The 57,671-nt window shown below is 70.9% G+C and carries 46 protein-coding genes and 5 pseudogenes (1 of these 51 running past the window's edge); 37 read left to right on the top strand and 14 right to left on the bottom strand.

What is annotated here, in order from left to right; genetic code table 11:
* Positions 1-256: 256 nt before the first annotated feature.
* The gene (locus tag AB0G17_RS02245; protein WP_361374597.1) at positions 257-961 is read left to right on the top strand and encodes a L,D-transpeptidase; all 705 of its coding nucleotides are present in this window, start codon (positions 257-259) and stop codon (positions 959-961) included.
* Positions 962-1,039: 78 nt separating this feature from the next.
* Positions 1,040-2,485 carry a glyceraldehyde-3-phosphate dehydrogenase gene (locus AB0G17_RS02250; protein ID WP_361374599.1) on the top strand — a complete coding sequence of 482 codons (1,446 nt, stop codon included), beginning with the start codon at positions 1,040-1,042 and terminating at the stop codon, positions 2,483-2,485.
* 89 nt (positions 2,486-2,574) lie between these two features.
* On the opposite strand, the gene katG is transcribed toward AB0G17_RS02250, so the two are convergent.
* Positions 2,575-4,797, bottom strand: a complete 2,223-nt coding sequence (gene katG, locus AB0G17_RS02255) for a catalase/peroxidase HPI (protein ID WP_361374601.1) — start codon at positions 4,795-4,797, stop codon at positions 2,575-2,577.
* A gap of 391 nt (positions 4,798-5,188) precedes the next feature.
* Here katG and AB0G17_RS02260 point away from each other — a divergent pair, with 391 nt between their 5' ends.
* The 22 genes from AB0G17_RS02260 to AB0G17_RS02365 all read left to right on the top strand — a co-directional run bounded on the left by AB0G17_RS02260 (position 5,189) and on the right by AB0G17_RS02365 (position 29,946).
* Positions 5,189-5,599, top strand: coding sequence for a transcriptional repressor (locus tag AB0G17_RS02260; protein ID WP_361374603.1), 411 nt, complete (start codon positions 5,189-5,191; stop codon positions 5,597-5,599).
* A gap of 133 nt (positions 5,600-5,732) precedes the next feature.
* The gene (locus tag AB0G17_RS02265; protein ID WP_361374605.1) at positions 5,733-6,884 is read left to right on the top strand and encodes a hypothetical protein; all 1,152 of its coding nucleotides are present in this window, start codon (positions 5,733-5,735) and stop codon (positions 6,882-6,884) included.
* A 212-nt stretch (positions 6,885-7,096) separates the two neighbouring features.
* Positions 7,097-7,759, top strand: a complete 663-nt coding sequence (locus AB0G17_RS02270) for a hydrolase (protein WP_361374607.1) — start codon at positions 7,097-7,099, stop codon at positions 7,757-7,759.
* Positions 7,760-7,764: 5 nt separating this feature from the next.
* Positions 7,765-8,286, top strand: coding sequence for a DoxX family protein (locus AB0G17_RS02275; RefSeq protein WP_361374609.1), 522 nt, complete (start codon positions 7,765-7,767; stop codon positions 8,284-8,286).
* An 88-nt stretch (positions 8,287-8,374) separates the two neighbouring features.
* Positions 8,375-9,004, top strand: a complete 630-nt coding sequence (locus tag AB0G17_RS02280) for a DNA starvation/stationary phase protection protein (protein ID WP_361374611.1) — start codon at positions 8,375-8,377, stop codon at positions 9,002-9,004.
* Positions 9,005-9,176: 172 nt separating this feature from the next.
* A complete protein-coding gene (locus AB0G17_RS02285) occupies positions 9,177-10,130 on the top strand; it encodes an alpha/beta hydrolase (RefSeq protein WP_361374613.1) in 954 nt (317 codons plus the stop codon).
* Positions 10,131-10,189: 59 nt separating this feature from the next.
* Entirely contained in the window at positions 10,190-12,070 is a 1,881-nt protein-coding gene (locus AB0G17_RS02290) for an amidohydrolase (RefSeq protein WP_361375303.1), read from the top strand.
* Between the two features lie 15 nt (positions 12,071-12,085).
* Entirely contained in the window at positions 12,086-12,823 is a 738-nt protein-coding gene (locus AB0G17_RS02295) for a GPR1/FUN34/YaaH family transporter (RefSeq protein ID WP_361374615.1), read from the top strand.
* 39 nt (positions 12,824-12,862) lie between these two features.
* Positions 12,863-13,195, top strand: coding sequence for a GNAT family N-acetyltransferase (locus tag AB0G17_RS02300; protein ID WP_361374617.1), 333 nt, complete (start codon positions 12,863-12,865; stop codon positions 13,193-13,195).
* Positions 13,196-13,237: 42 nt separating this feature from the next.
* The gene (locus AB0G17_RS02305; protein ID WP_361374619.1) at positions 13,238-13,978 is read left to right on the top strand and encodes an alpha/beta hydrolase; all 741 of its coding nucleotides are present in this window, start codon (positions 13,238-13,240) and stop codon (positions 13,976-13,978) included.
* A gap of 135 nt (positions 13,979-14,113) precedes the next feature.
* A complete protein-coding gene (locus AB0G17_RS02310; protein WP_361374621.1) occupies positions 14,114-15,442 on the top strand; it encodes an ABC transporter substrate-binding protein in 1,329 nt (442 codons plus the stop codon).
* Complete coding sequence (locus AB0G17_RS02315) at positions 15,442-16,407, top strand: sugar ABC transporter permease (RefSeq protein ID WP_361374623.1); 966 nt, start codon at positions 15,442-15,444, stop codon at positions 16,405-16,407. The genes AB0G17_RS02310 and AB0G17_RS02315 overlap by 1 nt, the downstream gene beginning before the upstream one ends.
* Positions 16,404-17,291 carry a carbohydrate ABC transporter permease gene (locus tag AB0G17_RS02320; RefSeq protein WP_361374625.1) on the top strand — a complete coding sequence of 296 codons (888 nt, stop codon included), beginning with the start codon at positions 16,404-16,406 and terminating at the stop codon, positions 17,289-17,291. Before AB0G17_RS02315 ends, AB0G17_RS02320 begins: the two co-directional genes overlap by 4 nt.
* The gene (locus AB0G17_RS02325; protein ID WP_361374627.1) at positions 17,288-20,020 is read left to right on the top strand and encodes an AAA family ATPase; all 2,733 of its coding nucleotides are present in this window, start codon (positions 17,288-17,290) and stop codon (positions 20,018-20,020) included. Before AB0G17_RS02320 ends, AB0G17_RS02325 begins: the two co-directional genes overlap by 4 nt.
* A 139-nt stretch (positions 20,021-20,159) precedes the next feature.
* The gene (locus tag AB0G17_RS02330) at positions 20,160-20,996 is read left to right on the top strand and encodes an alpha/beta hydrolase (protein WP_361374629.1); all 837 of its coding nucleotides are present in this window, start codon (positions 20,160-20,162) and stop codon (positions 20,994-20,996) included.
* A 23-nt stretch (positions 20,997-21,019) separates the two neighbouring features.
* Positions 21,020-22,117 (top strand): LLM class flavin-dependent oxidoreductase, encoded by a 1,098-nt coding sequence (locus AB0G17_RS02335; protein ID WP_361375305.1) that lies wholly within the window; start codon positions 21,020-21,022, stop codon positions 22,115-22,117.
* A complete protein-coding gene (locus AB0G17_RS02340) occupies positions 22,114-22,728 on the top strand; it encodes an FMN reductase (RefSeq protein WP_361374631.1) in 615 nt (204 codons plus the stop codon). The genes AB0G17_RS02335 and AB0G17_RS02340 overlap by 4 nt, the downstream gene beginning before the upstream one ends.
* 111 nt (positions 22,729-22,839) lie before the next feature.
* Positions 22,840-25,752 (top strand): AAA family ATPase, encoded by a 2,913-nt coding sequence (locus AB0G17_RS02345; protein WP_361374633.1) that lies wholly within the window; start codon positions 22,840-22,842, stop codon positions 25,750-25,752.
* Between the two features lie 139 nt (positions 25,753-25,891).
* A complete protein-coding gene (locus AB0G17_RS02350; protein WP_361374635.1) occupies positions 25,892-27,139 on the top strand; it encodes a helix-turn-helix domain-containing protein in 1,248 nt (415 codons plus the stop codon).
* A 185-nt stretch (positions 27,140-27,324) separates the two neighbouring features.
* The gene (locus tag AB0G17_RS02355) at positions 27,325-28,191 is read left to right on the top strand and encodes an alpha/beta hydrolase (protein ID WP_361374637.1); all 867 of its coding nucleotides are present in this window, start codon (positions 27,325-27,327) and stop codon (positions 28,189-28,191) included.
* The gene (locus AB0G17_RS02360) at positions 28,188-29,066 is read left to right on the top strand and encodes a helix-turn-helix domain-containing protein (protein ID WP_361374639.1); all 879 of its coding nucleotides are present in this window, start codon (positions 28,188-28,190) and stop codon (positions 29,064-29,066) included. The genes AB0G17_RS02355 and AB0G17_RS02360 overlap by 4 nt, the downstream gene beginning before the upstream one ends.
* Before the next feature lie 145 nt (positions 29,067-29,211).
* Positions 29,212-29,946 carry an alpha/beta hydrolase gene (locus tag AB0G17_RS02365; protein ID WP_361374641.1) on the top strand — a complete coding sequence of 245 codons (735 nt, stop codon included), beginning with the start codon at positions 29,212-29,214 and terminating at the stop codon, positions 29,944-29,946.
* A gap of 84 nt (positions 29,947-30,030) precedes the next feature.
* Here the strand turns inward: AB0G17_RS02365 and AB0G17_RS02370 are convergent, their stop codons facing one another.
* Positions 30,031-30,894: an alpha/beta hydrolase gene (locus AB0G17_RS02370; protein WP_361374643.1), complete on the bottom strand. Its 864-nt coding sequence runs from the start codon at positions 30,892-30,894 to the stop codon at positions 30,031-30,033.
* A gap of 235 nt (positions 30,895-31,129) precedes the next feature.
* Between AB0G17_RS02370 and AB0G17_RS02375 the strand changes: the two genes are divergently transcribed.
* Entirely contained in the window at positions 31,130-31,699 is a 570-nt protein-coding gene (locus tag AB0G17_RS02375) for a HutD family protein (protein ID WP_361375307.1), read from the top strand.
* Between the two features lie 7 nt (positions 31,700-31,706).
* Here the strand turns inward: AB0G17_RS02375 and AB0G17_RS02380 are convergent, their stop codons facing one another.
* Positions 31,707-33,152, bottom strand: a complete 1,446-nt coding sequence (locus AB0G17_RS02380; protein WP_361374645.1) for a cytosine permease — start codon at positions 33,150-33,152, stop codon at positions 31,707-31,709.
* Between the two features lie 567 nt (positions 33,153-33,719).
* Here AB0G17_RS02380 and AB0G17_RS02385 point away from each other — a divergent pair.
* From AB0G17_RS02385 to AB0G17_RS02405, 5 genes and pseudogenes are all read left to right on the top strand, one after another.
* A complete protein-coding gene (locus AB0G17_RS02385; RefSeq protein WP_361374647.1) occupies positions 33,720-35,168 on the top strand; it encodes a hypothetical protein in 1,449 nt (482 codons plus the stop codon).
* 158 nt (positions 35,169-35,326) lie between these two features.
* Positions 35,327-35,572: pseudogene (locus tag AB0G17_RS02390) on the top strand (transposase); the annotation flags it as partial.
* A 13-nt stretch (positions 35,573-35,585) separates the two neighbouring features.
* Positions 35,586-35,714 carry a restriction endonuclease fold toxin-2 domain-containing protein gene (locus AB0G17_RS02395; protein WP_361374649.1) on the top strand — a complete coding sequence of 43 codons (129 nt, stop codon included), beginning with the start codon at positions 35,586-35,588 and terminating at the stop codon, positions 35,712-35,714.
* Positions 35,715-35,880: 166 nt separating this feature from the next.
* Positions 35,881-36,192: a hypothetical protein gene (locus AB0G17_RS02400; RefSeq protein WP_361374651.1), complete on the top strand. Its 312-nt coding sequence runs from the start codon at positions 35,881-35,883 to the stop codon at positions 36,190-36,192.
* 54 nt (positions 36,193-36,246) lie between these two features.
* A pseudogene (locus AB0G17_RS02405) lies at positions 36,247-36,980 on the top strand (ROK family protein); the annotation flags it as partial.
* 58 nt (positions 36,981-37,038) lie between these two features.
* Here AB0G17_RS02405 and AB0G17_RS02410 read toward each other — a convergent pair.
* The 5 genes and pseudogenes from AB0G17_RS02410 to AB0G17_RS02430 form a co-directional block, all read right to left on the bottom strand.
* The gene (locus AB0G17_RS02410) at positions 37,039-38,418 is read right to left on the bottom strand and encodes a GH1 family beta-glucosidase (RefSeq protein ID WP_361374653.1); all 1,380 of its coding nucleotides are present in this window, start codon (positions 38,416-38,418) and stop codon (positions 37,039-37,041) included.
* 26 nt (positions 38,419-38,444) lie between these two features.
* The gene (locus tag AB0G17_RS02415) at positions 38,445-39,302 is read right to left on the bottom strand and encodes a carbohydrate ABC transporter permease (protein WP_361374655.1); all 858 of its coding nucleotides are present in this window, start codon (positions 39,300-39,302) and stop codon (positions 38,445-38,447) included.
* Positions 39,303-39,307: 5 nt separating this feature from the next.
* On the bottom strand, positions 39,308-40,267 hold the full coding sequence (locus tag AB0G17_RS02420; protein ID WP_361374657.1) for a sugar ABC transporter permease: 960 nt from the start codon (positions 40,265-40,267) through the stop codon (positions 39,308-39,310).
* A 10-nt stretch (positions 40,268-40,277) separates the two neighbouring features.
* On the bottom strand, positions 40,278-41,528 hold the full coding sequence (locus AB0G17_RS02425) for a sugar ABC transporter substrate-binding protein (protein ID WP_361375309.1): 1,251 nt from the start codon (positions 41,526-41,528) through the stop codon (positions 40,278-40,280).
* A gap of 149 nt (positions 41,529-41,677) precedes the next feature.
* Positions 41,678-42,130, bottom strand: a pseudogene (locus tag AB0G17_RS02430) (hypothetical protein); the annotation flags it as partial.
* A 328-nt stretch (positions 42,131-42,458) separates the two neighbouring features.
* On the opposite strand from AB0G17_RS02430, the gene yicI reads away from it, so the two are divergent.
* The 4 genes and pseudogenes from yicI (at position 42,459) to AB0G17_RS02450 (ending at position 47,286) form a co-directional block, all read left to right on the top strand.
* The gene (gene yicI / locus AB0G17_RS02435; RefSeq protein ID WP_361374659.1) at positions 42,459-44,696 is read left to right on the top strand and encodes an alpha-xylosidase; all 2,238 of its coding nucleotides are present in this window, start codon (positions 42,459-42,461) and stop codon (positions 44,694-44,696) included.
* A gap of 281 nt (positions 44,697-44,977) precedes the next feature.
* Positions 44,978-45,181 (top strand): annotated as a pseudogene (locus AB0G17_RS02440) (xylosidase); the annotation flags it as partial.
* 411 nt (positions 45,182-45,592) lie between these two features.
* Positions 45,593-47,029 carry a non-reducing end alpha-L-arabinofuranosidase family hydrolase gene (locus tag AB0G17_RS02445; RefSeq protein WP_361374661.1) on the top strand — a complete coding sequence of 479 codons (1,437 nt, stop codon included), beginning with the start codon at positions 45,593-45,595 and terminating at the stop codon, positions 47,027-47,029.
* A gap of 8 nt (positions 47,030-47,037) precedes the next feature.
* On the top strand, positions 47,038-47,286 hold the full coding sequence (locus tag AB0G17_RS02450) for a hypothetical protein (RefSeq protein ID WP_361374663.1): 249 nt from the start codon (positions 47,038-47,040) through the stop codon (positions 47,284-47,286).
* A gap of 44 nt (positions 47,287-47,330) precedes the next feature.
* Here AB0G17_RS02450 and AB0G17_RS02455 read toward each other — a convergent pair.
* Positions 47,331-47,408 (bottom strand): annotated as a pseudogene (locus tag AB0G17_RS02455) (transposase); the annotation flags it as partial.
* Here AB0G17_RS02455 and AB0G17_RS02460 point away from each other — a divergent pair.
* A complete protein-coding gene (locus AB0G17_RS02460) occupies positions 47,383-47,535 on the top strand; it encodes a hypothetical protein (protein WP_361374665.1) in 153 nt (50 codons plus the stop codon). The pseudogene AB0G17_RS02455 and the gene AB0G17_RS02460 sit on opposite strands and share 26 nt — an antisense overlap.
* A 160-nt stretch (positions 47,536-47,695) precedes the next feature.
* Here AB0G17_RS02460 and AB0G17_RS02465 read toward each other — a convergent pair whose 3' ends face one another.
* The 3 genes from AB0G17_RS02465 to AB0G17_RS02475 form a co-directional block, all read right to left on the bottom strand.
* Positions 47,696-49,219 carry an aldehyde dehydrogenase family protein gene (locus AB0G17_RS02465; protein WP_361374667.1) on the bottom strand — a complete coding sequence of 508 codons (1,524 nt, stop codon included), beginning with the start codon at positions 49,217-49,219 and terminating at the stop codon, positions 47,696-47,698.
* A 234-nt stretch (positions 49,220-49,453) separates the two neighbouring features.
* Positions 49,454-50,725 carry a GAF domain-containing protein gene (locus tag AB0G17_RS02470; RefSeq protein ID WP_361374669.1) on the bottom strand — a complete coding sequence of 424 codons (1,272 nt, stop codon included), beginning with the start codon at positions 50,723-50,725 and terminating at the stop codon, positions 49,454-49,456.
* Between the two features lie 103 nt (positions 50,726-50,828).
* Entirely contained in the window at positions 50,829-51,404 is a 576-nt protein-coding gene (locus tag AB0G17_RS02475; RefSeq protein ID WP_361374671.1) for a peptidoglycan recognition family protein, read from the bottom strand.
* A gap of 265 nt (positions 51,405-51,669) precedes the next feature.
* Here AB0G17_RS02475 and AB0G17_RS02480 point away from each other — a divergent pair, with 265 nt between their 5' ends.
* Entirely contained in the window at positions 51,670-52,287 is a 618-nt protein-coding gene (locus AB0G17_RS02480; protein ID WP_361374673.1) for a hypothetical protein, read from the top strand.
* A 222-nt stretch (positions 52,288-52,509) separates the two neighbouring features.
* Here AB0G17_RS02480 and AB0G17_RS02485 read toward each other — a convergent pair whose 3' ends face one another.
* Together AB0G17_RS02485 and AB0G17_RS02490 are read right to left on the bottom strand one after the other, a co-directional pair.
* Positions 52,510-53,787, bottom strand: a complete 1,278-nt coding sequence (locus AB0G17_RS02485; protein ID WP_361375311.1) for an SWF or SNF family helicase — start codon at positions 53,785-53,787, stop codon at positions 52,510-52,512.
* Positions 53,788-53,816: 29 nt separating this feature from the next.
* A complete protein-coding gene (locus tag AB0G17_RS02490) occupies positions 53,817-56,852 on the bottom strand; it encodes an SNF2-related protein (protein WP_361374675.1) in 3,036 nt (1,011 codons plus the stop codon).
* Between the two features lie 222 nt (positions 56,853-57,074).
* Here AB0G17_RS02490 and AB0G17_RS02495 point away from each other — a divergent pair, with 222 nt between their 5' ends.
* Positions 57,075-57,671 carry the 5' portion of an acyl-CoA desaturase gene (locus tag AB0G17_RS02495; RefSeq protein ID WP_361374677.1) on the top strand. Its footprint extends 483 nt past the window's final position, so the window shows 597 of its 1,080 coding nt (coding positions 1-597); its start codon is at positions 57,075-57,077; the stop codon falls past the right edge of the window.

Raw genomic sequence — 57,671 nt, forward strand, 5'->3', positions numbered from 1 at the left:
GCTCGCGGCTCGCGGCTCGCGGCTCGCGGCTCGCGGCTCGCGGCTCGCGGCTCGCGGCTCGCGGCTCGCGGCTCGCGGCTCGCGCCCATTGTGGCTGTATCGCACTTCAAACCGCGGAACAACCCTTCTGGGGACGTTGTCTGACCGGGCTACAGGTTACCGGCCGGGGGGTGGCAGGGGTTCGGTCCCGGCGCGGGAGGGTGAAGTTCGCTTCGGTGCGGGTACGCCCCGGCGTGACGGTGCACATGTATGCGCCATGTGGACGTTCCCCCGAGCCCGCCGCACCCTGCGGGTGCTGATCCCCGCCGCGCCCCTCGCGCTCACCGTCGGCGTCCTGCCCGCGTACGGCGCCGCGCCCCCGGCCCCCGCCCCGTTGACGTGCGCGACGGCCAGTGGCCCGTATCAGCGTGAGGTCGAAGAGCTGATGGAGCTGGAGGTGGACGGTGTGCAGTCGCCCGCCGACTGCCAGGCGATCCAGCGGTACCAGGAGAGCCACCTCGTCGTCCCGGCCGACGGCTCCGCCGGAGCGATCACGTACACGGCCCTCTACTGGGAGTGGGCGCAGAACTACCCGGAGCAACTGCGTGGCTGCCCCGAGCGCGAGGGCCGGGTGGCCTGCGTCGATCTGAGTCACCAGATCATGTGGGTCGCCGCGGACGGCAAAGTGGTCTTCACGCCTGTCGCCATCAGGTCCGGCCGGGCGGCGCTCCCCACCCGTACCGGCTGGTTCCGCGTCGAGGAGCGCAGGCGTGACGACTGGTCGACGCTCTACAACTCGCCGATGACGTTCAGCCAGTACTTCAGCGGAGGCCAGGCCATCCACGGCGTCTACAACAACCTCTACGAAGGCCCCGGCTCGCACGGCTGCGTCAACCTGCGCCACGAGGACGCCAAGCACCTGTGGACCGCTCTGCGGCAGGGCGACGCGGTGTACGTGTGGGGGAAGAAGCCGGGCACGTGACCTTCGGCGGCACCCCTTGAACGGGCGAACAGGCGTCGGGTTAGCATATGAGCGCCGCCTAGCTCGAAAGATAAACTCGTGACTGTCAATGACGACTCGTTCACCAATTGGAAGAACCGCGAGGAGATCGCGGAGTCGATGATCCCGATCATCGGGAAGCTGCACCGGGAGCGGGACGTCACCGTCCTCCTCCACAGCCGCTCCCTGGTGAACAAGTCGGTGGTCAGCATCCTCAAGACCCACCGATTCGCCCGGCAGATCGCCGGTGAGGAACTCTCGGTCACCGACACCCTTCCGTTCCTGCAGGCTCTCACCACCCTCGATCTCGGCCCCTCGCAGATCGACATCGGCATGCTCGCCGCGATGTACCAGGCCGACGACCGCGGTCTGTCCGTGGCGGAGTTCACCGCCGGGGCCGTCATCGGCGCCACGGGTGCCAACAAGATCGAGCGCGGCGAGGGCCGCGACGTCGTCCTCTACGGGTTCGGCCGCATCGGCCGTCTCGTCGCGCGCCTGCTCATCGAGAAGGCCGGCTCCGGCAACGGCCTGCGGCTGCGTGCCATCGTCGTCCGCCAGGGCGGTGACCAGGACATCGTCAAGCGCGCCTCGCTGCTGCGCCGCGACTCCATCCACGGCCAGTTCCAGGGCACGATCACCGTCGACGAGGCGACCAACACGATCGTCGCCAACGGCAACGAGATCAAGGTGATCTACGCCAACGACCCGTCCGAGGTCGACTACACGGCGTACGGCATCAACGACGCCATCCTCATCGACAACACCGGCAAGTGGCGCGACCGCGAGGGCCTCTCCAAGCACCTGCGCCCCGGTATCGACAAGGTCGTCCTGACCGCGCCCGGCAAGGGCGACGTGCCCAACATCGTGCACGGCGTCAACCACGACACGATCAAGCCCGACGAGCAGATCCTGTCCTGCGCGTCCTGCACCACCAACGCGATCGTCCCGCCGCTGAAGGCGATGGCGGACGAGTACGGCGTGCTGCGCGGCCACGTGGAGACCGTCCACTCGTTCACCAACGACCAGAACCTGCTGGACAACTACCACAAGGCGGACCGCCGCGGCCGTTCGGCGCCGCTGAACATGGTCATCACCGAGACCGGTGCCGCCTCCGCCGTCGCCAAGGCGCTGCCCGACCTCAAGGCGCCGATCACCGGCAGCTCGATCCGCGTCCCCGTCCCGGACGTCTCGATCGCGATCCTCAGCCTGCGCCTCGGCCGCGAGACCACCCGCGAGGAGGTCCTGGAGTACCTGCGCGAGGTCTCGCTGACCTCGCCGCTCAAGCGCCAGATCGACTTCACCACGGCGCCGGACGCGGTCTCGATGGACTTCATCGGCTCGCGCCACGCCTCGATCGTCGACGCGGGCGCCACCAAGGTCGACGGCGACAACGCGATCCTCTACCTCTGGTACGACAACGAGTTCGGCTACTCGTGCCAGGTCATCCGCGTGGTCCAGCACGTCTCGGGCGTGGAGTACCCCACGTACCCGGTGCCGGTGATCTGAGAGTCGTGACCCTCGTGGCCCGAGCCACGGAAAGAGGCGCCTGACCGGGCGAAAGCCCAGGTCAGGCGCCTCTTCTCATACCGTGACGATCAGACGAGGTCGAACCGGTCCAGATTCATGACCTTCTCCCACGCCGCGACGAAGTCCTTCACGAACTTCTCCTTCGCGTCGTCGCTCGCGTACACCTCCGCCAGCGCGCGCAGCTCCGAGTTCGATCCGAAGACCAGGTCGGCACGGGTGCCGGTCCACTTGAGCGCGCCCGAGGCGTCGCGGCCCTCGAACTCGTCCTGCGCCGAGGAGGTCGACTTCCACGTCGTGCCCATGTCGAGCAGGTTGACGAAGAAGTCGTTCGACAGCGTGCCCGGCCTGTCGGTGAGGACGCCGTGCCGGGACTGCGCGTGGTTGGCGCCCAGCACGCGCAGGCCGCCGACGAGGACCGTCATCTCGGGCGCGCTGAGGTTCAGCAGGTTCGCCTTGTCGAGCAGCAGGTACTCGGCCGGCAGGCGGTTGCCCTTGCCGACGTAGTTGCGGAAGCCGTCGGCTGCGGGCTCCAGCGCGTCGAAGGACTCGACGTCCGTCTGCTCCTGCGAGGCGTCGACGCGGCCCGGCGTGAACGGCACCTCGACCTCGACACCGCCGTCCTTGGCGGCCTTCTCGACGGCCGCGGAGCCCGCGAGCACGATCAGGTCGGCCAGCGAGACCTTCTTGGCGCCGGAGCCGGAGTTGAAGGACGTCTGGATGCCCTCCAGCGTACGGAGCACCTGCGCGAGCTCGTCCGGGTCGTTGACCTCCCAGTTGCGCTGCGGCTCCAGGCGGATGCGGCCGCCGTTGGCGCCGCCGCGCTTGTCGCTGCCGCGGAAGGAGGAGGCGGCGGCCCAGGCCGTGGAGACCAGCTGGGCGACGGTGAGGCCCGAGCCGAGGATCTGCTCCTTGAGGGAGGCGATGTCCGAGGCGTCGACCGGCTCGCCCTCGGGCTCCGGCAGCGGGTCCTGCCACAGCAGCACCTCGGAGGGGACCTCCGGGCCCAGGTAGCGTGCGACCGGGCCCATGTCACGGTGCGTCAGCTTGTACCAGGCGCGGGCGAAGGCGTCCGCCAGCTGGTCGGGGTTCTCGTAGAAGCGCCGCGAGATCGGCTCGTAGACCGGGTCGTAGCGCAGCGACAGGTCGGTGGTGAGCATCATCGGGAGGCGCTTCTTCGACGGGTCGTGCGCGTCGGGGATGATCGCCTCGGCGTTCTTCGCCACCCACTGCTTGGCGCCGGCCGGGCTCTCGGTGAGCTCGTACTCGTACTCGAAGAGGTGCTTGAAGAAGTCGTGGCCCCAGCGCGCGGGGGTGGTGGTCCAGGTGACCTCCAGACCGCTGGTGATCGCGTCGCCGCCCGCGCCGGTGCCGTGGGAGCTCTTCCAGCCCAGGCCCTGCTGCTCCATCGGAGCCGCCTCGGGGTCGTCGCCGACGGCGTCCGACGGGCCCGCGCCGTGGGTCTTGCCGAAGGTGTGGCCGCCCGCGATCAGCGCGACCGTCTCCTCGTCGTTCATCGCCATCCGGCGGAACGTCTCACGGATGTCGCGGGCCGCGGCGAGCGGGTCCGGGTTGCCGTTGGGGCCCTCCGGGTTGACGTAGATCAGGCCCATCTGGACCGCGCCCAGCGGGTTCTCCAGCTCCCGGTCGCCGGTGTAGCGCTGGTCGTCGAGCCAGGTGGTCTCGGGACCCCAGTAGACGTCCTCGTCGGGCTCCCACACGTCGGCGCGGCCGCCGCCGAAGCCGAAGGTCTTGAAGCCCATCGTCTCCAGGGCGACGTTGCCGGTGAGGACGATCAGGTCGGCCCAGGACAGGCTCTGGCCGTACTTCTTCTTGACCGGCCACAGCAGTCGGCGGGCCTTGTCGAGGCTGACGTTGTCCGGCCAGCTGTTGAGGGGGGCGAAGCGCTGCTGACCGGCCCCGGCGCCGCCCCGGCCGTCGCTGATGCGGTACGTGCCGGCGCTGTGCCACGCCATACGGATCATGAGCGGGCCGTAGTTGCCGAAGTCGGCGGGCCACCAGTCCTGCGAGGTCGTCAGCACCTCGGCGATGTCCCGCTTGACGGCCGGCAGGTCGAGCGACTCGAACGCCTCGGCGTAGTCGAACTCCTCGCCGAGCGGATTGGCCACGGCCGGGTTCTTGGCGAGGATCTTCAGGTTGAGCCGCTCCGGCCACCACTGACGGTTTCCGCCGCCCTGCGTCGGGTGCGGGGCACGATCGTGCGCGACCGGGCAGCCGCCGCTCACGTCCTCCGGTTTCGGGTCCGTGACGATCGCGTCGTGGTTCTCAGACATCGGAATCCTTCCTGGGTGGATCACACTGCTCAGGGGACTACGGGTGGTCGAACGGTTCGATGCGGGGATGGTGCGGCGGACGGTCCCGTCGCGGTCCATGTGACGGTGGACGGCCGGTCCGGAGCGGATCCCGGAGGGGCGGACGGAGTGCGCGGGCCGCACGGCGCGATCGCGGTGGCCGCGTCATGGGCTCAGTCTCCTGCCGTACCGGATGCCGTACCGGACTGTTCCGTCCCTTTGCCGTCCTCGTAACCGATCCTACGATGGACGGAGTCCAGGTCAAGAAGCTCACCGGATTGGTTCCGGGTCGGAAGCTGTACGGCCGCGCCGAACGGGGGTATACCCCTACTGTCCACTCGACTCCCGACCGAGCCGGAATGGAAGGACCACTATGAGTGACCTGCTGGAGCGGCTCCGCGGGCGTGGCTGGCGGGTGACCTCGCAGCGGCGTGTCGTGGCGGAGGTCCTCGACGGCGACCACGTGCACCTCACGGCCGACGAGGTGCACGCCCGCGCGGCGCGGCGGCTGCCGGAGATCTCCCGGGCGACCGTCTACAACACGCTGGGCGAGATGGTCTCCCTCGGGGAGGTCATGGAGGTCTCCACCGACGGCCGGGCCAAGCGCTACGACCCCAACGCGCACCGCCCCCACCAGCACCTGGTCTGCTCCGGCTGCGGCACCATCCGCGACGTCCACACGACGGGCGACCTGCTGTCCCACCTCCCGGAGGGGGAGCGGTTCGGGTTCACGGTGTCGACGGCGGAGGTCACGTACCGGGGGGTGTGCCCGGCGTGCGCCTAGACGTTCGCCTCCGAGCCGGACAGGTCGCGGAGTGCGGCGAAACACGGAGGTGGCGCCGCTTCCCTCGGCAGGTCGACGGAGGATACTGGTCGGGCCCTGATCACCGATCACCGATCACCTACAGAACGAATCCATGGCCAAGAACAGCACCTCCTCGACCACCGTTCCCGACACCGCGTGGCTGGGGCGTGGGCGCCACCTCGGGCCCGAGCCCGAGCAGGACGTCCGGCGCAACCTGATCGCTCTCAAGGCGGCCGGGGTGCTCGACGACTTCCTGGACCTCGACCCCGTCGAGGCGGCGCGCTCCACCGTCCTGCACCCGCGCGACGAGTCCGCCGACCCGGGCCCCTCCGCCCGCCGCCTCTTCGAGGCCCGCTGGCGGGTGGCCGACGACATCACGGTGCGGGCGCAGCTGACCACGTACGACCCCGAAGGCCGGCGCAAGGAAGGCGACGGCGTCACCTGGGTGCTGGCCGCGGAGGCGGAGCGGGCGTGGGACCCGCACTGGCCCTCGCCGGCGACCATGTTCTGGCCCGACAGCGACCGGATCGCCTGGGACCACGACACGGTCGCGGACGTACGGCTGCGGGCGACGAACCACCTGCCCAAGGACGACGACGAGCTGCGCCACCGGCTGCGGGACTGCACCCGGCAGAGCTGGTTCATCCACGTCGTGGTGCACGAGGCGATGACGCCGGACGCGGCGGGGCAGCGGCCGGTCTCGGCGTTCCTGCCGCCGAGCCTGCGCCACCGGGTGGTCGAGCACCGGGGCACCCCGGAACAGGCGCAGATCGCCGACTTCGCGATGAAGCGGGAGCTGGGGGTGCGGATGCCGCGCGGCGGCGCCGTCGTCCTGCCCACGGCGCCGCAGGGCCCGGAGTACGACGCGGAGCGCTTCACGGTGCGCAGTGTGTTCCTGGACGGTTCGGAACCCACCGAACTCCTCGACAGGATCAAGGAGTTCGCCGCCCTGCCACGGCCGCTGCCGGCCGACGCCGAGCGTGCCCTGACGCGCCTGCGCCAGGGCTGGCACCTGCTCACCCCGGACGAGGAGCTGGTCCACGCCCAGTCCATGGTCGCCAAGTACGCCGAGGCGCTCGACGCCATGACGAACTCCCGTGACCTGTACCGGGAGGCCGCCGAGGCGGCGCAGGCCGCACTGGCCGAGGCGACCGGCGGCGACGGCGTGCCCCGGCCGCGCACCCCGGGGTCGGCCAAGGCGGACGCCTCACCGCTGAGCGCCCTCACGAAGGCGTTCGGCCGCTTCCGGGACCCGGGCAAGTAGGGGCGCGACCGGTAGACCTTGGGTACGTCGAGGACGGGCTGAGGGCGCCTTCTCCCGGGCGCCCCTTCTCCCGGACCTCAGGGAGTGCGCTGTCGTGCCAACTCCTGGGCGCAGAGGGAAAAGTCGGTCGGGCGGGGCGGTCGTAGCTTCGAGGGGTGCCGGGCCGCGGGGACGCGGTCGGCGCCATACCGACTGTTCCGGAAGGACCCCTCATGTTCGACATCAACCAGGTGCAGGCCGCCCCCAGCGCCGATCTGCTCACGCCCGACAACGCGGTCATGCTCTTCGTGGACCACCAGCCGCAGATGTTCTTCGGTACCGGGAGCGGCGACCGGGCCGCGATCATCAACAGCACCGTGGGCCTCGCCAAGGCGGCCCGTGCGTTCGGTGTGCCGGCCGTTCTCACCACCGTTGCCGCCGAGTCGTTCTCCGGGCCGCTGCTTCCCCAGCTCGCCGAGGTGTTCCCGGGGCAGGAGGCCATCGACCGTACGAGCATGAATGCCTGGGAGGACGAGGCCCTGGTGGCGGCGGTCAAGGCGACCGGGCGCAAGAAGATCATCCTGGCGGGGCTGTGGACCGAGGTCTGCCTGGTGCTGCCCGCGCTCTCCGCGCTGGAGCAGGGCTACGAGGTGTACGTGGTCTCGGACGCCTCCGGCGGCGTCAGCCCGGCCGCTCACGAGCACGCGCTGCAGCGGATGATCGCGGCCGGCGCGGTGCCGGTGACCTGGGTGCAGGTGCTCCTCGAGCTGCAGCGCGACTGGGCGCGCCAGGAGACGTACGGCGCGGTCATGGAGATCGTCAAGGCCCACGCGGGCGCGTACGGCCTCGGTGTCGTGTACGCGCAGAGCGTGCTCGGCGCGCACGCGGCGGGCTGACCTCCTTGGACACCGGCATTCTGATCCTGCGTCTGCTGGCGGGCCTGCTCGTCGCGGGCCACGGGGTGCAGAAGATCAGCTCGCATCTGGGGGGCAGGGGCCTTGAGGGCGGTACGGAGGAGTTCCGCGCCGACGGTTTCCGCGGGGGCGCCCTCACCGCCCTGGCGGCGGGCGGTGGCCAGATCGGATCCGGTCTGCTGCTCGCCGCCGGCCTCCTGACCCCGCTCGCGGCGACCGGGGTCATGGGAGTGATGACGGTCGCGCTCACCGTGAAGTGGCCCAACCACCTCTGGGTGCAGAACGACGGATACGAGTATCCGCTCGTCCTCATCGGCACCGCCGCCGCCCTCGCCGCCACCGGACCGGGTGACTGGTCCCTCGACGCCGCCCTCGGCCTCACGCCCTACCCCCTGTGGTGGGCGGCCCTCGCACTCGTCGCCGGTGTCGGCAGCGGGCTGCTGACCCGGCTGGTACTGCACCGGTCCGCCCCGCCGGCACCGCGCGTCGCCGCCCACGACGGGCGCTGAGCGCGAGCTCCCCGGACCGGGTCCGGCCGCCCCGGGTCCCCCCGCCCGGGCGGCCGGGCCCTCCCACTCGTACGACCTGGAGTACCCCATGGAAACCGTCATCGACGCATCCGACACCCCGCCCGCCCCCGGCGGTGGGCAGCCCCTGCTGCATCAGAAGGGCGCGGAAACCCAGGCGTTCGGCACGCTCAAGCAGTTGCCGATCGGCCTCGGGCACAACACCCGCATGTACGCCTGCCAGCGGCTCAACCGCGTACTCGCCGACACCCAGATCCTGTACTCCCTCTACAAGAAGCACCACTGGCTCATGCGTGGGGCGACGTTCTACTCGCTCCACCTCATGCTGGACAAGCACGCGGAAGCCCAACTGGCCATCGTGGACGCGCTGGCCGAGCGCGTCCAGAGCCTCGGCGGCGTCGCGGTCGGCGACCCGCGCCACGTCGCGGAGCTGACCGCCATACCCCGGCCGCCCGACGGCGTGGAGCAGGTGCCCGTCATGCTGTCGCGCCTGCTCGACGCGCACGAGCGGATCCTGATCGACGCACGCGAAGCCGCCGCCCGCATCTCGGCCGAGGGCGACGAGGGCAGCACCGACCTGCTCGTCTCCGACGTCATCCGCACCGGCGAGGCACAGGTGTGGTTCCTGGCCGAGCACCTCGTGGACACGCCTCTGGTGCGCGGACCTCGGTCTGGGGAGCGGGGGACTGCCGGCCGGTGACCGGCCCCCGGCCGACGGGACTCGCCGGAGAAGTCCCGCTGGAGCGCCTGTGGCACGCCGCCCCCTCGTCTCCCACGGTCAGCGAGGTCTGACCGCGGCCGCCGGAGGCGTACGGCCTCTGAGCCGCCGCCCCACCCCCTCACCCCGTACACCCTTCCAAGGAGCATCCCTCATGCCTTACCGGCCGACCCTCGAACCCGCCGCCCAGGCGTTCGCCGACGCCACCGCCCAGCCGCCGTTCCTCTATCAGATTCCCGTCGCGGACGGCCGCAAGGCCGTGGACGACGTCCAGAGCGGTGACGGCGTCGCCCTCCCGGCCGTCGACGAGGAATGGGTCACCGTCCATGGCGGGCCGACCGGCGACGTCCGCGCCCGGATCGTCCGCCCGCGCGGCGCCACCGGAGCCCTCCCCGTCATCCTCTACATCCACGGCGCGGGCTGGGTGTTCGGCAACGCCCACACCCACGACCGGCTCGTGCGCGAGCTCGCGGTCGGAACCGGGGCGGCCGTCGTCTTCCCCGAGTACGACCTCTCGCCCGAGGCCCGCTATCCCGTCGCCATCGAGCAGAACTACACCGTGGCGCAGTGGATCGCCCGCGAGGGACACCACAAGGAGCTCGACGGCACTCGGATCGCCGTCGCGGGGGACTCGGTCGGCGGCAACATGACCGCCGCCCTGACCCTCCTGGCCAAGCAGCGCGGCGACGTCCGCCTCACCCACCAGGTCCTCTTCTACCCGGTCACCGACGCGAGCTTCGACACCGACTCCTACCGGCAGTTCGCCGAGGGGTACTTCCTGCGCCGCGACGGCATGAAGTGGTTCTGGGACCAGTACACGACCGCCGAGGCCGACCGCGCCCAGATCACCGCCTCGCCGCTGCGGGCCACGACCGAGCAACTGACCGGTCTGCCGCCCGCGTTGGTCATCACCGCCGAGGCCGACGTCCTGCGCGACGAGGGCGAGGCGTACGCGGCGAAGCTGCGCGCGGCCGGAGTCCCCGTCACCGCCCTGCGCGTGCAGGGGACCATCCACGACTTCGTCATGCTGAACGCGCTGCGCGAGACGCGGGCCGCCGAACTCGCCATCGGCGTCGCCACCGCCGCCCTGCGCAAGGCTCTGTCGTGACCGGGCCGTCGAGCGGCGTGCCGACGAACCTGCCGACGAAGAACCTGCCGGCGACGAGTATGCCGGTGGCGGGCCTCGTTCCCGCCGCGCGACCGGAACAGACCCACGCCGACCTCCTCGTCCGCAACGCGAAGGTGTTCACCGGCGACCCCGGCCGCCCGGAGGCCCGCGCCGTGGCGATCCGCGACGGCCGGGTCGCGGCCCTCGGCGACGACCACGACCTCGCCCACCTGGTCGGCCCGGGAACCAGGGTCGTCGACGCGCTCGGCCGCCGGGTGATCCCCGGCCTCAACGACTCGCACCTGCACGTCATCAGGGGCGGCCTGAACTACGTCCTGGAGCTGCGCTGGGACGGGGTGCGCAGCCTCCGCCAGGCGCTGGCCATGCTGCGCGAGCAGGCAGGACGTACCCCCAAGGGGCAGTGGATCCGGGTCGTCGGCGGCTGGACCGCCGAGCAGTTCGCCGAACGCAGGATGCCGACCGTCGCCGAGCTGAACGCCGCCGCCCCCGACACACCGGTGTTCGTCCTGCACCTGTACCAGTCGGCCCTCATGAACCGGGCCGCGGTGCTGGCCGCCGGATTCACCCGTGGCACCCCCGACCCGCGTGGCGGGCAGATCGTACGGGGACGGGACGGCGAACCCAACGGGGTCCTCCTCGCCGCGCCGAGCGCCCTCATCCTGTACTCGACGCTGGCCAAGGCACCGACCCTGGACGAGGCCGACAAGCGGACGTCCACACGGCACTTCCTGCGGGAGCTGAACCGGTTCGGGCTCACCTCCGCGGTCGACGCCGCCGGCGGGTTCCAGAACTTCCCCGACAACTACGCCACGGTCGTCGACCTCGCCAGGTCGGGCGAGCTGTCCCTGCGGATCGCCTATCACCTCTTCCCGCAGACGGCCGGACAGGAGCTCGCCGACCTGAAGCGCTGGACCGAGATGGTCAGGCCGGAGGAAGGGGACGAGTGGCTCCGGCTGAACGGCGCGGGCGAGAACCTGACGTGGGCCGCGGCCGACTTCGAGAACTTCTCCGAACCCCGGCCCGAACTCGCCGAGGGGTACGAGGCCGAGTTCGAGCGGGCCGTCCGGCTCCTGATGGAGAACGGCTGGGGCTTCCGGCTCCACGCCACGTACGACGAGACGATCCGCCGCGATCTGGCCGTCTTCGAGAAGCTCGCCGCCGAAGGGCTCTTCCCCGGCGACAGCCGCTGGCTCTTCGATCACGCGGAGACCGTCTCGGCCGACAGCCTCGACCGGATCGCGGCCCTCGGCGGCTCCCTTTCCATCCAGAACCGCATGTCCTTCCAGGGCACCGCCTTCCGCGACCGCTACGGCGCCGAGGCGGCCGCGCACACCCCGCCGGTCCGGGCGATGCTCGACCGGGGCCTGACTGTCGCCGCCGGAACCGACGCCACCCGCGTCTCCTCCTACAACCCGTGGGTCGCCCTGCACTGGCTGGTGACCGGACGCACCGTCGGCGGTACGGCGCTCTACCCGGCCCACAACCTGATCAGCAGGGAGACCGCGCTCGGCCTCTACACCCAAGGCGGCGCGCGGCTCACCGGTGAACAGGACGTCAAGGGGCAGCTGAGGGAAGGCTGTTACGGCGACCTGGCCATCCTGTCGGACGACTACCTCACCGTGCCCGAGGCCGCCATCCCGGACATCGAATCCGTGCTGACCGTCGTCGGCGGCCGGATCGTCTACGCGAGCGCGGAGTACGAGGGCCTCGACGAGGCCCTCCCGCCGGTCAGCCCCGTGTGGAGCCCGGTGGCGCACTTCGGCGGCTACCAGGACGGCGGCTACCAGGGCGGTGCCCGCCAGGCGTCGCTGGTGGCCGAGGCGGTCGCCGAGTCCGAGCAGCACCGCCGGTGGCGCGTCGCGCGCGGCGCCGCTTCCGACGCGCCCGTGCCGTTCTACGACCCCTGCTTCGATCACTGAACGAGGAACCATCAGATGAGTACAGCCTCTGTCGGCGCCGACGACGCGCCGGGCGACGAGCCGGACACCCAGCCCCCGTCGGGGCGTCGCTTCGAACCGGATCTGCGGTCGATGACCCGGATCAACCTGCGCCCCATCGCCTCACCCATGCCGCTGGGTTTCTTCACGGTGGCGATCGCCTCCGCGATGACGGGGTGTCTGCAGCTCGGGATCTTCGAACCCGAGGCCCGAAGGGCGGTCGCCCTGTGCGTGCTGCCCGCCTTCGCCCTGCAGTTCCTGGTGAGCATCCTGGCGTTCGGGGCCCGGGACGTGATCGCGGCGACGCTCATGGGCACGTTCGCCGGTAGCTGGCTGGCGTACGCGCTCGTCATGGTCAGCGGCGCGCCCGAGGGCCTGCGCGTGCTGGGCGTCTTCAACCTGGCGTTCCTCTGCTTCGGGGCGCTGATGACCGCCGTGACCGGGCCCAAGCGCGCACTGTGGTGCGTCCTGGTGGCCTCCCTGCCGCGCTGGGCGGCCACCGGCCTCGCCGGGCTGACCGGCGCCGAATGGCTCACTCGCACCTCCGGGGCCCTCGGCCTCCTGGTGGCGCTCGTCGCGATGTACGCGGCGTTCGCCCTGATGCTGGAGGACATGCGCAGTGAGGAGGTCCTGCCCATCGGCCGCAGCGGTCCCGCACACGCCGCCGTCGAGGGCGACCTGGCGCTCCAGCTGCGCAACCTGGAACGCCACGCGGGCGTGCGCCGCACGCTTTGAACAAACGCCGACCGCCCGACAACGACCGCAGGAGCACCCATGGAACCGCAGGTGGTGGACCGCCCCGAGAAGTCCCGGTACGAGATCCTCGCCGGGGACGACGGCAGCGAGAGCGCCGACCGCGCCGAGACCGCCGGCTTCGCCGAGTACGTCCTCTCGGAGGGCGAGATCGCCTTCACCCACACGGAGACCGATCCCCGGTTCGCGGGCCGGGGGCTGGGCGGGCGGCTCGCCCGGGGCGCTCTCGACGACGCCCGGGCGCGCGGGCTGCGGGTCCTGCCGTACTGCCCCTTCATCCGGGGGTGGATCGGCAAACACCACGAGTACACCGACCTCGTACCAGAGGCGCGCCGCGCACAGTTCGGCCTCTGACACACCCCCGACCGACCACGTACACACCCCAGGAGTTCACCCATGTCCCGACCCGTCAGCCCCACCGTCGTGCTGGTCCACGGCGCCTTCGCCGACGCCTCCAGCTTCGCCCGCGTCATCCCCGAACTGACCGCCGCCGGGCTGGAGGTGGTGGCTCCGGCGGTGCCCAACCGCAGCCTGGTCGACGACGCGGCGTACATCGCCTCGGTGGTGCGCGCCATACCCGGCCCCGTGATCCTGGTGGGGCACTCCTATGGCGGCGCCGTCATCACCGTCGCCGGTACCGAGGACAACGTCCAGGCGCTGGTCTACCTGGCGGGATACGCGCTGGAGGAGGGCGAGAGCCTGGGCGAGCTCCAGGGGCGTTTCCCCGACTCCGCACTCGCCGACGCCCTCGTCTACACCCCGTTCCCGGTGCCGGGCTCCCTGGAGAACAGCACCGCCGAAACCGGCACCGACGTCTCGGTGGACGTCGACAGGTTCCCCGCCATCTTCGCCGCCGACGTCGACCCCGGGCTCGCCGCGGTGCTCGCCGTCTCCCAGCGCCCACTGGCCGCACGAGCCTTCGCGGAGGCCGCCCCGGCCGCGGCCTGGAAGAGCAAGCCCTCGTGGGGGCTGATCGCCACCTCCGACCGGACCATCAACCCCGAGGTGGAGCGTTACGGCTACGAGCGCGCCGGTATGACCACCGTCGAGGTCGACTCCTCGCACCTGGTCATGCTCGCCCACCCCAAGCGCGTGGCCGAGCTGATCCAGGACGCGGTCCGGGCCACCGCCCACTGACCGCGTCCGGTCCGTTTCCCGTGACGAGCCCGCCCCACGTCGGTGGGCTCGAACGATTGGGCGATGATGTTCGAGCGCTGATAGCTTCTGCTCGCCACCAAGAAAGCCTGGTGGGCGATCGGAGGAAGTACACCGATGAGGTTCGGCGCGAGACTGGTGCTCGCCGTCACCACCCTCGCCGTCATGGTCACCGGCTGCGGTTCCCCGCAGAGCGGTTCTCAGCCTCACGCGGGAAAGAACTGCGGACCGTACGCACGCTATGGCAAGCACCCCGGCACCCGGGTCACCGTCTACGGGTCGAACCGGGACCGGGAAGCGGACCTGTTCGAGGAGACCTGGGCGGACTTCTCGGCGTGCACGGGCATCGACATCGCGTACGAAGGTGACGGGGAGTTCGAGGCCCGGATCCAGATGCGGGTGGACGGCGGGGACGCGCCCGATGTGGCGTTCTTCCCCCAGCCGGGGCTGCTGGCACGCTTCGCGCGCGCGGGCAGGCTCAAGCCCGCGAGCGCCGCGCTCGCGTCGCTGGCGAAGCAGGGCTGGTCGGCCGACTGGAACAGCTACGCGACCGTCGACGGCACCCTCTACGGCACTCCGCTGGTCGCCAACGTGAAGTCGTTCGTCTGGTACTCGCCGAAGTTCTTCCGGGACCACGGGCTGAGCATCCCCCGCACCTGGTCCGAGCTGATGGCCGTGACGGAGAAGGTCGCGGCGTCGGGCGTCAAGCCGTGGTGCGCGGGCATCGAATCCGGTGAGGCGACCGGCTGGCCGCTGACGGACTGGATCGAGGACGTCCTGCTGCGCCAGACCGGGCCGGACGTCTACGACCAGTGGGTGACCCACAAGATCCCGTTCAACGACCCGAGGGTGATCAGGGCCATCGACACGGTGGGCTCCCTCCTCAAGAACGACCGGTACGCCAACGGCGGCTACGGCCCGGCCCGGTCCATGGCCTCGATCGCCTACCAGGAGGGCGGCACGCCCATCCTGTCCGGCCACTGCGCGATGCACCGCCAGGCCTCGTTCTACGCCGAGCAGTGGCCGGACGGCACCTCGATCGGCCCGGACAAGGACGTGTTCGCCTTCCTGCTGCCCGGAACGGACCCGGCCGGCCGGCCGGTGCTCGGCGGTGGCGTGTTCACCGCGGCGTTCTCCGACCGGCCCGAGGTCCGGGCCTTCCAGGAGTACCTGGCGACCGCCGACTTCGCCAACGCGCGGATGAAGAAGGGCCCGTTCGTCTCGGCGAACAAGGGCGTGGATCCGGCCAACGCCGCGAGCCCGGTCGACAAGCTGTCGATCCAGCTGCTCCAGGACCCCCGGACGCAGTTCCGGTTCGACGGTTCGGACCAGATGCCCGCGGCGGTGGGCGCGGGAACGTTCTGGAAGGCCGCCGTCGACTGGATCGGCGGAAAGAGCACCAAGGCCATGGCCGACTCCGTCGAAGAGTCCTGGCCGCGCCGCTGATGGGGTTCGATCTCGTCGTACAGCAGCCCAAGCTGCTGTACCTGCTCCAGGGCGTCCTCGCGTTCGCGGTGGTCGTCTGCCTGATCCTCCTGGTGGTCCACCACGGCCGGCTGCGGCGGCGCGGCCCGGCCCTCCTGCTGCTGGCCCCCGCCGTACTGTTGCTGACGGTCGGCCTCCTCCTGCCCGCTCTGCGCACCCTGCTGCTGTCGTTCATGGACGGCGAGGGACACACCTGGGTCGGCCTCGACAACTACACCTGGATGTTCACCGACCCCGGGGCGCTCGTCGCGCTGCGCAACACCCTGCTGTGGGTGGTCCTTGTGCCGCTGCTGGTGACGGCGGTCGGACTGCTCTACGCGGCGGCCGTCGTACGGTCGCGCTTCCGGGCACTCGCCCTGTCCCTCCTCCTGCTGCCGATGACGATGTCGTTCGTCGGCGCCGGCCTCGTCTGGAAGTTCGTCTACGCCTACCGGCCGGCCGGCGCGGACCAGATAGGCCTGCTGAACCAGCTCGTCGTGGCGTTCGGCGGCACGCCGCGACCGTGGCTCGTGGACTCGCCCTGGAACGTCCTGTTCCTCATCGTCGTCATGGTGTGGGCGCAGGCGGGCTTCGCCGCCGTCCTGCTGGCGGGCGCGATCGCGGCCGTTCCCGGTGAGATCACCGAGGCGGCCCGGCTGGACGGCGCCTCACCCCGGCAGATCTTCTGGCGCGTCACCGTGCCGTTGATCAGACCCACGCTGCTCGTCGTGGTCCTCGCCGAGGTGATCGGCACCTTCAAGGCGTTCGACGTCGTACGGACCATGACCGCCGGTCAGTTCGACACCGGTGTCCTGGCCCACGAGATGTACGACCAGGCCTTCCGCTACGGCGACTCTGGCCGGGGCGCGGCGCTCGCCGTGCTCCTCTTCGTCCTGGTCAGCCCGGTCGTCGCCTACAAGGTCCGGGCCCAGCGGAGCGCGCGATGAGCCGCGTCCGGGAACGTCTCGCCTCCCGTTCCTTCTCGCTGGCCGCCGTCGTGATCGCGGTCCTCTGGACGACACCGACCCTGGGTCTCCTCCTCTCCTCGTTCCGCCCCGAGGACGAGATCAAGACGACGGGCTGGTGGACCGTGTTCGGCTCGCCGCACGTCACGCTCGACAACTACGACGAGGTGCTGTTCGGGAGCGGGAACGCGTCGGGGCAGCTCGCCGACCACCTGGTCAACTCGGTCGTCATCACCCTCCCGTCCGTGCTGTTCCCCCTGGTCCTGGCCTTCTTCGCGGCCTACGCCCTGGCATGGATCGACTTCAAGGGGCGCGACGCGCTCGTCGTCGGTATCTTCGCGCTCCAGATCGTGCCCCTCCAGATGGCGTTCGTCCCCCTGCTGAAGCTCTTCTCCCAGGGATGGCTGTTCCTGCCCGCCTGGAACGCCACCGGCCCGGCCCGGTTCAGCCACGTCTGGTTCGCCCACACGGTCTTCGCCCTGCCGTTCGCGGTGTTCCTCCTGCACAACTTCCTGGCGGGCCTGCCGCGCGACCTGATCGAAGCCGCCCGGGTCGACGGCGCCTCGCACGGCACGCTGCTGCTCCGGATCGTCCTGCCGCTGGCCCGCCCCGCCCTGGTCACCTTCGCGATCCTCCAGTTCGTCTGGGTGTGGAACGACCTCCTGGTGGCGCTGGTGGTGTCGGGCGGGACGGCCGAGACGGCGCCGGTGACGGTCAAACTGGCGGGCATGGCCGGGACACGCGGCAACGAGTGGCAGCGGCTCACAGCGGGAGCCTTCGTGGCGGCGTCCGTCCCGGTGCTCGTGTTCTTCTCGCTCCAGCGGCACTTCGCCCGGGGCCTGCTCGCGGGCTCCGTCAAGGGATGACCGTGGAGGAGACAGGAGCCCTGCGCGCGGGGCTGAGCCGGCCCGGGCTGCGCGGCCGGGAAGCCGAGCTGGAGCGGCTGCGCGCCCTGGTCGGGGCCGTGCGGGACGGTGACGGCGGCGCGATCGGGCTGCTCGTGGGCGAGCCGGGGATCGGGAAGACCGTGCTGCTGGAGGAGACGGTCGCCCTCGCACGGGCCCACGGGTTCCTCGTCAGCCAGGGACGCGCCGAGGAGCTGCACGAGCTGGCACCGCTCGCCTCGCTCGCCTCAGGTCTCCTGAACGGTGAGCCGCCGCTGCTTTCCGCCGGGGACTTCGCGCACCTCGCGGGCCACCACGACCAGCGCATCTGGCTCGTCGAGCGGTTGGCCCAGCTGATCGAGGAGCGCTCGGCGGGCGCGCCCGTGCTGATAGCGATCGACGACGTCCAGTGGGCCGATCCGCTCAGCCGGTTCGCGCTGAACGTCATGCCCGCCCGGCTGCTCACCTCCCCGGTCCTGTGGCTGCTCGCGGGCCGGGAGGACCCGGACCTGCGCGGGAACGGGCCGCGGACGACGACGGTCCCGCTGCGGCCGCTGTCCGGCGCGGCCCTCGCCGAGCTGGCACACGACGTGCTCGGCGGGGACGTACCGGAGAAGGTCACCGGCCTCCTCGACGGGTCGGGCGGCAACCCGTTCCTCGCCGCCGAGATGCTCGCGGGCATCGCGGCCTCGGGCGCGGACGGGACGGCGCCGCCCGAGCGGCTGGTGCTCGGGGTACGCGGCAGGCTGGCCGCGCTCCGGCCGGAGACGCTCGACTTCCTGCGGGCCGGCTCGGTCCTGGGGCGCTCGTTCCGGCTCGCCGACGCCGCCGCCCTGTGCGGGCGGGCCGCGGCCGGCCTCAACGGCGAACTGCGGGAGGCGATCGCCGCCGGCCTCCTCGACGACGACGGCGAACGCCTCCTGTTCCGCCACGACCTGCTCCGCCAGGCCGTGTACGCCGATCTCGTTCCCTCCGTACGAAGGGCACTGCACCGGGAGGCGGCGAGCCGGCTCGTGGCGGCGGGCCGCACCTGCGCCGACGCCGTCCCGCATCTGCTGAAGAGCGCCGAACCGGGTGATCACGAGGCGGTCCGGCTGCTCGGCACGGCCGCCGCGGACGTCCTCGCCGTGATGCCCGATCTCGCCGCCGACCTGGCGCTGCGCGCCCTGGAACTGGTGCCGCCCAACGACCCCTGGGCGTTCGGCGTGGGAGAGCAGGCCATCACCGCACTGACCCGCGCGGGCCGCTACACCCAGGCACGCGAGACCGGCGACATGCTGCTGGCCCGACTGCCGCCGCTCGACGTCTACGCCCGCCTCCAGTCCGTACTCGGCGACACGCTGTGGCACCTCGACGACATTCCCGAGCTGGCCCGCCGGTCGACGGCGGCGCTGGCGGTCGTCACCGACCCGGCGACCTCCGCTCGCCTGACGGCCCGTCAGGCACTGGCGCAGTCGCGCGGACGCGACCTCGCGGCCGCGCGCGCGACCGGGCAGCGGGCGCTCGCCGAGGCGGAGCGCGCGGGTGACCGCGAGGCGCGCGTCATCGCACTGTGGGGCCTCGGCGAGATCGCGCTCAACTCGGGCGAATGCGCCGCCGCCCTCGCCCATCACACGGCGTTGAGCGCATTCGACGCGGCCTTCCTGCCCGAGGAGGTCGTCGCCCGGGTCCATATGGACGAGTTCGACTGCGCGCGGCAGCTGCTGAGGACGGCGGACGGCGAACCCCTGCGTCCCGCGATGCTGATGTGGGCCCACGGAAGCCTGAACCTGGGGCTCGGGCTGCTCGACGACGCGGAAGCCGACCTCGTCACCGCCGAACGGCTGGAAGCAGACATCAGCGTGCCCGCCAACCTCGTCAACATACGTGTCATCCGGGGCTCGTTGGCGATGCTGCGCGGTGACCGCGAAGCCGCCGAGGAACACATCGGCGTGGTCAGGGCGGCTCTGGCCGGGCGGCCCAACCCGGGCAACCACGCCGTGCACCAGTACCTCGAAGCCGTCCTGGCCGACGCCGACGGCGACCACGCGACGGCGGCCGCGCGGCTCCGGTCCGCCCAACGGGACAACCCCTTCGTACGCTGGCGGCTCCTGCGCACCCGGTTCGTCGAAGCCGTGAAGATCGCCCTGCGTGCCGGAGACCAGTCCCTGGCCGAGGATCTCGCGGCCCAGTCGGCCGAGCACGCCGCGCGCAATCCGTCGGTGCCCACCCCGCACGGCACCGCCGCGCACACGGCCGCCCTGGTGAACGCCGACACCGCACTCCTGGAGCGGTCCGTCCGCATCTTCCGGACGGGACCCCGCCCCCTGCACCTCGCAGCCGCCTCCGCCGACCTCGGACGCGCCCTGCTGAGCACGGGCGACGGCGCCGCGATACCGGCGCTGACCAGTGCGTACGAGGTGTACGCGCAGGCGGGGGCGAGCGCGGAGGCCGACGGGGTACGGGCGGTCCTGGACCGGGCCATGATCCGCTCCAACCGGCGCACCGCCGCCCGCCCGCGTCCCACCTCGGGCTGGGCCACGCTCACCGCCTCGGAACGCAAGGTCGCCCGGCTGGTCGCCGCCGGGCACACCAACCGGTCGGCCGCCGCCGCCCTCGTCGTCTCCCCGCACACGGTCAACACCCATCTGGCGTCGATCTTCCGCAAGCTGTCGGTCAACTCCAGGGTGCAGCTGACCCGGCTCGTCCTGGCGCAGGCGGAGGACGCCTGACCGCCGGCCGAACTCTGCGCCCGTGGGCAAGGCGTGGTGCGTCGCACGACAACTGGCGGCGCCGCGCCGCTCATAGCGTGACGGCAGTCCGCGCCGCACCGACGCGCGGACCAGCCGACCCGAAACGAGGAAGCACCCCATGCCGTACATCACCGTGGGCCAGGAGAACACCACCGCCATCGACCTCTACTACGAGGACCACGGGACCGGACAGCCGGTCGTCCTCATCCACGGCTTCCCGCTCGACGGGCACTCCTGGGAGCGCCAGAGCGCCGCGCTGCTCGACGCCGGTTACCGGGTGATCACGTACGACCGCCGCGGATTCGGCCGGTCCGCCCAGCCGACGGCCGGATACGACTACGACACCTTCGCCGCCGACCTGAACACCGTGATGGAGACCCTCGACCTGCGGGACGCCGTCCTGGTCGGGTTCTCCATGGGCACCGGCGAGGTCGCCCGTTACGTGTCCACGTACGGCTCCGGCAGGGTCGCCAAGGTCGCCTTCCTGGCCTCGCTGGAGCCCTTCCTGCTCAAGAACGACGACAACCCCGGCGGCGTCGCCCCCAAGGAGTTCTTCGACGGGGTCGTCGACGCCGTCAAGGCCGACCGGTACGCCTACTACACGGCCTTCTTCAACGACTTCTACAACCTCGACGAGAACCTCGGCACCAGGATCAGCCCGGAAGCGGTCCGCAACAGCTGGAACACCGCCGCGAGCGGCGGGTTCTTCGCCGCCTCGGCCGCGCCCTCGACCTGGTACACCGACTTCCGCGCCGACATCCCCGCCATCGACGTCCCGGCGCTCATCCTGCACGGCACGGCCGACCGGATCCTGCCGGCCGAGGGTACGGCGCGCCCGTTCCACCAGCTGCTGCCGTCCGCCGACTACGTGGAGATCGAGGGCGCCCCGCACGGCCTGCTCTGGACCCACGCCGAGGAAGTCAACGCTGCCCTCCTCGCCTTCCTGTCGAAGTGAGCACCGAAGTGACAACCCTGCCCATGCAGTTCGGCATCTTCACCGTCGGGGACGTGACCCCCGACCCCACCACCGGCCGTACGCCGTCGGAGCACGAGCGCATCAAGGCGATGGTCGCCATCGCGCTCAAGGCCGAGGAGGTCGGCCTGGACGTCTTCGCGACCGGCGAACACCACAACCCGCCGTTCGTCCCGTCCTCCCCGACCACCCTGCTCGGCCACATCGCCGCCCGCACCGAGAAGCTGATCCTCTCCACCGCCACCACGCTGATCACCACCAACGACCCGGTGAAGATCGCGGAGGACTACGCCACGCTCCAGCACCTGGCCGACGGCCGGGTCGACCTCATGCTGGGGCGCGGTAACACCGGCCCGGTGTACCCGTGGTTCGGACAGGACATCCGCCAGGGCATCAACCTCGCCAAGGAGAACTACGCCCTGCTGCGGCGGCTGTGGCGCGAGGACGTCGTGGACTGGGAGGGGACCTTCCGTACGCCCCTGCAGGCCTTCACCTCGACGCCCCGCCCGCTGGACGGCGTCCCGCCGTTCGTCTGGCACGGATCCATCCGCTCCCCGGAGATCGCGGAGCAGGCGGCGTTCTACGGCGACGGCTTCTTCCACAACAACATCTTCTGGCCCGCGGACCACACCAGGCGCATGGTCCAGCTCTACCGGCGCCGGTACGCCCACCACGGCCACGGCCGTCCGGAGGACGCCGTCGTGGGGCTCGGCGGACAGGTCTTCATGCGGAGGAACTCCCAGGACGCCGTCCGCGAGTTCCGCCCGTACTTCGACAACGCCCCCGTGTACGGCCACGGGCCGTCCCTCGAGGACTTCACCGAGCAGACCCCGCTGACCGTGGGCTCTCCCCAGCAGGTCATCGAGCGGACCCTGACCTTCCGGGAGAGCGTCGGCGACTACCAGCGCCAGCTCTTCCTGATGGACCACGCGGGCCTGCCGCTGAAGACCGTCCTGGAACAGCTCGACCTCCTCGGCGAAGAGGTCGTGCCCGTACTGCGCAGGGAGTTCGCGAACGGCCGCCCGGCCGACGTGCCGGACGCGCCGACGCACGCGGCGCGGGTCAGCGCCGCCGCGACGTCGCGGGAAGAGACCGCCGCATGAAGCTGATCGCGGTCTCCGCCGGGCTGAGCACCCCCTCCTCGACCCGCCTGCTCGCGGACCGGCTCACCGAGTCCGCCCGCGGTGAACTCGCGGCCCGGGGACACACCGTGCCGACCGACGTCATCGAGCTGCGCGAACTCGCCGGAGACATCGCCAACCACCTCGTGACCGGCTTTCCACCGGCCCGGCTGGCCGCGGCGATCGACACGGTGACGGGGGCCGACGGCCTGATCGCGGTGACTCCCGTGTTCACGGCCTCCTACAGCGGCCTGTTCAAGTCCTTCTTCGACTTGATCGACCCGGACGCCCTCACCGGGAAGCCGGTCCTGATCGCGGCGACGGGTGGCACCGCCCGCCACTCCCTGGTCCTGGAGCACGCCCTGCGCCCGCTCTTCGCCTATCTGCGGGCCGCCGTCGTCCCCACCGCGGTGTACGCGGCGTCCGAGGACTGGGGGTCGGGGGGAGACGAGTACACCGAAGGCCTGCCCGCGCGCGTCCGGCGGGCGGGCGGCGAGCTGGCCGCGCTCATGGCCGCCCGCCCGCCGCGCGCCGAGGCCGAGGACGACGTCACCGCGCTGGAGCGGCAACTCGCCGACCTGCGCTTCGACTGAGCCGGGGCCACCCCCGGGGAGGCCGGTCCGGCCACATGCCTCATACTGATCCGCCGTTACCGCACCCGGGACCACACGTCCCGCGGTGCGGCCCCGGGCGGCGGAATGAGCGTGAACCGATTGACCACATGGCCTTTGTCCGACGACGACAAGGACGTCGGCGGCGGTGTACGGGCGCCGGTCCGGGGCAGGGAGGCGGAGCTGGCGTTGATCGAGGAGCGGCTCGACGCGCTGGCCCGCCGCGAGGGCGGGATCGTCCGGGTCGAAGGCCCCGCGGGCAGCGGCAAGACCGTGGTCCTCGCGGAGGCCGCAGCTTCTGCGAAACGGCGCGGGATACGGGTGTTCCACGGGGGAGCGGACCCCGACGCCCCGTCCGTACCGCTGGCCCCGCTCCTCGAGGGGCTGCTCTCCGGGGAGGAACCGCTGCCGGACGCCGCCCGGCTGCGGGATCTCGCCACGGTGCCGGGTCAGCGGTTCTGGCTGCTCCAGGAGTTGGTGGACCGCCTGCGGGAGGCGGCGCGGGGCGGGCCCCTCCTGATCGTCCTCGACGACCTCCAGTGGTGTGACGACCTGACGCTCCTCGCGTTCCACACCGTCGCGGCCCGGCTCGCGCCGCACGCGATCCTGTGGCTGGTGGGCGTGCGCGGCGGACGCGTGCCGCCGGGCGTGCGGACGACCCTGGACAGGATCCGGCTGGCCGGTGCGCACGAAGTGGTCCTCGGCCCGCTCGGGGACCGGGCGGTCGCGCGGATCGCGCAGGACGTCCTGGGCGCGGTTCCGGCCCCGGACGTCCTCCGCGTCGCCCGCCGCGCCGACGGCGTCCCGCAACTGGTGGTCGAACTGCTCGGCGGGCTGCGAGACGAGGGGGTGGTGACGGTCGACGACAACGGCACGGCCCGGCTGCCCGCCGACTCCTTCCACGACCGCCCTTTCCCCCTCCACCCGTTCCCGGTCCGCCCCCTGCCCTCCGTCGTGCGCCGCCTGGACCTGCTGTCCGACGCGGCGCGCGAACTCGTGGAGACGGCGGCCGCCGTCGGCCGCCCGGTCACCATGGGGCTCCTCGCCGAACTGCTCGGCAGACCATCGGCGGCACTGATCACCGCAGTACGGGAAGCCCTCGATGCCGATCTGCTCAGAGAAAGGGGTGATCACCTGGAATTCCGCCATGAGGTGATCCGCGAGGCGGTGGAAGCAGGCCTTCCCCTTCCCGTACGCCGGACCCTGCGCGGCCGGACCGAGGCGCTGCTGGAGAGCGGGGCACCTCCGGACGCAACCCGCACGCCGCCCGTCGGTGGAGCGGAGTCCGGTGACCGGGGGGCCGTCGACCGGCTGCGTACCGCTGCGGCGGAACTCGCGCCCACCGCGCCCGGACCGGCCGCCGACCTCGGCATCAGAGCGCTGGAGCTCATCGCGGCGGACGCCCCGGAACGGCCGACGGTCATCGCCGAGACGATCCCGCTGCTCTGGCGGACGGGACAGACAGCTCGGGCCCGTCGCCTGGGAGCTTCGGCTCTGTCGGCCGGTGGCCTCAGGCCCGAGGACGAGGGACGGATACGCCTCTGGCTGGCGCGCCTGTCCTCCGAGTCCGACTTCGCCGGGGCTGTGCGGCTGGCGCGTGGCGGGGCGGCACTGCCCGGGATACCGGCGGCCCTGCGGGCCCAACTGCTTGCGCTGCTCTGCCTGAACCTGTCGATGGCCGGAGACAACGAGGCGGCCGAGCAAGCCGTCGCCGAGGCGGAGGAAGCGGCCGAAGCGGCCGGGGACCGTGCCGCCGGGGCCACCCTCCGGGTGGTCGACTCGATCGTGAGCTTCCACCGGATGGACTGGAGCGAGGCGTTCCGCCAAGCGGACCGGGCCGGCGCCCTGGCCGCCGAGCTGGGCATCGCCCCTTCCGCGTGGGTGCCGGAGGCCCTGTGGCGGGGCTTCCTGCTGAACGCGGCCGGCTGTTTTGAGGAGGCGCTCGCCGTGGTGGACGCCGCCCTCCGGGACACCAGGAACCTGGGCCATGCGGCCGTCACGCGCATGTGGCGCATGATCCGTGCCCGCCTCCTCCTCGACGCCGGACGGCTGACGGACGCCCGGGCGGAGGCGGAAGCGGCGTCCGCGACGACGGAGGGGACGCCCGGCGCGACGGCCGACGAGCCGGGCGGCAGGGGCAACCTCGCCGACGTCACCCTCTCGTACACCCGCATGCGCGTCGCACTGCACACCAACGACCAAGAGGCCGCACGGAGTTGCGCGGCGGACGCGCGGCGGATGCGCGGCGACTCCGCGCCGCTCGTGCGCAACATGGGCTCCTGGATGCTGGCGCTGCTCGCCGACCGCGAAGGCCGGCCCGACCGCGCCATGGCCGCCCTCGACGACATCGTGGCGGCCCTCGCCGAGGAGCGGCCCTCCTTCGTCGGCCCGGTCGACCCCGCGGACGCCCCCGCGCTCGTCCGTATGGCGCTGCGAGCCGGCGCACCCGAGCGGGCCGCGCTCGCGGCCGGCGCGGCCGAGCGACGGGCCGCGCGCAACCCCGCCGTCCCGATCCTCGCCGCCACGGCCGCGCACGCCCGCGGGCTGCTCGACAACGACCTCGGCCGCCTCCTGGACGCGGTCCGGCTGTACGAGGAGTGCCCCAGGCCGATCGCCCGCGCGTCGGCGCTGGAGGACGCCGGCCGCAAGCTCGCCGCCACTCGTATCTCCGAAGCGGTGCCGTATCTGGACCGGGCCCTCACCCTCTACACGCGGGCGGGCGCGGAGCGGGACGTGGCACGCGTCCGCCGACGCCTGCGGACCGCGGGCGTACGCCGACGGCCCGCCTCGGCCGGATACGTCAGGGAATGGCCCGAGTTGACGGCGTCCGAGCTCCGCGTGGCACGGCTGGTGGCCGACGGGCTGACGAACTTTCAGGTGGCCGAGCGGCTCTCCCTCTCGCCGCACACGGTGAGTTCGCACCTGCGCCGCGCCTTCACCAAGCTCGACATCACCTCGCGCGCGGAGCTGGCGCGGCTGGTGGGTGCGCGGGACAGCGGAGAGTAACCGCTTCGTATCCCCTGCCGGTGCGCCGCCCATGGACGATTCATGCGATGTGCCGACGTCCCCGTTTCCTCAAAATGATCAAAGAGCTGCGGAAGAACACGAAGACCCGCAGGTCACACATGGTTGAGAGGAACAGAGCATGACCGTAAGGCCCCAGCGGGCCCGCCCCGGCAGCCCCGGGCTCCAGGCGCTCGTCGACGAACTCGCCGAGACGCTGGGCCGGTCCGTCGCGGTCGACGATCCGCTGGTCCGCATGATCTGCACGAGCCGCCACTTCGGAGACGAGGACCCGGTGCGCATCGGCACGCTGCTGCAGGGCCGCGCCGACAACGCGACCGTACGGTACGTCCTCGCCCAGGGCGTGGCGCAGTGGCCCAAGCCCGGATTCATCGAAGGCCGGGACGATCTCGGACTCCTGCCCCGCTACGTCGTGCCGCTGCGGGAGCGCGGGTACCTCCTCGGGCTGCTGATGGTGGTCGCGCCGGACAAGACGCTTCAAGAGCAGGAGACCGAAGCCATAGCACGGGCCGCCGAGGCCATGGCCGCCCAGATGTACACCGAACACCTCGCCGCCGACACCCGCAAGAGCGACGAGCGGACCCTGGTGCTGGAGCTGGTCGACGCCAATGTGGCCACGCGTACCGCCGCACGCCGACGGGCCATGGAGTCCGGGCTGCTCGGGAACGCCGAGCACGTCCTGGTCACCGTCGTCCAGCTCTGCCGGGGCACGGAGCCGGGGCGGCAGGCCGAGGCGGCCCTGTGGGGGGCGCTGGAAGGCTTCCGGCAGACCAGAACGGCGCACGGCCTCGTCGCGATCGACCAGGAGCGGGCCATCCTGCTCCAACTGCGCGAACGGGCTCCCGGCCCGGCCGAGGTCGCCGTCCAGTCCGCCCGCGTCCTCGACGAACTCACCACGTTCCTGGACCCGTCGACGCGTCCCGTGATCGGCGTCGGCGGACGGCACCTGGACCTGCGCGACGCGTGGCGTTCGTACGAGCAGGCGCTCGTGGCGGCTCGCGCCGCGCGCCGGCTGCCCTCCCTGAAGGGCATGGGCGACTGGGACCTGCTGGGGGAGCTCGCCGTGCTCCTCCAACTCCCCGAGCACGCCCTGGACGAGTCGCTCGTACCGAAGCCGCTGCGCACCCTGAGCGAGGCCAACGGCGGCGACCGGCTGCGGGCCACCCTGCGGTCCTACCTCGAACACGCCGGGTCGATCCCCAGGACCGCCGACGCGCTGAAGCTCCACCGCACCTCGCTCTACTACCGCCTGCGCCAGATCCAGGAGATCACCGGCCTCGATCTGGACGACGGCGCCCACCGGCTCACCCTGCACCTGGGACTCAGGATCGAGGAACTCCTCACCAGGGGCGAGGACGCGGGGGCGTGAGCCCGGAGCCCGGAGGCTGGAGCCCGGCCAGGCCGTCCGGCCGGATCTCGCCGCTCCTTCGACAAAACGAGAAGGACCCCCCGCCCGATTCCTACAGCACGCGGTGGCGGCGCCGACGCACCGCATCCGACACTACGAGGGAACGAGACGGGCCCGATCGCGCGCCCGTGACCAGGGGAGATGCCATGAAAGAACTGATCACGACGGACGGGACACGGCTCGCGTACCAAGACAGCGGCGGCGAGGGCGTGCCCTTGGTGATGCTGCACGGCTGGGGCCAGACGCAGGCGATGTTCCGCCACCAGTTCGCGGAACTGTCCCCCGGCCGACGTGTCGTCACCGTCGACCTGCGCGGCCACGGCCTGTCCGACAAGCCGCGGCACGGCTATCGCATCGCCCGCCTCTCCCGAGACGTGCTCGAACTCGTCGACCACCTCGGGCTGGACCGGTTCGACGCGCTGGGCTGGTCCATGGGCGTCTCGTTGTGGTGGAGCTTCATCGACCAGTACGGCACGGGCCGCATCCGGCGCTTCGTCGCCGTGGACCAGCCGGCGGCCGTCGCCGCGGTCCCCTGGACGACCCGGCAGGAACAGCAGGACTCCGGCGCCATCTTCGACGTGTCGGCGCTCCTCGCCCTGGGCGCCGCGCTCGCGGCACCGGGGGGCGAGAAGGTGCGTGCCGACTTCGTACGCGGCATGTTCTCCGGCGAACCCGACCCGGAGGTGCTCGCCTTCGTCGCCGAGCAGATCACCGCGACACCCGCCCACGCGGGCGTACCTCTGCTGTTCGACCACTGCGCTCAGGACTGGCGCGACGTGCTGCCCCGGGTCGATGTGCCGACCCTGGTGATCGGCTGCGAGGGAAGCCATGTGCACCCCGATTCGCAGCGCTTCATCGCCGAGCAGATTCCCGGCGCGCGCCTGCACGTCTTCCCCTCCGACGTGGCGAGTTCACACTTCCCGTTCCTCGAAAACCCGGCGGCGTTCAACGCGGTGGTCGAGAAGTTCCTGGCCGAGGCGCCGGTTGCACCGGACGGCGTGGAGCCCCGATGACCAGATCGCTCGTGCAGATACTCTCCGCGATGCCGGCAGAGGGGGACGGAAACCTCCTCTACCTGGGGATGCACGTCCAGGGGCCGGTCACCGTCGTCCGCAAGGGCGCCAAGCACGTCCTGGAGCCGAACGACCTGGTCTTCTGCGATCCGGCCAGGCGCCACCTGGTGAGGTTCGGCGACGACAGCCGGATGAAGTTCTTCCACATGCCCCGCTGTTATCTCGGAGTCACGGAGCCGGAACTGGATCAGGTGGTGGGTGTGCCGGTGCGCGGCGGCGAGGGGCTGGGCGCACTGGTGTCGGACTTCCTCTCCTCGCTCGCGGCCAGGGCGGAGTCCCACCGGTCCACGATCGAGGACCGGCTCTCCCGGACGGCCGTTCACCTCCTCTCCGTACTGGTCATGGAACTCCTGGAGACGAGCACGGCGGACGACGAGGCGGCCGAGGGGTCGCGGGGCGGCAACGAGATGCTGTCCCGGATCCGCGTCCACATCGAGGAGCACCTGATGGACCCGGACCTCTCTCCGGAATCCATCGCACGCGCCCACCACATCTCCGTCCGGTACCTGCACAAGCTCTTCCAGAACGACGGCACGACGGTGAGCCAGTGGGTGCGCCGACGCAGACTGGAGGCGTGCAGGGTCGAGTTGAGCCGGTCCAACCGGCGGTTCACGGTGGCCTCGGTGGCGCACCGCTGGGGCTTCAGCAGCCCCTCGCACTTCAGCCGCACCTTCCGGGGCGCGTACGGCATGACTCCCAGCGCATGGCAGTCGCTGGCCACGTCGACATCCGCCCCAACGGACGCCGGGGCCCGCGAACTCCGTTCGCTGCCAACGGCCTTGGGCTCCGGCGCCCTCCGCCCGGCTCCTGCCTGAGCCGAGGCGGGGCCTTGGTATGCACCGCCATGACAGCGGCCGTGCACAGGTGTGCCAGAGATGTCGTCGCCCGGCCCTAGCGTGGGTGCCATCGGCACACCGCGCGACGCCCCCACGCGATCCGACACCGAGAAGAGACCTCCCCATGTACCCCTCGGCCCCCACCCCCACCGTCGTTCTCGTGCACGGAGCCTTCGCCGACGCGGCAGTCTGGATAGGCGTCATCGCGGAACTGCGCGGCTGCGGCATCCCGGTGATCGCACCGCCGAACCCGCTGCGCGGCCTCGTCTCCGACGCCGCCTACCTCGCCTCCGTCGTCTCCCAGATCGACGGCCCGGTCGTACTCGTCGGCCACTCCTACGGCGGGGCGCTGATCACCGTGGCCGGCGAGGCGGAGAACGTCGTCGGTCTGGTGTACGTGGCCGCGTTCATACCGTACGAGGGCGAGAGCATCGGGGAGTTGCGGGGGCGTTTCCCCGACTCCCCGCTGAGGACCTACCTGAAGGAGCGGACGTACCCGACTCACCTCCTCGTCGATGGTGACCTCGCAGTCGAGGTCACCATCGACGAGGCGGCCTTCCCCTCCGTCTTCGCCGCGGACGTGTCCGAGGACATCGCCACGGTCCTGGCAGCGGCCCAACGCCCCATCGCCGCCGTTGCCTTCACCGAGAAGGCGTCAGCGGCCGCGTGGCGGACGAAGCCGTCCTGGGCTCTGGTGGCCGGGGCCGACCGCGCGATCAACCCCGATGTGCAGCGCTTCGGCGCCCAGCGCGCCGGGGCCGTCGTCCTCGAACTCCCGGACGCCTCCCATGCCGTCGCCCTGTCCGAACCCAAGCAGGTCGCGGGCGTGATCCGGGACGCGGTACGGGCGACGAGCTGACGGGGACGGCCCTTGCCCGAGGCCGGCACGGCGACGGCTTCGGCTTCACCCGCGTGTCCGCACCCGCCTGTCAGCACCCGTCCGTCAGCACCCGCCTGTCCGCACCCGCCTGTCCGCACCCGCCTGTCCGCACCCGCCTGTCAGCACCCCTCGCAGTATCCCGGCGAACTCGCTCGGTCGGTCGACGAAGCCGCCGTGGTCGCCGGGGAACTCGACCGGCTTCGTACCGAGGAGGCCGGCCAGCGCGGTGGAGGTCCCGTACGTGATCAGGCTGCCCGAGTCGGCGCCGAGGCCGACGACCACGCGGGTGGGTCCGGTCGTGAGCGCCGCGCTGTCGGGGAGATAGCGGGTGGTGTGCCGGAGCTCGTGGGCGAAGAAGCGAGCGCTGTCGGCGAGGTCCTGCGCGGAGGGCTCGCCCGGCGGCGGAGTGGGAGCGCCGCCCTCGTCCCCACCGACCTGGAATCCGGCGTTGACCATGAACTTCATCCACGCCGCCCCCACCCCGTCCCGGTGGAAGGTCGCGATGATGTCCTCGGTCGCGGCGCGCTGCTCGGCGGCATCGGGCAACAGCTCCAGCAGGGGCGGCTCGTGGGCGACGAGCGTACGCACCCGCCCGGGATGGCGGGCGACCAGAGCGAGCCCCGTCACCGCGCCGCCGCTGCTGCCGAACACGTCGGCGGAGTCGGCACCGAGGGCGTCCAGCAACGCGGCGACGTCGTCCGCCCGCAGTTCGGGGGTGGAGTCCTGTTCGGGGTCGTCCAGGACGCTGCCCGAGATGCCGCGCGGGTCATGGGTGACCACGGTGTACTCGCTCTGGAGCGCCTGCGCCAGCGGCGCGAACGCCGCCGCCGGCATCGGCGCCCCCATCACGAGCAACAGCGGCCCCTCGCCGCGTACTTCGTAGTGCAGGCGTGCTCCGGGGACGGCGAGGGTGTGGTGCGTGGTCATGGAGATCGTCCTTCCTCGAAGGGCCGTCCGCGTACGCGGCGACCGTCGTGGGTGGAGACTCCGGCGGGAGGCGAATCTCATCGCCGGGCCCGGAAGTGCCGTCTCCGCCGGGCTGTGGGATCCGTAAGAGAATGATTCCCGTTCCAGAATGACCAGAATGATCCGTACCCGTAGCCCCCGCAGCTCAGGAGCCCCACCCATGCACGACCCCATGCACGACCCCAAGCGCCACCCCATGCACCACTTCGACGTCGAGACACTGTCTGCGGGTCGGTGGCGCAACGGCGGCGGTGCGACCAGGGAGATCGCGTCACGGCCGGCCGGCAGTGACGCGTTCGGGTGGCGCGCGAGTGTTGCCGACATCGACCGGGACGGGCCGTTCTCGGCGTTCCCGGGCGTGGACCGGACCCTCACCCTGCTGGCGGGGGAGGGCGTGCGGCTGACCTGCCCCGGGGTGTTCGACCGGCTGCTGGCGCGGGCGGGGGAGCCGTTCGGATTCTCCGGCGACCTCGCGCTGGACGCCGAACTGCCGGGAGGCTCCTGCCGGGTGCTCAACCTCATGGTCCGGCGCGGCCGTTGGACCACCACGGTGGAGCGGGTCGTGGGTCCGATCGCACCACGCGAGGGGCACGCAGGGGTGCTCTATGTGCTGCGCGGACGCTGGCAGGCCGGGGCCCACGGGCAGGTCCTGACGCCCGGCCAGGGCGTGTGGTGGGACGGGGACGACGAGGCGTCGGCCGGAGCGGTCGCGCCGCTCTCGCCCGACGCCGTCGCCCTGTGGGCGGATCTCATCCCGATGGGGTGACGCCGGGTCAGCCGACCGGCACTTCTGCCGGCCCGCCGCTCTCCGTCACGGCCGGATGGATGGTCTCGGAGGGCGGATTGGCCGTGCGCCGCGCCCAGAGCCAGTACAGGACCGAGGTGACCACCAGCCCGACGATCCACGAGATGTCGGCGCCGTCGAGCTTCCTGGTGATCGCGCCGGCGTACAACTTGGTGGCCAGGAACGGGATCTGCACGGCGACGCCGACGACGTAGCAGGTCAGCGCGGTGACGTTCCAGCGCCCGTAGCGCCCGTCCGGGTCGTACAGGGCAGGGATGTCGACACGTTCGCGGGAGAGCAGGTAGTAGTCGACGAGGTTGATCGCGCTCCACGGGGTGAACACGGTCAGGAGCAGCAGGACGAAGTTCTTGAAGTTGGTCAGGAAGTCGTCGCTGGCGGCGAGCGCGATGACCATGGACACCGCGATGAAGCCGACGATGTACGCGGCGCGCACGGCGGCCGAGATGCGCGAGCGGCGGTCGAAGGCGGTGACGGTGGTCAGGATCGACATGAAACCGCCGTACGCGTTCAGGCAGTTGACGGTCAGCTTGCCGACCACGATCACCAGGTAGATGAGGAACGCGAGGAACGCCGGGCCTGCCAGATCGCCGAGGAAGCCGACCTGGTCCGGCAGGAAGGCCTTGCCCGCGACGGCCGCGGTGAGCGCGCCCAGCGTCATGGACCACTGGGATCCGATGACGGAGCCGGCGAAGGTGGACCAGAACGTCGCGCGCGTGCTGGTGTCGCGGGGCAGGTAGCGCGAGTAGTCGGCGACGTACGGGCCGAAGGTCAGCTGCCATCCGGCCCCGAGCCCCACGGCGAGCAGGAAGGTCGCCGCCTCGAACCCCTTGTTGCCGATGTGCGCCGAGACGTCGTACTGCGTGAACAGCCGCACCAGCAGATAGCCGAGGCCGAGCGCGCCGACGACGGTCGCGACGCGGCCCGCGATGTGGATGAGGCGGTAGCCGGTGACGGCGACCACGGTGGTGAGTGCGCCGAAGACGAGGATGCCGGCGTCCGTGTTGATGTGCAGCATCTCGGACACCGCCTGCCCGGCCAGCACGCTGCCGGTCGCGGCGAACCCGAGATACATGAGGATCACCAACACCAGCGGCAGGACGGCGCCGTAGACGCCGAACTGCGCGCGACTGGAGATCATCTGCGGCACGCCGAGCCGCGGCCCCTGCGCGGAGTGCAGCGCCATCACGATGCCGCCGAGCACGTTGCCGATCAGCAGCGCGGGTATCGCCCAGGCGGCGTCGGCACCGAAGACGACCGACAGCGCGCCGTCGACAATGGCGGTGATCTGCATGTTGGCGCCGAACCACAGGGTGAACTGGCTGCGCGGCGTACCGTGCCGCTCGCCTTCCGGCACGGCTTCGATGGTCCGCCTCTCCATCGCGAGGCGGTCCCCGGGGGCGTGTTGTACAGGCATGGTGGTGACCTCTCCCGCAGCTGTTCCGGCGCATCGGGACGAACTCCGCCGTTGACCCAGGATGGGCTGCGCCGAATCTGGCATGGAGATGAACAAACATCAAGATCTTGAATGGCAAATTTCATACGGGGCCAACTTGCCGCCCCCTGTCCCCTGGACGGGGTTCGGGCCCGGGGGGTGGCGTGCGGGCGGGGCTTGCTGCCCCGCCCCTCCCCACTGGAAGCCTCCTGCGTACAGGCGGACGGCCCCGAGTCCAGAAGCCCGATGCCCTTACAGCAGCTGGGCAAATGAGTGGGGCGGTTGCCCAAGCCGTGTCTGGCGGGAGCGTTGTTGCGGTGGGCGCGCCGTCACGCTCCTGATCGCCACGAGAGTTAAGCACCCCGGCGTCGGCGGGGAGGATCGGGTTTCCCGGACTGCCGGAAGGCAAGATGAGCGCAGGGGGCCACGGCTGTCCGCAAGGCCTTTCGCCTTTGCTTGCCCACCGGGGTTGCCGCTGAGGATGACGCCTTATGCTTCGGGAAGATCATCTGCGCTTGCCATGCGCACTTCATCGAGACCAGCGGGAACATGAAGAAGCACACACTGATCGCCACAAGCCTCGTTCTGGCTCTCGGCCTTGTCACGGGCTGCTCTTCCGAGAGCGACGGCGACAAGGCCAGGCCCGGCAGCGCCGCCCAGGGCGGCGGCAAGGGCGGCACGGAGGCCCCCAAGGGGCCGGTCTACTCAGGCCCCACGCTGCCCGGCCTCGCCAAGCAGCAGGCGTGGAGCCTGCCGCCGGCCAAGGCCATCGACCTCGGTGCCGTCCTGCTCTTCGTGAAGGTCGGTCAGGGTGGGTACGCCCGCGGGGGATACAAGAACGACCCCCTGGACGGCACGGTCGGCACGCTCTTCTCCGCTTACTCCTCGGACAAGCCGGAGGCGGTGACCCTGGAGTTCAGGGACGTGAACACCGGAGCCGTACGCAAGTCCCTCGACGCGCAGGCCGGCACCGTCGCTGCCACGACCTGGCACAACGGTGTGCCGGCGGTGGCGGTCACCACGACCCGCACCCAAGAGTCCGACGGGCTGAGCGCGGGGAAGAGCAGCATCACGGTCACTGTCTACGGAGCCGACGGAGCACGGCTCGGCACGATTGAGCACGCGGGCGACGGCAAGGACGTCTCGATCCACGAAGGCCACCTGATCGAGCAGGACGGCGACGCGACCCTGACGCTCACGCCCATCGACGGCGGTGCGCCCCACAAGGTCACTTGCACGGGCATGCTCGCGCATTGTTCCTTCGACCCGCGTAACAACGAGATCGACGGCGCGCAGGCGCACGCCCCGCTGATCACCGGGACGTATGCCTTCCACGTGGAGAACGCGTCCACGTACGAGACCGATCCCGAACAGCTCGTCATGTCTGAACTGGCCACCGGGAAGAGGGTGTGGAGCACAGCGGACGTCGCCCCGCCCCAGGGTGTGAAGCTGGACAAGGACCACAAGCGCACCAGTGGAGCCGTCCGTGTCCTCGACGTACGTGACGGGCGGATCCTCACCGCGTGGGGAGCCGGCGCGTTTTCGCCGGACACCTTCGTCACGGCGACGTACGACCTGGCGAGCGGGAAGCAGGTCGGCGGTTCGACCACGTATCGCTACGCCGACTTCCCGGGCGACACGATCAACACGGAGGGCTCTTCGGTCTTCTCTCCCGACCACAAGCTCGCAGCGGCTCACACCAAGGGCGGCACCGCCGTGTGGGACCTCGGGACCGGCAAAGAGCTGTGGAAGCAGGCGGAGGGCGAGACCCTGCTGACCCCTCGCCGCTTCTCCGCGAACGGCGTGCTGTACGGCGACACCGACAAGGAAGGTGGGTCCGGCACGAGCGCGCTCGCGGTGGACGCCCGCACGAAGAAGGTGCTGGCCAAGGACCTGCCGAGCGACGGCATCCCGTTGTTCTCCCGGTCCACCGGCTACGGGTACCTCACCACGGACGCCGGCTTCTTCGTCTTTCCGGCGGAACGCCGGGACGGGTGAGGACGACGGGACACCCCCGCAGACGTCGTTTCGGTTGGTGAGTCGGCGGTAGCCGATGAGAGTTGCGGTGGCGACGAGACGGATGTCTGCGTCGTCCCTCGGTCCGAGCAGCTTGGATGAACGGCGCCTGACGGGCAAAAGCCCAGTTCAGGCGCCGTTTCATTTACGTCTGTCTCGACGCGACGTACTGCAAGGCCAGGGTCGAGGTCGAGCACCAGATCGTGTCCCAGGCCGTGGTCATCGCCACCGGCATTACCGAGGACGGCGGCCGCGAAGTCCTCGGGCTCGTGGTCGGCGACAGCGAAACCGAGGTGTTCTGGAGCGGGTTCCTGCGCTCGCTGCGAGCCCGCGGTCTGAACGGTGTCCGCCTCGTCATCGGCGACCACCACCTGGGCCTGGTCGCGGTACAAGAAAGCCATGGCCAACCCCGCCAACAGCGAGATCCGGGAGCTGGAAGTCGTCACGAACGGCAAGGACAACGCCGCGTACTGGCAGTCCATGATGGCCACGACCGGCACCCCAGGATCCACCCGATACGTACCCTGACCCTCAAGGACCGGCGTGACTGCGGCACGAAATATCCGAACCAACTTTTCCTTCGTCCCCGGGCCCAGAGGCCGAATGGGGCAGCAGCCTGGACTCCCTGGAGCGGGCACTACGCGAGGCGTTCCCCGACCCATACATCGACTACCGGACCTCAGCAGTCCACAGCATGACCGTCCTGGACTTCGAGGCGGTGCTCGCACCGGACGTCGTCGTGAACGGCACAGCGGCGGTGCAGGGTTCCAACTACGCGTACATCACGCTGATCGACGTGACGGCAGACGAAGCCGGCGTGTTCGCTCTGTGGCTGCGTGACCGCTTCACCCCCGCGCAGCATGCGGTGTGGTTCGCCAGCAGCCTGGCCATGGCCAACGGTGAGGACGCCCCCACCGCCTTGGCCGTGGACGGCGACGTGGCAGAGGTGACCCGGCAGTTGCACGAGCACCTCACCGCCATCGACGAACAGCCTCCCCCGCAGTAATGGACCCCCGCACCCGGTCCGCTTCAGCGGCGAACGGGCCCTCGAAAAAGCGGGTTCAGCGGACAGGCGGGGCGTCCGGGCACGGCACTGCAGGTGGCGCGGACCGGGCTCGCCGGGCTCGGGGTCGAGATCAACATTGACTACGTGACGGTGTGCGTCATCGACCTCGCCGGCACCGACCGCGTACGCCTGGTGGAGCGCAACAGCGACGACCGCGTGACCAGCTTCATCTACCTGACCGGCGAGATCGGTATCGGCGGCGCCCTGTTGCTGAACGGTCAACTCCTGCGGGGCGCCACGGGTTCGCCGGTGAGATCGGGCATGTGGTGGTGGAGCCGGACGGTCCCGAGTGCCGCTGCGGCGCGCGGGGCTGTCTGGAGCAGTACGCGGGACAGGCGGCGCTGTTGAGGGCGGCGGACATCGACGAGAGCGCGGGCCTGACAGGGCTCGCGGAGCTGGAGCGCCGAGCGCGCGAGGGCGAGCCGCAGGCCCTGTACGCGATCGAGGAGGCCGGGCGCCAGCCGGGCCGGGTGCTCTCGGGCGCGGTGAATCTGATCGACCCGGACGCGGTGATTCTGGGCGGTGTCTTCCGCGACCTCATGCCGTGGCTCGCCCCCGCCGCCGACGGGGAGCTGACCGCCCGTGTGGTGTCGGGCCTGTGGACGCCGGGCAGCAAGCGGCTGCGGGCCTCGTTCTCGTCCGGTGATGCGGCGCGGGGCGCGGCCGCGCGCGCGGCGCGCGAGGTCCTGGCGGACCCGGCGGCGTACGTGGAGCGCGTGGCGGACTGACATCTCGGGCCGGGCGAGGGCCTGGCGGTGTCGATCCGCCGCGCACTCCGGGACGGTGTCAGCGCCGGTGTGCCGCGATCAGCTGCCGATACCAGTGATAGCTGTCCTTCGGGATGCGCCGCTGGGTGTCGTAGTCGACGCGTACGATCCCGAACCGCTTGGCATAGCCCAGCGCCCACTCGAAGTTGTCGAGCAGCGACCAGACGTAGTAGCCGCGTACGTCGACGCCCGCGTCCATGGCGGCGCGCAGAGCCGTCAGGTGGCTGTGCAGATAGGCGACGCGGTCCGGGTCGTGGACACCGCCGTCCTGGTCCACCACATCGTGCTCCGCCGAGCCGTTCTCGGTGATGTGGATCGGCGGTAGGGCCTCGCCGTACGTGTCCTTCAGCGCAGTCAGCAGGTCGGTGAAGGACTCGGGCACCACGGGCCAGTTCATGGCCGTGCGCCGCACGTCCGGGTAGGGCACCTCCTGGTAGCGGTTGTCCGTGGCGACGCGATGGGCGGGGTCGGGCTCGCGGTAGGGGGCGTCGGCGACCACGATCGGCCGGTAGTAGTTGATGCCGAGGAAGTCCAGCGGCTGGGCGATCAGATCGAGGTCCCCTTCGCGGCGGAAGTCCTGGCGGGTGATCAGCTCGCCCCAGGTGACCTGCTCGGTCGCCGGATAGCGGCCCGCGAGGATCGGCTCCGTCCACACCAGGTTGTGCTGGGTGTCGGCGCGTACGGCGGCCGCCCGGTCGGCGGGCGTGTCGTTCGCGGGCACGTTGCGGTCGAGGTTGAGGGTGATGCCGGCCTCCCGGACACCGGCCGCGCGCATCGCCTTCATCGCCAGGCCGTGGCCGACGAGCAGGTGGTGTGCGGCGGCCAGGGCGCCGGTGCCCTCCTGGGCGCCGGGGGCGTGGCGGCCGACGGAGTAGCCGAGGAACGCGCTGCACCATGGCTCGTTGAGGGTGATCCAGCGGGGTACGCGGTCGGCGAGGTGCTCGGCGGCGATCTGCGCGTACTCGCCGAAGCGTTCGGCGGTCTCGCGCACGCGCCAGCCGCCTTGGTCTTCCAGGGCCTGCGGCAGGTCCCAGTGGTAGAGGGTGGCGGCCGGTTCGATGCCGGCTTCGAGGAGTTCGTCGACGAGCCGCGAGTAGAAGTCCAGGCCCTTGGCATTGGTGGGACCGGATCCGGTGGGCTGGATGCGGGGCCAGGCGATGGAGAAGCGGTACGAGTCGACTCCCAGGTCGCGCAGCAGGGCCACGTCCTCGGGATAGCGGTGGTAGTGGTCGCAGGCCATGTCGCCTGTGTCGCCTCCGTCGACGCGCCCCGGGGTGTGGCAGTAGGTGTCCCAGATGGAGGGGCCACGGCCGTCCTCGTGCGCGGCGCCCTCGATCTGGTACGAGGCAGTGGCCGCGCCGAAGACGAAGCCGGAGGGGAAGACGGGCAAGTCACTCATGGATGGCCTTACTTGGCGTACGTGGCCTACTTGACGGATCCGCCGGTGATGCCGGCGGCGATGTACTTCTGGGCGAGGACGAGCAGCACCGCTGCCGGGATCGCGGACAGGACGGATGCGGCCATGACGGAGCCCCAGTCGCCGACGTGCGCGCCGATGTACTGGTAGATGCCGAGGGTGACCGGCTTGACGTCGTCGGTGGTGTTGAGCGTGAGCGCGAACATGAAGTCGCTCCACGCGTACAGGAAGGAGAACAGGCCTGCGGTGATGAGGGAGTTGCGGCTCATCGGGAGCACGACCTGCACGAAGGTACGGAGCCGGCTCGCGCCGTCGACCTCGGCGGCTTCGATGACCTCCTTGGGGATGGCCACCATGAAGGAGCGCATCAGGACGATGGCGAAGGGGATGCCGAGCGAGGCGTCGGCGAGCATGAGGCCGAAGTAGGAGTTGACCAGGCCGAGATCGACGTACGCGCTGTAGAGCGCGTTGGCGATGACGATGCCCGGCACCATCTGGGTGATGAGCGTGCCGAAGACGATGGTGCGGGTGCCACGGAGGCCGAACTGGGCGAGCCCGTAGGCGGCGGGGGCGGCGATCGCGAGGCAGATGGTGACGGCGCCGAAGGCGACGGCGAGCGAGGTCAGCAAGTGGCCGCCCTGCTCGCGGATCGCGGAGGTGAACCCGGACAGGTCCACCCCGTGCGGGATGGGCGAGACCTCCAGGAGGCCGGATGTGGGCTGCAGGGCCGTGTTGAGCATCCAGTAGAGCGGGAAGAGCATCACGCACAGGATGAGTACGCCGACGACGGTGGTGCCCCAGCGACGCTTCGCCCTGGTGGCAGGTCCCTGGGCGGCGGGTGTCTCGGTGACGGTGGTGGTCGCCATGCCGGTCACTTCCCCTCGGAGCGGTTGGCCCGCAGGTAGAACACCGCGAAGACGGCGGAGATCAGGATCAGGATGTTGCCGACGACGGCGCCCGCGCCGAAGTCCAGCTGCACGAAGGAGTTCTGGTACGTGAGGGTGCCCAGGGTCTGGGTGGAGTCGGCGGGGCCGCCGTCGGTCAGGGCGAGGATCAGGTCGAGGATCTTGACCGTCGACATGAACCCGAGGACCAGCACGACGGTGATGACCGGCTTCAGCAGCGGCAGCGTGATCGAGCGGAACGTGCGCCAGGCGGACGCGCCGTCCAGGGACGCGGCCTCGTACAGCTCCTTGGGGACCTCCTGAAGGCCTCCGTAAAGGATCACCATGTTGAAGGGGATGCCGATCCAGATGTTCACCACGATGACGGAGAACAGGGCCATGCCGGGACTGGTCAGCCAGGGTGTGGCGCCGCCCAGGCCGAAAGTGTCGAGGAAGGAGTTGAGGACGCCGGTGTCCTGGTCCAGGATGCGGCGCCACACGACTCCGGAGACGACCATCGGGACGAGCCAGGGCAGCAGGATCAGGGAGCGCAGCACGCCGTTCAGCGGGAATCTCTTGGTGAAGAAGACGGCGAGCGCGAGGCCGATGCCGAACTGGCCGATCAGGGACCCGATGGTGAAGACGACGGTGTGCCACAGCGCCTTGCCGAACAGGTCGTCCTGGAAGACCTTGCTCCAGTTGTCGGTGCCGTTGAACGGGGCCTTGCCGTCGAAGAAGGTGGAGGGCGAGTACTCCTGGAAGCTCATCAGGACGTTGCGCACGAGCGGGTAGCCGAAGAAGAGCACCATGAAGATGACCGCGGGCGCGATGAAGCCCCACTGGGAGAGCCTGCGGCGGCGCCGGGCGCGTGCCGGGTCGGGCTTCTTGACGGTGTTCGTCCGGTGATCGGCGTCGGGCGCGGTCGCGGAGGCTGTGGTGGTCGACATGTTCGTCACGTCACTTCCCGCTCGTGGCGCGCTGCTGGGCGCGCTTGAGCGCGGCCTCGCTGGACTGTCCGGTGAGAGCGGACTGGAAGGCACTCTGCAGGGCGAGCGACACCGCCGACCAGCGCGCGCCGACCTTGGCGGTGCGCGAGCGGGCGGTGGCCACCTGGTCGGCGAGGGCGTCGAGTTCGGGCACCTCCTTGCGCCAGATTGCGGCGGCCTTCTCGTTGGCCGGGACCATCCAGCTGTTGCGCGCGTAGGTGATCTGCTCCTTCTCGCCGGCCATGCAGTCGATGATCTTCGCGGCATTCTTCTCACGCGCGGTGTCACCGGACTTGGGCACGGTCAGCACGGCGCCCCCGAGCGGGCTGACGGAGTCCTCCCCCGCCTTCGGCACGGGGATCCGCGCGATGCCCCAGTGCAGGTTCTTCTTGGCGTTGAGGGTCTCGACCTGCCACGGACCGTTGATCATCATTGCGGCGTTGCCCGCCATGAACTGGTCGTTGACGTCGGCCTGGGTCCAGTTGACGGTCGACTTGGACAGCGAGCCGTCCTTGATGAGGCCCTTCCAGTAGTCGAGCGCCTGGGCGACCTGCTTGCTCGCGAGCTGCGACTCGTCACCGCCGTTGGACCACATGAACGGCGTGAACTGAAAGACGCCGTCCTCCGCGCCGCCCGCGCTCAGGGCGATGCCGTACTGACTGCCCTTGGTGAGCTTCTCGGCGGTCTGCCGCATCTCGTCCCAGGTGGTGGGCACTTCGAGACCCGCCTTCTTCAAGGTGTCCTTGTTGTAGAACAGGGCGATGGTGTTCACCGTGCGCGCGGCCCCGTAGTACGTGCCCTTGTAGGAGCCGAAGTCGACGATGCCCCGGGGTATGTCCTGGGTGGACAGGCCCAGCGTGCGCAGGTCGATCAGGCCGCCGGCCTCGGCGAACGTCGGCATCTCGGAGGCGTCGAACTGGATGACGTCCGGCAGTGACTTCGAGGACGCCATGCGCAGTGACTTCGTCATGACCTGTGCGGCCGGCACGCTCTGCTGCTCGATGGTGATGCCGAGTCGCTTGCTGCAGCGGGACAGGGTGGCTGCGTCCCAGCTGTGATACGAGTCGTCGGTCGACGAGTTGAGGACGGTGTAGACATCGTCGTCGCGTTGCTGGCCGCAGCCGGCGAGCGCCGCGGTGGCCACGAGCGCGGAGACAACGGTGAGCGGGACCGTCGCCCGCCGACCGACGCGGCGACGCCTGACACGCGCGCGCTCCGGTATGTGTGCTGCTGTCACGGTGGTTTCCCTTGCCTGGAAGGGGGAGGAGTGGCCGGCCCGGCGGGACGCCCGTGTCCCGCCGGGGGTGTTCGCAGATCCCGGTTCGGCTCCGGCCTCAGCCGGACGGGGTCGATCGCGGGGTGCGGGGGTCAGCTCACGCCGAGCAGGTGCTCCATGGCGAGCTGGTCAAGGCGTTCGAAGGCCATGGAGCGCTGGGCGGCGGCGTTCACGTCGTAGTCCTCGTACGCGCCCTTGTCGGCCAGGAGCTCGGCAAGGCCCAGGGCGGTGAAGCCGCCGTCCTTGAAGACGGGCTGGGTGAACAGGTTCGTGGTGGCCATCGGCACCGCGAGCCCGGTCTCATCGAGGGCGGCGCGAAACCGCTTGACGATGGCCTCGCGCTCGGCGTCGGAGGAACCGAAGGGGACCAGGTCATCGTCATGGAACGTCACGCCGTACGCGCCGAGTTCGGCAAGCCGGCGTACGGAGTCGACGGGGTCCAGCGCGGGGCGGGTGGCGTCGCCGAAGGGGCCGTTGCCCCGCCAGCCGACGGTCCACACACCGAACGTGAACGTGTCTTCGGGGGTGGGAGTGAATCGGTCGGACATGGTGCGGCCCTTTGCTGCGAGTTTGTTTGCTGACATGACTAATACGCCACCAAGCGCTTCGACGCTAGACCCTGGAGCAAACGTCACGCCTCGCAAAAGCGTGGCTACCTGGCGCTGTTGAGAATCGAAGCGCTTCCGCGGTCACGCCGAAGAAGGGTCCTTGCCGTTTTGTTTTCTGTACGATCAAATGGCACGCACAGCTACTTCCCCTTCAAGATCTCAAGCCAGTTGAGGGGCTCCACGCCACCGACCGGCGTCGTCATCGGCAGGGGAAGTCCGACGGCTCCTGCGACCCGAACCGCTACCCCGCACCACCCTGAGGAAGATCATGAAGTTCACCGACGGCTTCTGGCTCATGCGCGACGGGGTCGAGGCCTCGTACGCGACCGAGGTCCGCAGTGTCCGAGCCGACGCCGACCGCTTCACCGCCCACGCCGCGACCAAGCGCGTCGAGCGCCGCGGCGACACCCTCAACTCCCCCCTGCTGACCGTCGACTGCTTCTCCCTCGCCGAAGGCATCATCGGCGTCCGCGCCACACACCTGGCGGGCAAGCTCCACCCCGGCCCGGACTTCGGCCTGCCGGGCGCCGACACCGGGGTCGGCCAGGTGCACCGCGACGGCGACATGATCGAGCTGACCAGTGGCCCCCTCACCGCACGCCTGGACCAAGCCGCACCCTGGGCGCTGTCGTTCCGTGACGCGGACGGCCGGGAGATGACATCGGCGGGCCGCAAGGGCACGGCCTTCTTCACCACCGGCGACGGTGCGCACCACATGGCCGGGCGGTTGGCGCTGGGCGTGGGCGAACAGGTCTACGGTCTGGGCGAACACTTCACGCCGTTCGTCAAGAACGGCCAGATCGTGGACATGTGGCAGGCCGACGGCGGCACGAGCAGCGAACAGGCCTACAAGAACGTCCCGTTCAGCCTGCACGTCTGCCCCACCGGAGCATACGGCGTGTTCGTCAACCACCCCGGCAAGGTGAGCTACGAGATCGGCTCGGAGTCGGTCGGCCAGATGCAGTTCAGCGTAGAGGACCAGACGCTGGAGTACTACGTCGTCGCGGGCCCGACGCCGAAAGACGTCCTGCGGCGCTACACCGCGCTCACCGGCCGCCCGGCGCTCCCGCCGGCGTGGTCGTTCGGACTGTGGCTCACCACGTCTTTCACCACGCAGTACGACGAGGAGACAGTGACGTCGTTCGTCGACGGCATGGCCGAGCGGGACATCCCGCTGAGCGTCTTCCACTTCGACTGCTTCTGGATGCGCGAGTACCAGTGGTCGGACTTCGAGTGGGATCCGGATGTCTTCCCCGATCCCGAGGGCATGCTGGCCCGGCTCAAGCGACGGGGACTGAAGCTCTCCGTGTGGATCAACCCGTACATCGCACAGAAGTCCGCCCTGTTCGGCGAGGCCGCCGCCGCGGGGTATCTGGTGAAGCGGGCGAACGGCGACATCTGGCAGTGGGACCTGTGGCAGGCGGGCATGGCGCTCGTCGACTTCACGAACCCCGAGGCCTGCGCCTGGTTCCAGTCGAAGCTGAAGGTGCTGCTCGACCAGGGCGTCGACTGCTTCAAGACCGACTTCGGCGAGCGCATCCCCACCGACGTGGTGTGGCACGACGGCTCCGACCCGGAGCGCATGCACAACTACTACACGCACCTGTACAACCGCACCGTCTTCGAGCTCCTGGAAAAGGAACGCGGCGCGGGCGAGGCCGTCCTGTTCGCGCGCTCGGCGACGGCGGGCGGCCAGCAGTACCCGGTGCACTGGGGCGGCGACTGCTGGTCGTCGTTCGGTGCGATGGCAGAGTCGCTGCGCGGTGGTCTGTCACTGTCGTTGTCGGGATTCGGCTTCTGGTCGCACGACATCGGCGGCTTCGAGGGCACCCCGGACCCGGCGGTCTTCAAGCGCTGGCTCGCCTTCGGCCTGCTCTCCTCCCACAGTCGTCTGCACGGCTCCAGCTCCTACCGGGTGCCGTGGGAGTTCGGTGACGAAGCCGTCGACGTGACACGGCAGTTCACGCGGCTCAAGCACCGACTCATGCCCTATCTGTACGGCTCTGCGGCCGAAGCACACCACACCGGCGTGCCGCTGATGCGGCCCATGCTCCTCGAGTTCCCCGAGGACCCCACCGCCCGCGGCCTGGACCGGCAGTACATGCTCGGTCCCGACCTGCTCGTCGCCCCGGTCTTCTCGGCCGACGGCGTCGTCGAGTACTACCTGCCCGAGGGCACCTGGACCCACCTCCTGACCGGCGAACACGTCCAGGGCCCGGTCTGGCGCCGTGAGAGGCACGGATTCGACAGCCTGCCCCTGTACGTCCGCCCAGGAGCGGTCATCCCGCTCGGCTCCGACACACAGCGGCCCGACGGGGACTGGCTCGACGACCTCGCCCTGCTCGTCACCCCCGACGCACACCAGGTGACGGTCACTGTCCCCGACCACGCCGGCCGCCCTGCCGCCGCTTACCAGGTGACGCGCGAGGCGACGGACACGACGGTGACCGTAACCCCACCGGAGGGCCACAGCGCTCCACGCACGGTGGTGTCGGCCGACCTGTGAAGGCCGGGGTCCAGGCAGACGCCCCGTCATTGGCGGGGGCATCACGGGGCGAGCCGGCCCTGGTGGCGCTTGTCGAGTGCGCCTACGTGCAGTCGAATAAGTCCTCCCGGGGAAGCGTGACGCCTGCGCGAACGCTTCCCCGGGACCGGCATCAGGCAGCAGACCCACCTTCGCCGGCTTCGTCTTGATCAGTGCACCTTGGTCGGAGCACATGATCAGACGACGGCTGCCCCAACGTCCGGCGAACCCCCAGGTAAGCGGCCTGGTTCGAGGCCCATTTCGAGGGGGCCGGGCTGGCGATGCTGCGGGACTCCTCCGCCTGGATCGGCGTCACGCGGCAGGACGGCGTCAGCAGGCTGGTGATGTTCGACGGCCTGACCATGGACGCCGCCTGGAACACCAGCGGCACCGGCACCGAGCAGGCCGGCGCCGACCTCCCCGCGTCCGGCAGCCGCGTCTGGCTGGGCGCCGCCGCCGACATCAGTGGGCGAAGCCGTGCTCCACCGGTGCCCGGACCGCTGCCAGTGCGGCGTTCCTGAGTGCCACCGGCCCCGCCGCGAGCGCGGGTCGGGCACCGAGCCGAACCAGAGGCTCAAGTGAGCGACCTGGTCGGGGTCCGTAATGATCACCAAGCCCGCGCACTGCTACCTGCCCCTCACGCCAAAGACCGGTACAACCACGGAACTTGAAGCCGCCTGGTTTCAGCCTGCGAACGTTTCTGCCCGCGAATTGTGCAAGAGGTATTGACGTTGATCACCGGAACCTTAATCATCCAATTGCTCGACCCTTCGACCCTTGTTCGGTATATCGGACAGTCGGGGTCGTACCACACCGGCATCCGTACAACCTCTGACGGGGAAGACCGGAGTCGCTTGCTCAAGGATGACGAGGTCCTTATGCGCAGACGCAGTTTCAGCCGCAGACGCCCGTCCGCGGTGCTCGCCGCCGCGGTTGCGGCCCTGGCCGCGTTGGCGGCGCTGCTCGTCGCCGGCCCGGCTCAGGCGGCCACCACCAGCGACGTGCGCGGTGTTGATTCCGGCCGGTGTCTCGATGTGGAGGGCTTCAGCCAGACCGACGGCGCGAACGTGCACATCTGGGACTGCCACGGTGGAATCAACCAGCAGTGGACGTTGACGGACAGCAACCAGCTGGCCGTGTACGGCAACAAGTGCCTGGATGTCCGGGGCGGCGCCACCACGGCCGGGAGCCCGGTGCAGATCTGGACGTGCAACGGCAGTGACAACCAGCAGTGGCGGGTGAACCCCGACGGCACGATCGTCGGGGTGCGGTCCGGGCTGTGCCTGGAGGTCTCGGGCTGGGGTAAGGCCAACGGCACGGGGGTGCAGCTCTGGTCGTGCCACGGCGGCGCCAACCAGAAGTGGACCGGCCTGTCCGGGGCGAGCAACGCGTGTGCCCTTCCGTCGACCTACCGGTGGGCCTCGACCGGCCCGCTGGCGGAGCCGAAGTCGGGGTGGGCCTCGCTCAAGGACTTCACCAGCGTCGTCCACAACGGCAAGCACGTCGTCTATGCCACGACGCACAACAACCTCGCCGGTGACGATGGGCGCTGGGGATTGACGACCTTCAGCCCCTTCACGAACTGGTCCGACATGGCCACCGCCACCCAGAACACGATTCCCTTCGATGGCTTCGCGCCGACGCTGTTCTACTTCGCCCCGAAGAACCTCTGGGTGCTCGCCTACAATGGGGGTTGGCCGCACAGCTTCTCCTACCGCACCTCGAGCGACCCCACCAACCCCAACGGCTGGTCCGCGCAGCAGGAGCTGTGGACGGGCACCCTCCCGAAGGGGGGTCCCCTCGACGTGACCCTCATCGGCGACGACACGAACATGCACATGTTCTTCGCCAACGACAAGGGCGACATCTACCGGTCCAGCATGCCCATCGGCAACTTCCCGGGCACCTTCGGTTCGGTCACGAAGATCATGAGCGACACGGAGCTCAACCTGTTCGAGGCGCCGGAGGTCTACAAGGTCCAGGGTCAGAACCAGTACCTCATGATCGTCGAGGCCCAGAATTACACAGGACATGGTCGCTTCTTCCGCTCGTTCACGGCCACCAGCCTCGACGGCACGTGGACACCGCAGGCCGACACCGTGACCAACCCCTTCGCCGGCAGTGCCAACAGCGGCGCGACGGCCTGGACCAAGGACGTCAGCCACGGCGATGTGGTTCGCACCAACCCCGACCAGACCAAGACCATCGACCCTTGCCATCTGCAGTTCCTCTACCAGGGGCGCGACCCCAGCACCGACGGCATGGACTACGGCCTCCTGCCGTACCGGCCGGGCGTGCTGACACTGCAGCGCTAGCCGGTGGCGTGACGCAGGTCCTGGTGTTCCTGACGTTCGCGGGCAACGACGTACGCCTCTTGGCCGAGAACTCCAACCAGGCCATGCACACCCGGGACATCGCGCGGCATCTCGGGCTCCCCACCTCGGGGCGCCCCCTCAGCAGCCTCACCGCGCAACTCTGCTACTGGGCCCGCAACGGCCGACTCATCCGCACCGCGCCGAGCACCTACAAGATCACTCTCCCTGATGCCTTGACACCGCCAAAGGGGGCTTAACTTCGTGGCATTGGTCCAGCATTCTGGCGGTGGCAGTAGCCCTCGGGCTGTCCGCCCCGCCCCTGAAGCCAGGCCGGCACCGGCAGCAACGGCCGGATGGCCGCCCACTCTGCGTCCGTCATGTCCGACGGATACCGGCGCACCCGGTCCGGGTTCCTGGAGGGCGTCCGCGAGCAGGCCAACCGCCTCATCGAGCAGTCCATGCAGGAGTGGGACCGCGTCAGCCAGGGTCCGGTACAGGCTGGGTAAGCCGGCTTCTGGTCCGTGACTGGTCCGGAAGCGCTGGTCAGGAGTGGGATGGCAGTGGGAGAAAGTGGCAGTTACGGCATAACCGGTCCCTGCCCTGAGCGGGCCGGACGGAAGGCGCCTGACCGGCAAAAGCCCAGGTCAGGCGCCTTTTTGTGCGCCTCTAGAAGAACCCGAGCTTCTTCGCCGAGTACGACACCAGAAGATTCTTCGTCTGCTGATAGTGATCCAGCATCACCCTGTGGTTCTCCCGCCCGATCCCCGACTGCTTGTAGCCGCCGAAGGCGGCGTGCGCCGGGTAGGCGTGGTAGCAGTTCGTCCAGACGCGGCCCGCCTGGATAGCGCGGCCCGCGCGGTACGCCTGGCTGCCGTCGCGGGTCCAGACGCCGGCGCCGAGGCCGTACAGCGTGTCGTTGGCCGTGCGGATCGCGTCGTCGAAGTCCGTGAAGGACGTCACCGCGACGACTGGGCCGAAGATCTCCTCCTGGAAGATCCGCATGCGGTTGTCGCCCTCGAAGATCGTGGGTTGGACGTAGTAGCCGCCCGCCATCTCGCCGTCGTACTCGATGCGCTGACCACCCGTCAGAATCTTCGCGCCCTCCTGCTGGCCGATGTCCAGGTAGGACAGGATCTTCTGGAGTTGGTCGTTGGAGGCCTGGGCGCCGATCATCGTGTCCGTATCCAGGGGGTGACCCGCCACGATGGCCTCGGTGCGGGCGATGCCCGCGTCCAGGAACTCGCTGTAGTGGCCGCGCTGGATCAGCGCCCGGGACGGGCACGTGCAGACCTCGCCCTGGTTGAGGGCGAACATCGTGAAGCCCTCAAGCGCCTTGTCGCGGAAGTCGTCGTCCGCCGACCAGACGTCGTCGAAGAAGATGTTCGGGGACTTGCCGCCGAGTTCCAGCGTCACCGGGCGGATGTTCTCGGACGCGTACTGCATGATCAGACGGCCCGTCGTCGTCTCGCCCGTGAAGGCGATCTTCGCGACGCGCGGGCTCGACGCCAGCGGTTTGCCCGCTTCGACTCCGAAGCCGTTGACGATGTTGACCACGCCGGGCGGGATCAGGTCGGCCACCAAGCCCAGCCAGACGTGCACGGACGCCGGGGTCTGTTCGGCGGGCTTGAGGACCACCGCGTTGCCCGCAGCGAGCGCCGGGGCCAGCTTCCACACCGCCATCAGGATCGGGAAGTTCCACGGGATGATCTGACCGACGACCCCAAGCGGCTCGTGGAAGTGGTACGCGACCGTGTCCTCGTCGATCTGGCTCAGCGAGCCCTCCTGCGCCCGCAGCGCCCCCGCGAAGTAGCGGAAGTGGTCGATGGCGAGGGGGATGTCGGCGGCCAGCGTCTCGCGGACCGGCTTGCCGTTCTCCCAGCTCTCCGCGACCGCCAGCTCCTCAAGGTGCGCCTCCATGCGGTCGGCGATCTTGTTGAGGATGTTGGCGCGCTCGGTCGGGGCCGTCCGTCCCCAGGCGGGCGCCGCCGCGTGGGCCGCGTCGAGGGCGCGCTCGACGTCCTCAGCCGTGCCCCGGGCGATCTCGGTGAAGGGGCGGCCGTTCACGGGGCTCGGGTTCTCGAAGTACTGGCCACCGGCCGGCGGTACGTACTCACCGCCGATGAAGTGGTCGTAGCGGGACTCGTACGAGACGATCGCGCCCTCGGTGCCGGGTGCTGCGTAACGGGTCATCTCCGTGGCCTCCCTCCGGCGCCGCCCGCCCTTGGACGGCACTCGCAGCGGAGGCTAGGCGCGGGGACGTTGCGGGTCCGTTGCGAGGCGGCCACGACGGGGGCGGCGGCCCGGTTCCCCGATGCTCAGGAGCCACGATGCCCAGGAGCCCCGATGCCCACGAGCCCCGTGTACCGGCGTTCAGGCGCCCCGGCGAGCCGTGCCCCCCGATGCCGGGATCCCCGTGCCCGGCGTTCACGAGCCCCCGGCGAACTCCGCATCCAGCTCGCTCAACCTCACCCCCGCATACCCCCGTTGCCCCTCCGGCAGCGCCTCCACCAGCGCCCGCCACACCTTCGCGTCCGCCCCGCCCCACGGGCTGCGCGCCCAGTCCGCCAGCAACCCGGGGTCGCCGCGCTCGATCAGGGCCGCGCGCAGCTGACCGGCGAGGCGGGACCGTATCCGTACCACCGCAGGTGCCTGTGAGGCGGGCAGCAGGGGACCGGCGTACGCGCCCATCGCCGCCGCCACCGCGCCGGAGCCCAGGCGGCGGGCGACCATGTCGAAGTCGGTGTCGACGGGCAGCGTGAGGCGGTACGGGCGGGAGGAGAGGAGGTCGGGGCCCAGCAGGCGGCGCAGGCGGGAGAGTTCGGCGCGGACCGTCACCGGGGTCACCGACTCGTCCTCGTACAGGTCGATCAGCAGCTGATCACCCGTCAGGCCCTCGGGGTGGCGGGCGAGCAGCACCAGGAGCTCGCTGTGGCGGCGGCTGAGGCGGACCTTGCGCCCGGCGGCGACCAGCAGCGCCTCGTCGCGTCCGAGCGCGCTGAGCCCGATCGTGTCGCCGGCCGGCGACGGGGCGAGCAGGGCGAGTTCCGCCTCCGCCGCCCGTGCCACCGCCTGGACGAACGCGAGGCTGTGCGGGTGCGCGAGGCCGTCGCCGCCGGTGATGTCCACCGCGCCGAGCAGCCGCCCGGTGCGCGGGTCGTGCAGCGGGGCCGCCGCGCACGTCCAGGGGTGCACCGGGCGCCGGAAGTGCTCGGCGGAGAAGACCTGGACGGGTCGGTCCTCGGCCAGGGCCGTCCCCGGCGCGTTGGTACCCACCGCCGACTCCGCCCACCGGGCGCCCGGCACGAAGTTCATCGCGCCCGCCTTGCGCCGGGTCCCCGCGTCGCCCTCGACCCACAGCAGCCGTCCCCGCGCGTCGCACACGGCGACGAGATGCTCGCCGTCCTTCGCGTACGTGCCCATCAGCTCCCGGATCACCGGCATCACCCGGGCCAGCGGGTGCCCGTCGCGGTACGCGGCCAGCTCGTCCTCGCCCAGCTCCACACCGGCCGTGCCGTCCGGGTTCACCCGAGCCCGGGCCGAACGCCGCCAGGACGCCGCCACCAGCGGGCGTACGGGCCGGACCACCCGCCCCGCCGAGGTGAACGCCTCATGGGCGCGGCGCAGCTCGCCGGTCCGCTCGGCGGGGTCGGCCCCCGCCTCCAGCGCGACCCAGGACTCGTACCGCGTATCGGTCAACTGGGCCTCCGGGCGGGCGGGGCGGACGGGGACCGGTCCATCGTCGGCCCGCCGGCCACACCCGGCAAGGCACTGCGCACGACGTCGGCGCATCCCCGCGCCGTCAGGCGAAGTTGACCAGCCTGATGTAGCGCACCCAGTCCCAGTTCGGGCCCGGGTCCGTGTGGTCGGAGCCGGGTACCTGGTAATGGCCGATAATGTGTTCGCGGTCCTTCGGGATGCCGTACCGGTCGCAGACCGAGGCGGTCAGCCGCGCCGACTCCTCGTACAGCGCGTTGGTGAAGTAGGCGGGCTGGTCCACCCACCCCTCGTGCTCGATGCCGACGCTGCGGGTGTTGTAGTCCCAGTTGCCCGCGTGCCAGGCGATGTCGTGCTCGCGCACCATCTGCGCCACATAGCCGTCGGCGGACCTCACCACATAGTGCGCGGAGACCTTCTTCGCCGGGTTCTGGAAGATCCCGATCGTATGCGCGAACGACTCCTGGGTGACGTGGATGATCACGCGGTCGATCGCATATGTGGAGGGGCGCTGGGAAGCGGTGTAGTTGGCGCTGGAGGCGGCCACCCAGTGCGCGTCCGGGTAGTCGGTGTCGGCGGCGGCCTCGGCAGGCGTCGCGTGAAACAGCGCACCGGCGGCCACGCTGGCCGCGGCACCCTGGATGAGTCTTCGGCGGTCCACGGGTAACGAGCTCCTGTACGTCGTGTCGTGGGTACGTCTGTACGTCGATACGTCACGTTCAACCGGCAAGAACTTCGCCGAGGTTACGGTACGGGGCGGTATGAGGGCGTGGAAGGCCCGCGGCAGGGCGTGGCGTCGACCGGACGCGGGAGGCGTGCGCCGCCACCGTCGGGACGGCTCCGGCGAGCGTCGCGACTGGCCGACTTTGGCGTAAATTCCGGCCAGGGGTGGCGAGATGAACCGTTTCGGGACGACTCTGGGGGCCATGGCCACGCCGCCCGTACCTCCGCGCCCGCCCGGGCCGCCGTCCTCGCCCGGCGGGGGCTTCGGTCCCCCCGCCTGGCAGCCCCCGACGTCACCGCCACCGCCACCGCCCCCGGGCCCGTCGGCCGGGGGCGGCCGCAAGGGCGTCCTGATACTGCTCGCGGTCGTGGTGGCCGCCGCGGCCGTCGTGGCCATCGTGCTGGTGGTGAACGGCAGCGGCGACGGGGCCGACGACACGCCGACGAAGACGCCGACGGGCAAGACGGCGTCGGCACCGACGCCGTCGCCGTCGCTGAGCCTCCCGAGCGGGATCCCGACGGAGCTGCCCTCCGGAATCCCCACGAACCTTCCGTCGGGTCTTCCCTCGAACCTTCCCTCGAACCTTCCGTCAGGACTCCCCACGGAGCTGCCGAGCGGGTTCCCCAGCGAACTGCCCGGCGAACTGCCCAGCGAACTTCCGGACCTGCCGAATCTGCCCGACGAGATCCCCGGCGGCGTCCTTCCGTCGGCGGCGGGCGGGGCCGGTGACGACGTGCCGTTCTACGAGGTGAGGGCGGGCGGGACGCGGGGTGGGGCACCAAGTGGGACGCCGGGCGTCGGGGCGACGCCCGGGACGTAGACGTGAGTCCAGGGGGCCGCCCTGGACACGGGCGTGAGTGCAAGCGCGCCGCCCGGGACGTAGACGTGAGTCCAGGGGGCCGCCCTGGACACGGGCGTGAGTGCAAGCGCGCCGCCCAGGACATAGGCGTGAGTGCGGGGGCGCCGCCCAGGACACGTGCGCGGGGGCATCGCTCGCATCCCACGCCCCCACGCCCCCAGGCGCTCCGCCCGCGCCCGCCCCCTACCGTTCCAGCACCGCCCCCGGATCCAGATCGGCCGGCCCCGCGGGGACCCACGCCCCGCGCTCCTTGCGGTACGGCCACCACCGGCCGTCCCGTCCGAGTCGTAGCTGCGCGCCGCCGCCGAGGACCGTCCAGCGGTTCGCGCCGGACGCGCGCAGTACGGGCCGGTCCCCGTCCTGCCAGGCGCGCGCGAGGGCGTCCCGGGCCCGGGCCAGCGCCTCCGGCCCGGGGGTCCACTCCTCTTCCAGTACGGACAGGGAGGCGGCGCCCCCGTACCGCCACGCCCGTACGGCGAGGTCCAGCTCGGCCGGACGCCGCCCGGAACCGGCTGCCAGACGGCCCCTGATCCGCTCGTCCTCACAGCCCGACGCCAGGCGTACGGCGTCCTGAGCCTGCGTCAGATCAGGTGCTGTCGGGTGGAGTTCGTGGCCCGGTGCCAGCGCCTCCGCCAGCATCTCCCGCGCCCGGCGTGCCGCGTCCGCCGCCAGGAACTCCAGTGCGGCGGGATCGACACCGGGCGCGGGGGCGGTCTCCGTGTCGAGGTGCGGCGGCGACCCCGCCTCGGCCGGTATCTCGGGCACCCCGGGCAGCGGCGGCACGATGTCCCGCGCCGCGAACACCTCGGCGGCCGGTACCCCGTCCGCAACGTCCGCGTCCGTGGTCCGGGGCGCCGCGCTCCGCTCCGCCAGCTCCGCCAGCAGTGCCCGCTCACCCCGGCCCCGCATGAGCAGCAGGACGAACGGGTCCTGGTCGAGGAGCCGCGCCACCTGGTAGGAGAGCGCCGCCGTGTGCGGGCAGTGGTCCCACGCCTCACAGGTGCACTCGGGCTCCAGGTCGCCTATGCCGGGCAGGAGTTGCACCCCGGCCGACGCCGCTTCCTCCACCAGGTGCGGCGGCATGTCACGGTCCAGGAGCGCCGCGATGTGCCCCGCCCGTTCCACCGCCATGCCGAGGAAACGGTCCCAGTCGTCCTCGGACAGCCGCTGCCACACCACGTCGCTGCGGTGGGAGTTGCCGTCCCGGTCGCGCACCACCGCGGTGATCCGCCCCGGCCGTACCGACACCGCCCCGACCGCGCCCTCGCGCGCGTAGCGGCGGCCCGCCTTCAGCTGTTTGCCGTCGAGCGCCGTGTCCTCGAGGGCCTTGAGCCAAGCCTGGCCCCACCACGTCTGCGCGAAACCACGCCCGTGCGCGGGCGGCAGCGCCACGAAGGTGCGCTCCTCGGCGCCATCACCGTCCTCGGCGCCGTGACCGTCCTCGTCGCGGCCCCCGTACATCTGCTCCTCCGAGAGCTCTCCGTACTCGCTCATCGCCCGCTCCCTCGCAGTGCCACCAGATCCGCCAGCTCGGCGTCGGACAGTTCCGTCAGCGCGGCCTCGGCCGACTCGCCCGTGCCGAGGACGGCGTCCGCCAGCTCGCGCTTGCGCGTCAGCATCTCGGCGATGCGGTCCTCGATCGTGCCCTCGGCGATCAGCCGGTGGACCTGCACCGGCTGGGTCTGGCCGATGCGGTACGCACGGTCGGTGGCCTGCGCCTCGACGGCCGGGTTCCACCAGCGGTCGTAGTGCACGACGTGGCCCGCCCGGGTCAGGTTCAGACCGGTGCCCGCCGCCTTCAACGACAGCAGGAACACCGGGACTTCGCCGTCCTGGAAGCGCCGCACCATCCGCTCGCGCTGCTCCACGGGCGTACCGCCGTGCAGGAACTGCGTGGCGACCCCGCGCGCGGCCAGATGCTGCTCGATGAGCCGCGCCATCTGTACGTACTGGGTGAAGACCAGCACCGCACCATCCTCGGAGAGGATGGTGTCGAGGAGCTCGTCGAGCAGCTCCAGCTTCCCGGAGCGGTCCGCGATGCGCGGCTGCTCCTCCTTGAGGTACTGCGCGGGGTGGTTGCAGATCTGCTTCAGCGCGGTGAGCAGCTTCACCACCAGCCCGCGCCGCTCGAAGCCGTCGGCGCCCGAGATCTCCGCGAGGGTCTCGCGCACCACCGCTTCGTACAGCCCCGTCTGCTCCTTGGTGAGCGAGACGGCCCGGTCGGTCTCCGTCTTGGGCGGCAGCTCGGGCGCGATGCCGGGGTCGGACTTGCGCCGCCGCAGCAGAAACGGTCTGACCAGGCGAGACAGTCGCTCGGCCGCCGCCGGGTCCGTGCCGCCCTCGACGGCTTGTGCGTACTTGCTACGGAACGTGCCGAGGCGGCCGAGCAGCCCCGGCGTCGTCCAGTCGAGGATGGCCCACAGTTCGGAGAGGTTGTTCTCGACCGGTGTTCCGGTGAGCGCCACGCGCGCGCGGGCGCTGATGGTGCGCAGCTGCCGGGCGGTCGCCGAGTACGGGTTCTTGATGTGCTGGGCCTCGTCCGTGACCACCATGCCCCACGCCACCTCGCCGAGCTTGGCGGCGTCGAGCCGCATCGTCCCGTAGGTGGTGAGGACGAACTCCCCGTCCACGAGGCCCTCCAGGCGCCGCGCGGAGCCGTGGAAGCGGCGTACGGGCGTACCCGGCGCGAACTTCTCGATCTCCCGCTGCCAGTTGCCCATCAGGGACGTCGGGCAGACGACGAGCGTGGGGCCGGCGGTCGCCGGGGCGCTCTGACGGTGCAAGTGCAGGGCGATGAGGGTGATCGTCTTGCCGAGGCCCATGTCGTCGGCGAGGCAGCCGCCGAGGCCCAGCGAGGTCATGTCGGCCAGCCAGTTGAGGCCGCGCAGCTGGTAGTCGCGCAACCGCGCGGCGAGCGCGGCGGGCTGCTCCACGGCGTGCCGACGCGCGCCCTCGGGATCGGCGAGCCGGTCGCGCAACCCCGCGAGCCAGCCCGACGCCTCGACGTCGACCCGGCGTCCGTCGACCTCCGTGGAGCCGGTCAGGACGGCGCCGAGCGCGTCGACGGCGGTCACCTTGCGGTCGTGTGCCGCGCGGGCGCGGCGGACCTCCTCGGGGTCGATCAGGACCCACTGGTCGCGCAGCCGCACCACCGGGCGGCTGGCCTCGGCCAGTTGGTCCAGCTCCGCACGCGTGAGCCGGGTGTCGCCGATCGCGAACCGCCACTCGAAGGCGAGCAGGGCCTCCGCGGAGAGCGTGGAGGGAGCCGCGGACTGCGCGCTGTCCGGCTGCGCCCCGGAGGTGCTTCGCCCGGCGGTGTCCTGTACGGGCCCGATCACCGCGCGCGTAGTGAACTTGCGCGCGAGGCCCTTGGGCCAGTGCACCTGGACGCCACTCGCGGCGAGCGTGCGCGCGGCCCCGCCGAGCAGCTCGCCCACCTCCTCGTCGGCCAGCTCGATCGCGTCCGGCACGGCCGCCGACAGCAGCGGCGCGAGCGGCGCCCACGCGCGCGTGGCGCGACGCAGCGCAAGGAGCGCGTCCATCCGCGCGTGCGGTCCGAAGGCCCCTGCGGTGGGCCCGGACTCGCCCCACACCTCGGCCGCGTCCGCCACCAGGGCGGGGTCACTCACGCTGTGCAGCTGGAGCACGGCGCGGAAGGCCGGCCCCGCGGCTTCAGGGGGCGCCGTATCCGGTTCCGCCGCATCGAGGTCCGCCGCATCCGGGTCCGTCGCATCCGGATCCGTCGCATTCGGGTCCGTCGGCTCCAGGCCGGGCAGTTCGACGCGGAGCGAGATGCGCACGCCCGCGTCGTGCCCGGCGGCCACCTCCGTGGCCCAGGCGCGCTGCTCGGGCAGCCGCCGGGGCGGATCCGCCGCGAAGGCGGGGGAGCCGGTCGCCAGGGCGGCCGCGGGCGTGCGCGGCAGCCCGTCCGCGACCGCGTCGAGGAACTGCCGTACCAGCACCTCGGGTTCGGGCAGCAGCAACGGTTCGCCATCGGCGTCGAGCGGTACCGCGTGCGCCTCGGGCGGCATCGAGGCCGCCAGTTCCCGGACGCGCTCCAGCTCGTCGGCGCCCAGCGGACCGATCCGCCACGCGTCGTGGTCGGTGGCGCTGAGTCCGGGCAACAGCAGGCCGCGCGCCGCGAGTTGCAGCGCGCGCACAGCGGCCGTACCCCAGAAGGCGGCGGCCCGCGAGGCGTCGGGGCGGGGCCGCGCCCTGGTCAGGACGGGCAGTGCGTCGCGTACGGGCAGAGCGACCGCACGTACCGCGTACGGTTCGGCGTCGGCCCCCACCACCGTCAGCTCCTCGGCAGGCTCCTCTTGGCGGCCGGAGAAGGCTTGCGGGGCGGCGCCATCGGCCTGCCAGAAGGCGATGCGGCCGAGCCGGGCGGGGTCGGCGGGCAGGAAGGTGACGTGGCAGCGGGCGAGTTCGTCGATCTCGGAGGGTGTGGGCGCGGGGAGCGTGTGTACGGCGATGACACATTCCTCAAACTTGACTACTGCGTTCCGGAATCGCCGAGGATACACCGGCCGAGACGCCCGCAGGGCGTATACGTGCCGTGATCTGGATCACCAGGCGCGCGCGGCGGGCTCGCCCGCCTGCCGGGGTGGCGTCAGCACCACCATGCCCCCGGGACAGGCCCCCGACCGGTCCGGGTGGTGGCGTCATGGTGGTGAAGGGCCCCGGATTCGTACGTTTCATGAGGTCAGCGCAGGTGACTGCGGAAGACCGGCGACCGGAGACCGACCATGTCCCAGACCATTGCGAACGCCGCGAGAACCACCACCCTCGCCCCGGCGCGCCCCACCGCACAGGGCAGCGAATTCGCGCCTCTCCTGAAGGTGGTCAAAGGGCAGGGGCTGCTGGAGCGGCGCACCGGCTGGTACGCGCGCGGCATCGCCGTCAACCTCCTCGCCCTCGCCGCGACCGTGACCGCGATGGTGCTCACCGGCGATACCTGGTGGACCCTGCTGTACGCCGTGCCGCTCGCCGTGCTCTGGGCCCGGACCGCCTTCTTCGGCCACGACGCGGGCCACGCCCAGATAACCCGGGGCCGCCGCGCGGGCCGCACGCTCGGCCTGCTCCACAGCAACCTGCTGCTCGGCATGAGTTACGCCTGGTGGAACGACAAACACAACCGCCACCACGCCAACCCCAACCACGTCGACAAGGACCCGGACGTCGGCGTCGGCGCCCTCGTGTGGACCGAGAAGCAGGCCGAGCGCCGCGAGGGGTTCGCGCGCTGGCTCACCCGCAACCAGGCCCGGCTCTTCTTCCCGATGCTGCTGCTCGAAGGCATCGCCCTGAAGGTGTACGGGTTCCAGGACCTGCGCAGGCAGCCTCGG

It is taken from the genome of Streptomyces sp. NPDC023838 (assembly GCF_040639555.1).
Taxonomy (GTDB): Bacteria; Actinomycetota; Actinomycetes; order Streptomycetales; family Streptomycetaceae; genus Streptomyces.

Bases quoted from the DNA above. Each gene is read 5' to 3' on its own strand.
- AB0G17_RS02245 (WP_361374597.1), top strand. From the start codon at position 257: ATGTGGACGTTCCCCCGAGCCCGCCGCACCCTGCGGGTGCTGATCCCC.
- katG (WP_361374601.1), bottom strand. From the start codon at position 4,797: ATGTCTGAGAACCACGACGCGATCGTCACGGACCCGAAACCGGAGGAC.
- AB0G17_RS02260 (WP_361374603.1), top strand. From the start codon at position 5,189: ATGAGTGACCTGCTGGAGCGGCTCCGCGGGCGTGGCTGGCGGGTGACC.
- AB0G17_RS02265 (WP_361374605.1), top strand. From the start codon at position 5,733: ATGGCCAAGAACAGCACCTCCTCGACCACCGTTCCCGACACCGCGTGG.
- AB0G17_RS02270 (WP_361374607.1), top strand. From the start codon at position 7,097: ATGTTCGACATCAACCAGGTGCAGGCCGCCCCCAGCGCCGATCTGCTC.
- AB0G17_RS02280 (WP_361374611.1), top strand. From the start codon at position 8,375: ATGGAAACCGTCATCGACGCATCCGACACCCCGCCCGCCCCCGGCGGT.
- AB0G17_RS02285 (WP_361374613.1), top strand. From the start codon at position 9,177: ATGCCTTACCGGCCGACCCTCGAACCCGCCGCCCAGGCGTTCGCCGAC.
- AB0G17_RS02290 (WP_361375303.1), top strand. From the start codon at position 10,190: ATGCCGGTGGCGGGCCTCGTTCCCGCCGCGCGACCGGAACAGACCCAC.
- AB0G17_RS02295 (WP_361374615.1), top strand. From the start codon at position 12,086: ATGAGTACAGCCTCTGTCGGCGCCGACGACGCGCCGGGCGACGAGCCG.
- AB0G17_RS02300 (WP_361374617.1), top strand. From the start codon at position 12,863: ATGGAACCGCAGGTGGTGGACCGCCCCGAGAAGTCCCGGTACGAGATC.
- AB0G17_RS02305 (WP_361374619.1), top strand. From the start codon at position 13,238: ATGTCCCGACCCGTCAGCCCCACCGTCGTGCTGGTCCACGGCGCCTTC.
- AB0G17_RS02310 (WP_361374621.1), top strand. From the start codon at position 14,114: ATGAGGTTCGGCGCGAGACTGGTGCTCGCCGTCACCACCCTCGCCGTC.
- AB0G17_RS02315 (WP_361374623.1), top strand. From the start codon at position 15,442: ATGGGGTTCGATCTCGTCGTACAGCAGCCCAAGCTGCTGTACCTGCTC.
- AB0G17_RS02320 (WP_361374625.1), top strand. From the start codon at position 16,404: ATGAGCCGCGTCCGGGAACGTCTCGCCTCCCGTTCCTTCTCGCTGGCC.
- AB0G17_RS02325 (WP_361374627.1), top strand. From the start codon at position 17,288: ATGACCGTGGAGGAGACAGGAGCCCTGCGCGCGGGGCTGAGCCGGCCC.
- AB0G17_RS02330 (WP_361374629.1), top strand. From the start codon at position 20,160: ATGCCGTACATCACCGTGGGCCAGGAGAACACCACCGCCATCGACCTC.
- AB0G17_RS02335 (WP_361375305.1), top strand. From the start codon at position 21,020: ATGCAGTTCGGCATCTTCACCGTCGGGGACGTGACCCCCGACCCCACC.
- AB0G17_RS02340 (WP_361374631.1), top strand. From the start codon at position 22,114: ATGAAGCTGATCGCGGTCTCCGCCGGGCTGAGCACCCCCTCCTCGACC.
- AB0G17_RS02350 (WP_361374635.1), top strand. From the start codon at position 25,892: ATGACCGTAAGGCCCCAGCGGGCCCGCCCCGGCAGCCCCGGGCTCCAG.
- AB0G17_RS02355 (WP_361374637.1), top strand. From the start codon at position 27,325: ATGAAAGAACTGATCACGACGGACGGGACACGGCTCGCGTACCAAGAC.
- AB0G17_RS02360 (WP_361374639.1), top strand. From the start codon at position 28,188: ATGACCAGATCGCTCGTGCAGATACTCTCCGCGATGCCGGCAGAGGGG.
- AB0G17_RS02365 (WP_361374641.1), top strand. From the start codon at position 29,212: ATGTACCCCTCGGCCCCCACCCCCACCGTCGTTCTCGTGCACGGAGCC.
- AB0G17_RS02370 (WP_361374643.1), bottom strand. From the start codon at position 30,894: ATGACCACGCACCACACCCTCGCCGTCCCCGGAGCACGCCTGCACTAC.
- AB0G17_RS02375 (WP_361375307.1), top strand. From the start codon at position 31,130: ATGCACCACTTCGACGTCGAGACACTGTCTGCGGGTCGGTGGCGCAAC.
- AB0G17_RS02380 (WP_361374645.1), bottom strand. From the start codon at position 33,152: ATGCCTGTACAACACGCCCCCGGGGACCGCCTCGCGATGGAGAGGCGG.
- AB0G17_RS02385 (WP_361374647.1), top strand. From the start codon at position 33,720: ATGAAGAAGCACACACTGATCGCCACAAGCCTCGTTCTGGCTCTCGGC.
- AB0G17_RS02395 (WP_361374649.1), top strand. From the start codon at position 35,586: ATGGCCAACCCCGCCAACAGCGAGATCCGGGAGCTGGAAGTCGTCACG.
- AB0G17_RS02400 (WP_361374651.1), top strand. From the start codon at position 35,881: ATGACCGTCCTGGACTTCGAGGCGGTGCTCGCACCGGACGTCGTCGTG.
- AB0G17_RS02410 (WP_361374653.1), bottom strand. From the start codon at position 38,418: ATGAGTGACTTGCCCGTCTTCCCCTCCGGCTTCGTCTTCGGCGCGGCC.
- AB0G17_RS02415 (WP_361374655.1), bottom strand. From the start codon at position 39,302: ATGGCGACCACCACCGTCACCGAGACACCCGCCGCCCAGGGACCTGCC.
- AB0G17_RS02420 (WP_361374657.1), bottom strand. From the start codon at position 40,267: ATGTCGACCACCACAGCCTCCGCGACCGCGCCCGACGCCGATCACCGG.
- yicI (WP_361374659.1), top strand. From the start codon at position 42,459: ATGAAGTTCACCGACGGCTTCTGGCTCATGCGCGACGGGGTCGAGGCC.
- AB0G17_RS02445 (WP_361374661.1), top strand. From the start codon at position 45,593: ATGCGCAGACGCAGTTTCAGCCGCAGACGCCCGTCCGCGGTGCTCGCC.
- AB0G17_RS02460 (WP_361374665.1), top strand. From the start codon at position 47,383: ATGGCCGCCCACTCTGCGTCCGTCATGTCCGACGGATACCGGCGCACC.
- AB0G17_RS02465 (WP_361374667.1), bottom strand. From the start codon at position 49,219: ATGACCCGTTACGCAGCACCCGGCACCGAGGGCGCGATCGTCTCGTAC.
- AB0G17_RS02480 (WP_361374673.1), top strand. From the start codon at position 51,670: ATGGCCACGCCGCCCGTACCTCCGCGCCCGCCCGGGCCGCCGTCCTCG.
- AB0G17_RS02485 (WP_361375311.1), bottom strand. From the start codon at position 53,787: ATGTACGGGGGCCGCGACGAGGACGGTCACGGCGCCGAGGACGGTGAT.